Here is a 56,830-nt window from a genome sequence, read left to right as displayed (position 1 = left end):
GGATTCCACTGGCAACTACTATACTACGAACTTCCCTGAACAAATCGTAGCTTCGTACTCTGATGCTGAAAAAGAATCACTGAAGGCTTACAACGCTACAACCTGGAAAGATCTGTTCCCTGCTGAAGATGCATTCCCTACTAAAGAATGGGGCGCTCTTTACAACATGCCTGTTCCAACTGACGGTCAGTACCAGGTTATCTTCAAAAAGACTCAAGATATTATCCGCAAACGTATTCCTGAAGCGATCCTGTCCAAACCTGCAGACTTCGACAAGGTGTACGATGCCTTCCTGGCTGAGCTCGACAAAGCCGGTGCTCAAGACATGGAAAAAGAATATACTGAACTTGTTAAGAAGAGAGTATCCCTGTGGACCGGTAAAGATCTGTAAGCAGCGGCCCTCCCTCTTAAACAAAACTAATGCACCAGCAAGGACCCGACATTTGTCAGGGTCTTTTGCTGTATATTGAATCCGTATGGAGGTTATAGCATGAAGCATGAGAAATTAGTAGAGCATCCCTGGAAATTGAAATATAAGCAGCCTGCAGCGATCTGGGAAGAAGCTTTGCCGCTTGGAAACGGGCATATGGGAGCCATGGTGTTCGGCGGTACCGCAAGAGAACAGTTTCAGCTGAATGAGGATACGTTATGGTCCGGTTTCCCCCGGGACACGAATAATTACGAGGCCCTCCGCTATCTGAAGAAGGTGCGCGGTCTGGTATCCGAAGGCAGCTATCTTGAAGCGGAAAAGCTCATTAATACCCGCATGCTCGGTGTGAATGGCCAAGCTTATATGCCGCTCGGTAATCTTTATCTGGAACAGCCGGAGGCGGAGAACTGCACAGGATACAGCCGGGAGCTGGACCTGGACAGCGGCATAGCTACGGTAACCTTTCAGACAGAAGTCGGCTCCTTTACCCGTGAGGCCTGGATCAGCGCTCCTGACGGTGTGTTAGTCATCCAGGAAACAAGTGAGGCTAAAGGCGGGCTGAATCTGACGCTTACCCTGAACAGCCCTCTGCAGCATGCCGTGAAGGAAGCAGGAGAAGGGAAGCTGGTACTGGAAGGCCGCTGCCCTACGCACATTGCTGATAACTATCATCAGGACCATCCATGGGGTATTCAATATGAGGACGGGCTGGGTATAGCCTTCCAGTTGCACCTTCAGGTACTGGCTTCGGGAGGCCGGGTTGAATTCCTGGACGGGAAGCTTGTCATCTCCGGCGCTGATCGGGTGCAGCTGCTGCTTGCTGCTGCTTCGGACTATGAAGAGCTGAAGAGTAAAGCCGCCCACCTGAAGAGCAGCCGTGAGGCAAGCCCAGCGGTGCTACTGAGCCCTGCGGAGAGCTGTGTACAGCGGCTGGCAGCGGCAGCAGCGATGACATATGCAGAGCTGCAGCAGCGGCATACCGCCGATCATCAGGCGCTCTTCCGGCGGGTAGATCTTGACCTCGGAGGCTGGGAAGCGGCTGAACGTCCGACAGATGAGCGGCTGGCCGCCTATAAGGCTGGACAAGAGGATCCTCAGCTTGAGGCACTGCTGTTCCAGTATGGCCGTTATTTGCTGATGGGCAGCTCCCGCACCGGCTCGCAGGCGGCGAATCTGCAGGGGATCTGGAACGAGCATGTGACGCCGCCCTGGAACAGCAATTATACGACGAATATCAATACCCAGATGAATTACTGGCTGGCAGAGGTGGGCAATCTGAGCGAGCTTCATGAGCCGCTTATTGATCTGATCCGGGAGCTTAGTGAGACCGGAGCCAGAACGGCTGCAGTGCACTACGGCGCCCGCGGCTGGGTAGCCCATCACAATGTTGACCTGTGGCGCAGCTCTGTGCCATCAGGCGGGGATGCCAGCTGGGCCTTCTGGCCGATGGGCGGTGTGTGGCTGAGCCGTCATCTGTGGGAGCATTATGCTTATAATCCTGATACCACTTTCTTACAGGAAACGGCTTATCCGCTGATGAAGGGGGCGGCGCTGTTTGCGCTGGACTGGCTGGTGGAAGGACCGGAGGGTCTGCTCTTAACCAATCCGTCAACTTCTCCGGAGAACCGGTTTGTGACGGCAGAAGGCGAGCCTTGCAGCATCTCTATGGGTTCAGCAATGGACCTGAGCCTTATCCGTGAGCTGTTCAGCCATTGCCTGCAGGCAGCACAGATTCTGGAGGGGGACAACGAGTTTCAGCTTCAGCTGGAGGATGCCTTGTCCCGGCTAATGCCGCTGCAAATCAGTGAGGACGGACGTCTGCAGGAATGGATCGAGGATTTCACAGAATCGGAACCGGGGCACCGTCATGTCTCTCATTTATATGGTCTGTATCCCGGAGATCTGATTAATGAACGGGATACACCGGAACTGCTCGAAGCCAGCCGGTTGTCGCTTGCGAAACGGATTGCCTCGGGGGGCGGACATACCGGCTGGAGCTGTGCCTGGCTGATCAACCTCTACGCACGGCTGAAGGAAGGCGAATCGGCTTACAGTTTTGTCCGGACGCTGCTGTCCCGCTCAGCCTATCCTAACCTGTTCGATGCCCACCCTCCGTTTCAGATTGACGGCAATTTTGGCGCTGCCGCCGGGATAGCAGAGATGCTGCTGCAGAGCCATCTGGGTGAAATTACTCTGTTGCCGGCCCTGCCGAACGCTTGGGAAAATGGAAAAGTCAGCGGAATTAAGGCACGCGGAGGATATGAAGTGGACCTCGAGTGGCAGAATCATGTACTGGTATCTGCACGGATTACCGCGTCGCGCGATGGAGAATGCCGTCTGGTATATCCGCGCGGGCTGAAGATTCAGCTTCCTGACGGCTCTCTGGCCGGGTTAAAACATCCGTTGCCGGTTAAAGCCGGAGAAGTGTACTTCATAACGGTTTGACGGAAGCGAAGGAACTGGCGCAGGATAACTAAAAGAGAATTGAAGCCGCTCCATACGTAGAGATGATCTGCGCGGGAGCGGTTTTTTTGAGGAAAGGGAGCATGAGGATATTGAAATCGCCTGCAGGGACGAAAGGCTTATTTAACGGGCATTCCGGACCGATATTAACAATATAGCGTTTACGGGGAAGGAATTTCTGTCCTCTGTATGGTTACAAACAGAATAAGTAATATTATGGTTGTGCGGAAGCCATTCTCGGCATCTAATATAGAGTACAATCGATGTGGAAAAGCTATTCGAAGTTCGCAGGAGGCACGGGGGAGAAATGGGAAAGAAACGTTTGTCGCTGATGAAGACCATGCTGGGAGGGATGATGCTGTTCGCAGCTTTGCCGCCTGCGGCTTATTATGGCTGGGGGCAGGCCTATGCCGCCGCGGCATCGTCGTCACTTCAATCTGTAAGTGAAATGGCCCAAAGGCTGGCCGGGGCAATGAATAACCGCAGAGAGAACATCACCTTTACCTACGAGGGGGATATCAGTAAGCCGAAGGTGCAAAGCGCCATTGACCAGGCGATGGGCAGCGATCCCTATCTGTACTACATCATAGACAGTTACGCTTTCTCCTACCGGGGGAGCAGCCGCTCTGCGAATGTAACGGTTCAGGTGGAATATAGGGAGACGCTGCAGCAGACTGCCTATGTGAATAAGCAAGTAAAAGCAATTCTGCAAAAGATCATTACACCTGGGATGGATAATCATCAGAAGGTTAAGGTCATTCACGATTGGGTTGTCCTGAACTTAAAATATGACAACACCTATAGTAAATATACGGCTTACGAAGGGCTGCAAAGCGGCAGCGCAGTATGCCAGGGCTATTCCCTGCTTACCTATAAATTGCTGCTTGGTGCAGGCATACCTAATAAAATAGTTGAAGGTAAGGCAAGACCGGAGGGAGGCGTGTCGCAGGCCCATGCCTGGAATCTGGTGCAGCTGGACGGGCTGTGGTACCATCTGGATACGACTTGGGATGATCCTACGCCTAGTACGGAAGATGGAGTAAGCACAGTGTATTATATGAGAACAGATGCGCAAATGCGCCGCGACCATAGCTGGGTCAAGTCTTATCCGGCAGCGTCCGTGGGCTACGCCCAGACCTTGTCTGAACTGGTCAGCCGTGGCGGCCAGAACGTGTCCGTGTATCAGAAGCTTCAGGACCAGCTGGACTACAGGCTGTATGAGGAAGATCAGGTAGTAACCTCTGCCGCAGAACTGAAGGAGCTTGCCCGGGCGGCCGTTGCCTCCGGCAAACAGTCCATTCTGTTCCGTTACAGGGGCAGCGGGCAGCGGCTCAAGGATGATCTGCAGGAGCTGTATAATATCGGGCTGAACCAGCTGTCTTACAGCAGTTCGCCCTTTGATAATACCGGCGATCTTAAGGTGTATGTAACCTGGAAATAAACGCTTTATTGATAAAAAGGATGCTCCCGCGCCGGGCAGGCGAAGGAGCATCCTTTTTGCTGAGCGTGCTTATTCGGCATTTGTGCTGAGATCGCATTCTTCCAGCGGAATAATGCGGCTTGTTCTAAACCAGCGGTAGCCGGCCCAGATTAAGAAGAACAGCGGCAGGCTGACATAAGAGACCAGAACACCGTACCAGTCAATACGGTCCCCGGTGAAGGCGCCCATATTCTGGCCAAGTACAGCGACCAGACAGAGCGCGAAGGCGAACAGCGGGCCGAACGGGAACCATTTGGCCCTGTAAGGCAGCTCATCCAGCGAGTGGCCCTGTTTCACAAAGGCGCGGCGGAAACGGTAATGGCAGACGGCTATGCCCAGCCAGTTGATGAAACCGCACATGCCTGAGGCGTTAAGCAGCCAGTTGTAAACGGCGCCGTCACCAAAGAATGAGGCGAGGAAGGCCAGCATGCCGACTGCTGTAGTTACGAGCAGTGCGCCTACAGGTACGCCGCGGCGGTTCAGCTTGCCCAGTGCACGCGGGGCCATGCCGTCCTTGGCCATGGCGTACAGGACGCGGGTGGAAGCATACATGCCGGAGTTCCCGGCCGACAGGACCGAGCTCAGAATGACGGCATTCATTACGGAAGCGGCGATCGCCAGTCCGGCTTTGTTGAAGACAATGGTGAACGGGCTGACGCCGATGTCATCGATGCCGCCGCGCAGCAGGTCGGGATTCGTATAAGGAATCACCAGGCCGATAACGAGAATGGCGAAGATGTAGAAGATCATAATCCGCCAGAATACCTGGCGGATCGCGATCGGCACATTACGGCGCGGATTCTCGCTCTCGCCGGCGGCAACGCCGACCAGCTCGGTTCCCTGGAAGGAGAAGCCGGCAGCCATAAAGACACCGACGAAGGCGAAGAAGCCGCCGTGGAACGAGCTGCCGCCCAGCTGGAAGTTGCTGAAACCGATCCGCTCACCACCCATAATGCCGAAGATCATTAGCACGCCGACAATCAGGAAGACGATAACGGTAATGATCTTGATGATCGCGAACCAGTATTCCGACTCGCCGTACCCGCGGGAGGAGAGGACGTTAAGGCCGAACATCACCAGCAGGAACACCAGGCTCCAGAGGGCCGAGGAGCTCTCAGGGAACCAATACTTGATAATGACCGTTGCGGCGGCGAGCTCAGCTGCGATGGTTACCGCCCAGTTGTACCAGAAATTCCAGCCGATGGCGAAGCCGAAGGCCGGGCTGACAAACCGGGTGCCGTAAGTGCTGAAGGAACCGGAGTCAGGCAGGTAGGTGGCCAGCTCACCGAGGCTGGTCATCAGGAAGTACACCATGAGCCCTACCGCAGCATAGGCGAGAAGGGCTCCGCCCGGACCGGAGGAGGCAATGGCGCCGCCGCTGGCCAGGAACAGCCCGGTTCCGATCGAGCCGCCAAGGGCGATCATCGTTAAATGTCTGGCTTTGAATGTTTTGCGCAGAGCGGGCCCGTTCGGGCTGCCGGACTGCTGATTATGTTGCGTTGCTTGCATGAATAAGACACTCCTTCTGTTGATCTGAATGTTGCTGTTCATGAAGGGGAGTGGTGTACGCTGCCGCCCCGGGTAGGGGGCGGCACATCCTGTAGGCGCAAAAAAACCGCAGACGGATCTGCGGTTTCCTGAAAATACGGCTCCGCATCATACTCCCTGTTAAGATAGCGCAACACAGTGCGGTACCCGCTGGCCGTGAGACCAAGCGTACACTGTGACAGTTCCGTGCCTGTTCGGCAACGGCCCCAGTCTGTGCAGCATGAAGAGCGGCGGCACAGACTTCGGCGGATATTCCTTTCGGCGGCTTCATTGACGGCTCTTAACGTCTCAGCGCGCGTACTTATAATATTCGCGACCTCTACCTCATCTTAGGTATGATGAGGCTATCTTTATACAATTATGAACATTAGCAGGGTTTAGTATAATGCAATTAATGAGGCTCACGCAATAACAAATTACGGCAGGAGTGTGTCAGGTGCGCCGGCGTTCCGACATTTGCTGCCAAACGGTTCCGGCGGCTTCCTCGCCGGAGGCAATCCGCTCCAGCGCCATTCTCGCCTGCAGGCCCACTTCGAATTCCGGGTCATCGGCCGCAAGGCTTAGGGCGTTATAAGCCTCTGCAGTGCCAACCTCATAGAGGAACCGTGCTGCCCTCCAGCGGACGAGCTTGCTGGAATCCGAAAGCGCCGCGGTCATGACCGGCGTCGCCGCCGGATCGCCGATGTCGGACAGCGTGTCTCCGGCCGTGCGCCGCACGGCCGGAGCCTTGTCTGCCATCGCCTCATAGAGCAGCTCCATCGCCTCAGGCGTGCGGATGTCGCCCAGGTACACGACCGCAAGCCTGCGGATATGCAGCTTGGGGTCGTGCAGCGCCGTGCGCAGCTCTGGCAGGAGCGCTGGCGTCGGCGCCAGATCCTCCAGCGCGGCGTAGCGCACGCGCCAGTCCTCGTCCTGCAGGTCCTGCAGCAGCTCGGCCTGTTCCTTTTTCTGCCGCTGCTCGACGAACTCGCCGGCGGTTCCGTGCGCGATAGCCTGCTGCACGAGAGAGTCGAGGCGTTCCTGCGGATACGCCGCCTCCAGCTCCTGCTCCACCTCGCGTGCGATCTCGGCCGGCTCACCGTAGCGTACGCCGTAATCGGTGAGCTTGCGCTCCTTGATCAATACGGCGCTGGCCACATCCGTCACCGCCTGGGTGAAGCGGGCGGCGAGGGCGATGCGCTCCTCAGCAGCGCCGGTCTTCACGCGGATCTGCATCGGAATGCTGCGGAACATCTGCACGAAGACCTGCGACTCCCCGAAATGGGCACCTGCATTTTCATCTGGCAGATTGAAGTCGGCGCTGAGGCCGTCCGCCCCGAAGCGCTGCTGGACCTCACGGAGAATCGCCGCCCAGTCGGCGCTGCCTTTGCGCTCCAGCGCGGCAAAATCAGCTGCGTGATAGATGCTGATTACTCCGGGGATGGCCAGCATATCCCGTGCCCAGGCAGGGGCGCTGCGCTGGCTTTCCGGTGTATAGGTCCTGCGTATTCCAGGCTCCAGGCTTTCGTCCAGATGAAGCTTCATCGTATTTGGACTTGGAGTCGGTTCAATAAATGTGATCTTCATACGTTAGGCTCCCCTTTGAACGGTACAAACACCGTAGTCTTTACCCGCATTTTACATCATAGTACGGGCGGAATACAAAAGGGATCCGCCTTAAGCAGCTTAAGCCGGATGTAAAATGGGTAAAATTTGTACTGAACGCAATGAAGGAGAGATGCCGTTATGGCTAAAGTGAAATACAATAATATCGATAATGTTAGTACAGATAAAACGCTCAAGGAATTCCGCCAGTGGCGTGAAGAACGCCGGAGCAAGAAGAAAGACTATACCTATAAAGTACCGAATCACCCGCCCAGGCTGTCTTATCTGGCTGAGAACCGGCTGGATACGACGATTACCTGGATCGGGCATTCGACTTTTTTTCTACAATATGAAGGCATGAACATTATTACAGACCCTATCTGGGCAAGGCGGCTTGGCTTTGAGAAAAGAATCGGAGAGCCGGGGATACCGCTGAATGAGGTTCCGCCGGTTGATCTGATCCTTATCTCGCATTCCCATTATGATCATCTGCACATCGGCTCCATCCGTAAACTCTATAAGGCGGGAACCACGATTGTCGTACCGGCCGGATTGAAACGGAAAATGCTCCGCAAGGGCTTTCCAAACTGCCATGAGCTGCAGTGGTGGGAGGAGCTGACGCTTGGAGCGGTGAAGCTGACGTTTGTGCCGACCCAGCACTGGACCCGGCGGACGCCGTTTGACACCAACAGCTCACACTGGGGAGGGTATGTGCTTGAACCGGCAGAGCCCCAGAAGCACCCGGAAGGTGAAGGGGACGGGCAGAAGCGGAAGCTGCCGCCGAACCTCTATTTTGCCGGGGACAGCGGCTTCTTTCCGGGCTTCAAGGAGATTGGCAGCCGGTTTAAGCTGCACATTGCTCTGATGCCGATCGGGGCCTATGAGCCGGAATGGTTCATGAATTCGCAGCATGTGAATCCCGAAGAGGCCGTGCAGGCCTTTATCGATGTGGGGGCTCAGCTGATGATCCCGATGCATTTTGGCACTTTCCGGCTGGCCGATGATACGGCGCGGGAAGCTCTGGACCGGATGGAGCTGGCCCGGGAAGCCCAGGGAATCAGCCCGGAGCGGATACGTACGCTGGGTTACGGTGAAACGCTTGTAGTGCATCCGGAGGACCGCTATTCGGGGCAATAATGAAATAACAGCAGATTTTAAGCCGAAACCGCAGGTTCTGCAGCGATCTTGCGGGCTATTCGCCTTGATTTTATGCTATAATGAGCCGAAACCCTAAGTGAAAAGGATGGTAATGCTTAATGATTAGCACAAGCGGCGTAACACTCCGCTACGGAAAACGCGCACTATTTGAAGATGTAAACATAAAATTCACACCAGGAAACTGCTACGGCCTGATCGGGGCGAACGGTGCCGGTAAATCTACTTTTCTGAAGATCCTGTCCGGAGAGATTGAAGCCAACACCGGGGACGTGCATATGACTCCGGGCGAACGTATGGCTGTGTTGAAGCAGAATCATTTTGAGTACGATGAATATCCGGTTCTGGAGACAGTTATCATGGGGCATACCCGCCTGTATGAGATTATGAAGGAAAAGGATGCGCTCTATGCCAAAAGCGACTTCACGGAAGCAGACGGACTGCGCGCCGGCGAGCTTGAAGGTGAATTCGCTGAGCTGAACGGCTGGGATGCTGAGCCGGATGCTGCGGCCATGCTGATTGGTCTGGGCATTATGCGTGAAATGCATGACAAGAAGATGGCCGAACTCAGCGGCAACGAAAAGGTACGGGTGCTGCTTGCCCAGGCCCTGTTCGGACGTCCGAACAACCTGCTGCTCGATGAGCCTACCAACCATTTGGATCTTGAATCGATCGGCTGGCTGGAGAACTTCCTCATGGACTACGAAGGCACCGTTATCGTCGTATCCCATGACCGGCACTTTTTGAACAAGGTCTGTACACATATTGCTGACATCGACTTCGGCAAAATTCAGATGTACGTCGGCAACTACGACTTCTGGTATGAGTCCAGCCAGCTGGCCCAGACGCTGCAGCGTGATGCCAACAAGAAGAAGGAAGACAAGATTAAGGAGCTGCAGGCGTTCATCCAGCGGTTCTCGGCAAATGCTTCCAAGTCGAAGCAAGCGACTTCACGTAAGAAACAGCTCGAGAAAATTACGCTGGACGATATCCGTCCTTCCAACCGTAAATACCCGTTCCTCAACTTCAAGCCTGAACGCGAAGCCGGCAAGCAGCTGCTTACAATCAGCGGCCTGAGCAAATCGGTTGATGGCGAGAAGCTGCTGGACGAACTCAGCATTGTGGTGAATAAAGGCGACAAGATTGCTTTTGTAGGCCCGTATTCTCAGCCTAAATCGCTGCTGTTTGATATCATCATGGGTGAGAAGGAAGCGGATGCCGGCGAATACACGTGGGGAGTTACCACCACCCAGGCGTATTTCCCGAAAGACAACTCCAAATATTTCGACGGTGTTGACTTGAACCTGGTGGAATGGCTGCGCCAATACTCCAAGGATCAGGACGAGACGTTCCTGCGCGGCTTCCTGGGCCGGATGCTGTTTGCCGGTGAAGAAGCGCTGAAGAAGGCAAGCGTGCTCTCCGGGGGAGAAAAGGTCCGCTGTATGCTGGCCAAAATGATGCTGAATGGTGCGAATGTACTGGTGTTCGATGAGCCTACCAACCACTTGGATCTGGAATCCATCACAGCACTCAATAACGGACTGATTGATTTTGACGGAACAATCCTGTTCACTTCCCATGACCATCAGTTTATTCAGACGATCGCTAACCGTATTATTGAGATTACTCCGACTGGCATCATCGACCGCTCCATGAGCTATGATGAATACCTGGAGAATCCGGAAATCAAGGAAATGCGCCAGCGCATGTATCCTGTTGAAGCTTAAATCATATGGAAAGAACTTTTAGGAGTTCATGCAAAACGGCTGCGTCATCCCCAGGGGGATAACGCAGCCGTTTATGTTCATTACCTGTACACCGGACCAAAAGTCCTATGAACCGCCAGTGCGGCGGCGTTGATTATTAGGCTTTTTGTTGTTTTGGCTCTTTAGCGGTTTCGCGGAACCTGCCTGAAACGAAGAACCGGGTTTGTTGGAAGATTGTTGCTTTTTCTGTTCCAGCTTTTGGCGGATCGCGTCTGCCAGATTGATTTTAGGCTTTTCATTATTTTCGCTCATTGTGTTAACCCCCTTATGAAGCAAGTCCTTTACCTCATTCTAATTGTTTTTAAATGCCGCCACAAGGGCAAGAATAATTCAAAGAATGAATTACCCGAGTGGACTGTGCAAGGAAATCGAACAAGAGGGAGTGGCAGGAAGTGGCCGATATTTACGAAGACATACGCAAGGGTGAACGCGGGGCCATGGTCAGTATTGCCGCTTATCTGGTTCTGTCAGCGTTTAAGCTGATCAGCGGTTACTTATTCGGATCCAGCGCATTGCTTGCCGACGGTTTCAACAACCTGACGGATATCGTCGCATCAATCGCGGTACTGGTCGGGCTGCGTATCTCGCGGAAGCCGCCTGATTCCGATCATCCATACGGACATTTCCGGGCGGAGACGGTAGCTGCGCTGCTGGCTTCCTTTATTATGGCGATGGTCGGTATTCAGGTTATCGTGGAAGCGGTGCGGTCCTTGTTCGAAGGGGCGAAGGCGATCCCTCAGCTTTGGTCTGCCGGAGTGGCCTTAGTGTGTGCCATCGCCATGATGGGGGTATATATTTATAACAGAAGGCTGGCTAAACAGATTAATAACAGTGCACTTATGGCCGCCGCCAAAGATAATTTCTCGGATGCTATGGTCAGTATCGGGGCGGCAGTGGGGATTGTTGGTGCGCAGTTTGGGCTCCCGTGGATTGATTCTGCTGCCGCGGTGGCTGTAGGTGTGCTGATTTCCAAGACGGCCTGGGATATTTTCCGTGATTCGACTTACCGGTTGACCGATGGCTTCGATGAGGCACAGCTGCTGGATCTGCGCAGTACGATTGCCCGAACCCCGGGTGTGGAAGGCATTAAGGATATCAAAGCCCGTGTTCATGGCAATCATGTGCTGGTCGATGTTGTGGTGGAAGTAGATGCCAGCATCAGCGTCATGGAGGGCCACCAGATCAGTGACTCGATCGAAGAGCGGATGAGCAGCCGACATAATATCATGAACGTGCAGATTCATGTTGAGCCTAAATCCTAAGCCTCTTATTTTTTTCTAATTAGCTGTAATTTCCACCAAATACAAGGAGGAATCAAGACTATAGACCTGTTACTTACCATAAAGTGGCAAACTTTTTTGTGAAATTTGGAGCATGTTCCAATTCCCGCCTGCGCCTATAATGAGGGCAGAAAGCAACAATTGTAGCGCGCGCCGTTGTTGAGTTCTCATCATGCTAAGCGGGGGAACGCTATGATCAGATCACATAAGCAGCTGGCAGCATCGGTATTGATCTCGGCATCACTGGCAATATCTTGGGGAGTGTTCAGTCCGCAGCAGGCGTTCGCGGCTTCGAGTCCGTCTGTCGCGGCATCTACTACATTAACAGGTGTTATTCAATCTTCGGTCCGTCTGCGTACAAGCCCTTCCACAAGCGGAAGTGTGCTGAAATATTTAAGTGAAGGCGACCAAGTTGTTATACTTGAACAGACAAACAGCTATTGGTATAAAGTGAGAACAGCGGATGGCGATGTGGGGTATACGAGTTCTGGAGATCAGTATATTAATGTGATTTCGGCTCCGGCTCCTGCACCTGTGCAGACGGCAGTAATCCTGTCGACGGTTAGGCTTCGTGAAACTCCGTCAACCAGCGGAAAAGTGCTGGGTTATCTGTACAAAGAGGATCCGGTGGTTATACTCGAAGAAACAAACAGCTACTGGTATAGAGTGCAGACTACCAATGGTACAATAGGATACACCAGCTCATCAGATCAGTTTATCAAGCTGGATGGAGCAGCAGCAACACCGGCACCAACACCGGTCCCAACACCGGCACCAACACCGGTTCCGACGCCGGTTCCAACACCAGTACCGACACCGACACCGACACCGACACCGACACCGACACCAGCCCCGGCCCAAACGGCGGTTATTGAGAAAGTCATAGCTGCAGGCATGGGTTATCTGGGGACTCCGTATGAGTACGGCTCCAGCAGAACCAATACCAGTACCTTCGACTGCTCGGATTTCATCCGGCAGATCTTTATGGATGCAGCGAATTTGAAGCTGCCTGCCGATTCGCGGCAGCAAGGAACCTGGGTGCAGGAGAACAGTACTACGGTTACTGATATTTCCGGCCTGAAACGCGGGGATCTGATGTTCTTTATGGATTACCAGGGCAGCACGGCTGCTGCTTATGCAGGCATCGATAAATCTACTGCGAGAATTTCGCATGTGGCGATGTATCTCGGAGACGGAAAGATTCTGCATACGTATTCCGTATCTTCGGGTGGGGTACGAGTGGATAATTTAAGCGCTTCTTGGATGAACCGTTTCCTTTACGGAGGCCCGGTCATCCGCTGATTATAGAGAAGTATAGGGAAGCGGCAGCAGTATAGTTTGTGACGGGTGAACTAGAGCGGCTTTTTACAGGGCTGTCCCTTCAGTAGAGCTTTTATTGAAGGGACAGCTTTCCCTATGTAACCGGCATGACAAAAAAACCTCGGGACCTACAAGTCCGGAGGTTTTTTAGTTGTCACCTGCATTCCCCGAACTTTATTACGGAGTAATTACATACGCAGATACTGGAACTTTGATCCAGGCTTTGCCCAGCCAGGTATAGATTTCTCTCCATTCATTGCCCCAGGCGTCGGTCTTAATGGCTCCGGTAGTGTCAATAGTCTGCGCACTAAGCCAACCAGCAGGAGTTGTGCTGTCTGTGGAGAAATGGAATGGAGTAGCCTTTGTTAAAATAATCATAGGAGTCGCTGGTTTAATGTCAGCGGGTGTGATTACAGTCTCGAATGGGGTGCCGTAGGTGCTTCCGGTTACAGTCGCTGCGTCTGTAGAGGTTGTAGTTACTTCTGCCGCTGAAGCCGTAGCTGCTATGGAAGCTAAAAGACCTACTGCTACTGTAAAACTGGCTAATTTTTTCATCTGTGATTCCTCCTAGTGTGGTTTTTGGTTTAGCGGTTTTTTCCATGTTGTGCTGTGCTAATAAGCATGTAAACAAAAAGGGGAGGCGCTGAACCAACCGCCCAAAAATTATTTTTATGTGCCGGTACAGCCTGGTATTCTTTGTATTCAGGAGACTTGCTTATCATGGAGAATAAGATTCGGGAAAGGGCTATGCGTTCTGCATGGGGAATAGGATATACAAAGAACGGAGGGGAATTGCTCTATATATTGCTCTATACATAGAACAAACCCGGAACTCCATGAGGAGATTCCGGGTTTGCAGTACCAGTAATGCTGTGAGTTATCTTATGAACACTGAGGTAAAACACGTTACAATGATCTTCCTCGGCGTCCGGTAAAGAGCGATACGATAAACAGCACGAGGAAGATGAAGAACAATACTTTGGCGACCCCTACTGCTGCTCCTACGATATTAAAGAATCCGAATATACCGGCGATCAAAGCGATTACCAGCAGAATTACTGACCATTTCAACATGTCATTTCATCCTCTCTATCGGGTAGTGTAGTCATTGTTTAAACGGGTCAAACCGCTTTGAAACAAAAGCAAGGCATCTGGTCTTTAAGACGCTTGACAACTTGTTTCGGCCTACTGGAGTACGGGTAACTATGCAGTAATAAGGCAACGCCAGCCGACAATTTATGACTTGGAAGGGGTTTTTGAAATGATAATTGATCTTAGCGTGGCACTAGTTGCTGTCGCATTCGCCGTACTCGTCTTCTTTTTAATCAAAACCTTAAAATCAGCAAAGGAATCCCTCGACAAAGTCAGCCAGACTCTGCAGGAAGTGCAGAAGACTGTAGATGAGCTTACCTATGAGATTAAAACGACTGTCCGGCATGCTAATGACATAACTGCAGATGTTCAAGGCAAAATTCAGAAGATTGATCCGATTGTGGATACTGTGAAAAATCTTGGCGATGTCATGAATGAATTGACGTTGACGGTCAAGCAGGTGTCGGTAACTGTGATTGAGAAATACCGCAAATCTCGTGAGCTGAAGGCAAAAGCCGGAGCAGTCTCTATAGAAGAAAAGCCGCTGACCCCGGCCGAAGAGCGCACGGTGAACTCCTATGACGCCGCATACGCTAAAAAAACTCCGGGAAAAATAGCAATGGCGCTTAAAGGCGTGGATACGGCAGCAGCGATCTGGCAGAAATTTCGTCATTAAGGCGATGAAAGTCACAATGTAGGGGCGCACCTTAGCATCTGGAAAGGAGGGACGGCCATATGAACGTTATCATTCTATTCCTTAGTCTGCTTTCTTCTTATGTTGCTTCCCCAGGGGAGCAGGAACATGTCCCTGCCGCATTTTTTTCAGTACAGCCTGAGGTGGTCCTGGCCTTTGAACACAGTGTGGCTCCAAGTCCCCGGATGAACAGCTTTGATTCTTTAGCCGGGGCTTCGCTTTATATGAATAAGGAGGAGCTTCTGCTGGCAAAAGGGACGCCGCTTAACATTGCCCCTGATCCGTGGCAGGAATGTCTTGAATACCAATACGCCGACATGTCGGCCGGAATATGTGAGGGTGTAGTCACTTATATTCATGTCACCCCGGCACAGGCGGGACAGTATGGCCTGAAGCTGAACGAAGAGGCACTGAACCCGGCCAATAGCCATATAGGTGAGCTTCTTGGAACGCCGGACTATGTTGCCGAAGACGGTGATGTGTATATCCGAGGCAGCGCTGCACTGAAGATTTACCGGAATGCGAATTCCGGTGAATGGGATGGAATTGACTTATTTGATGCGAACGCATCGTGAGGTGTTTCACTCGCTCCTGGTGAGGTTAATAAACTATCAGTTGTCTCTGAAGAGACAAACCTCACAAATCTAAGCGTAAGGAGCGTGATCTCATGAGTTTAATCGGTGCACAGTCGTATGCCAAGCTTTTGGAAAACGGTGTTCAGGCGATAGAAGAGGTGAACCGGCTGCGCAGCAGCGGCTATACGAAGGATAACATTTATGTTATTAGTCACGATCAGGACCGTGAAAACCGTATTGTTGATGCGGCGAACATCAATGAGGTCGGCTTAGGCGAAGAAGGGTTATTTGGCGCGATTGCCAATCTCTTCCGTTCGCGCGGGGATGCCTTGCGTTTCAAAATCACTGCGTTAGGCTTTAGCAGCGCAGAAGCTACCTTTTACGAGAAGGAACTGGATTCGGGCAAGGTTCTTGTCATTGCCAAAAAAAACCCACAATAAAGCCGGTCTCCGGCATGCCGGATCTATAGCACAATAGCGTAACCTCCAGCCCCACTACATTTAGTGGGGCTGGAGGTTACTTTGTTGAATAAGGAAACACTCATTTACTTATTTGCCAATTTATTCAATGTTGGAAAGAGGCCGTTTAAATATCGTATCATAGAGTGATAGAAAACTATGGATTGTTACGGAAGTACTACTATTCGTGCGAGGTGAAGGTGTTTGAAAATATTAATCGTAGATGACAATCCGACTAACGTCATTATTATCCGTGAAATCCTGAAAAAAGAAGATTACCGGAATTTTATAACGGCTTCGTCCGCTAAAGAGATGCTGAAACTGCTGGGGATCGGTGCCGAAGGTGAGAACGGGCGCCAGCGTGCTTCAGACATTGACCTGATTTTACTAGATATGATGATGCCCGAGATGGACGGGATCGAGGCTTGCCGGGTAGTCCAGCAGTATGATCATTTAAAGGACATTCCGATTATTATGGTTACCGCCGTGGGAGACTCCAAGAAATTGGCGGAAGCTCTTGATGCAGGTGCTGTTGATTATGTTACGAAACCGATAAATAAGGTGGAACTGATGGCCCGCATCCGGCTGGCGCTCCGTTTGAAGCGGGAGAAGGATTGGCACAAGGAGCGGGACCAGCGGATACAGGATGAGCTGAAGCTGGCAGCGCTTGTTCAGAATGCGGTGCTCAGTCTGCCGATTATGGACGAGACCTTTGAGGTTCATGCGATCTATCAGCCTTCTTTTGAATTGGCGGGTGACTTGTATGCCTGGTATCCGCTTGGAGACGGCAGATACGCCGTGATTCTACTCGATATGATGGGGCACGGGATCTCCTCTTCTCTTTTTTGTATGTTCCTGGCCTCAGTGCTTAAAGATACAGTAACTACGTATGTGGAACCGGAAAAGGTGATCCAGGAGCTGAACCGCCGCTTCAACCAGCTGTATATCGAGAAGCAGCTGGTCCAGTATTATTTTACGGCGATTTATCTTGTTATTGATACCCGCATGAAGCGCATAGATTATGTGAACGCCGGCCATCCTCCTGCGCTGTTCTTTGAAGGAGAGGCTAAGCAGCCTGTTCTCTTGGAGAGTAATTGCCACCCTGTTGGTCTGTTTGACCGGATTGACATTTTGCCCCAGAGTCTCAGCTTTGAAGAGGAAGGGCATTTGGTGCTGTATACCGACGGGCTGCTGGAAATGGCTGAAGGGGAGCAGGAAGATCAGCTGAGGTTTATGACGGAGCATTTGAACGGAGGGCATGAGTGGCGGGAGGAAGCTATGCGCGATGTTTTTTTCGTAGATGACTCTAACCAAGAACGCGATGATGACAAATGCCTGGTGTGGATCTCGCTTAAGGAAGGAACGGATAAAGAATGAAGATCAAGGCCAAACTGCTGATCGGATTCAGTGCGATGCTGGCCATTATGCTGGCACTGACGCTGATCGGATACGATCGGCTTAATTATATGAGTAATCAGCTGGATAGCTTCCAGGCCAGGGAAAGCAAAGGACGCTCCACGTCGGGGCTGCGCGGTGAAGTGAATGATATGGCGCGTATTCTGACAACGCTGATGCTTAATGAAGATACCCTGTCGGTTGCTGCCAAGCAAACGGAAATTAAGAATAAGGTCACTAACGCAGACGCCTATCTGAAAGTCATGCAATCCTCGAAGAGCTCGGCACAAGAGCTGGAATTGCTGAACCGGATTGAGAATGCGTATACCGCTTATCTGAGCTATCAGAATAAGGCGCTTGAAATGCTTAAGGCCGGATATTTCCAGAATGCGAATACTTACCGCAATGCGGAAGGACAAGCGATCCAGGAAGAGGTGCTGGATAGCCTGAATGCACTGGCGAATTATAATGCCAACCGGTTGAATGAGGAAACGGCCGTCGCCCAGAAGGCTTATGAACGATCGGTTCAGATGGTAACCCTAATTATGATAACCGGACTGCTGCTTGGACTGGGGGTTATTCTATGGGTCATTCCGAGCATCACGCGCGGTCTTAATGTGGTGTCCATGATGATTACCAGCTTTGGCAACGGCAAAATGCGGGCGATCCGCCGGATCAAGGTGGCTTCCCAGGATGAAATCGGCGAAGTAGCCCGTGTATTTCAGCGGATGGCTGAGGATATTGAACAGAAGCAGCAGCTGGAGAAGGCTTATGCCCAGGCGCAAAGTGACCAGGCCTGGCTGAATGCCAATATTGCCCGGGTGACCGAACTGCTGCGCGGCGTCATTTCGCTTGATCAGGTCTCGCAAACCTTCATTAGTGAATTCACGCCTGTGCTGGGTGCCCAGTTTGGGGCAATCTATCTGAAGGATAAGGATAACCCAAATCTGCTTACGGCTACAGGCTACTACGGCGGTGAATCCGGGATCAAGGTGAAGGCAAGCTTCGAAATAGGCCAGGGGCTTGTAGGGCAAAGCGCCCTGGATAAGAAGGTGATTAAGCTGAACCAGGCACCGGATGATTATATCTCCGTGACCTCGGGCTTCGGCGATTCCCGTCCTGACCATATCTCGATACATCCTCTGCTTTTTGAGGACGAGCTACTTGGTGTAATCGAATTTGCGTCTTTCACACCGTTTACTGTGCTTCACAGTGAGCTTCTGCACCAGCTTGCCAATAATCTCGGTATTATCCTGAACAATATTAACCGCCGGATGGTGGTTGAAGAATTGCTGCGGGAATCTCAGTCGCTCACAGAGGAGCTGCAATGTCAGGCGGAGGAGCTTCAGACCCAGCAGGAGGAACTTCGCCGTTCCAATGAGAACCTGGAGGAGCAGACGGATGCGCTCAAGCGCTCCGAAGAGCTGCTGCAGCGGCAGCAGGGAGAACTGGAACACTTCAACACTGAGCTGGTCTCCAAAACCCGGGCACTTGAGGAGCAGGTTCAGGAGGTAGAGGAGAAGAAGGACGAAATTGAACACGCCCGTGTCCAGCTGGAGAAGCAAGCCATGCAGCTTGCCGTTACGAGTAAGTATAAATCGGAGTTCCTGGCGAATATGTCCCATGAGCTGCGGACTCCGCTGAACAGCCTGCTCATTCTTTCCCAGCTTCTCACAGAGAACAAAGAAGGAAATCTGTCGGAGAAGCAGGTGGAATTTGCACATACGATTTATATGTCAGGTGCTGATCTCCTGAAGATGATTGATGAAATTCTTGATCTGTCCAAGGTTGACGCCGGGAAAATGGAGCTGAATTACGAAGAGCTCCCGCTGACTGAGCTCAAAGTTTTCGTGAAGCAGAACTTCGCTCCACAAGCGCTTAAGAAAGGCCTGTCACTCCGGATATCCTTCGATGAGCCGCTGCCGGACACGTTATATACGGATAGTCATCGGCTTAAGCAGATCTTGCGCAACCTGCTGTCGAATGCTTTTAAATTTACGAGTGAGGGATTCGTGGAATTCTCGGTAAGCCGTGCGGAGCCTGGCCGTCTGCCTGCCTATCTGCCATCCGAATTCGATTATGTCGCGATTGCCGTCAAGGACAGCGGTATAGGGATTCCCTCTGACAAGACGGAGATTGTATTCGAAGCGTTCCAGCAGGTGGATGGTACGACCAGCCGCAAATATGGCGGAACGGGTCTGGGCTTGTCGATCAGCCGCGAATTAGCCCGTTTAATGGGCGGGGCCATCGGTCTGGAGTCGCGTGAGGGACAGGGAAGCAGCTTTACCCTGTATCTGCCCGTTAAGGGACACTTCAGCCTGCTTCCGGGAGCTGTAGAGGCTGCAGCTGCCAAAGAGGCTGCAACGTTGGCCGAATATGTAGGGGAACTGCTTCCGGTGAAGAACGGGGATGTTATCCCGGCTCCGCTGTCACCTGTCAGCCTGGAAGATGACCGCGAAGGATTGAGCGCTGAAGATAAAGTAATCCTGATCATTGAGGATGACGTGAACTTCGCCAATATCCTGCTTGAAATGGCCCGCGGACGCGGATTTAAGGGCCTGGTTGCCCTTCAGGGAGATATAGGCCTCCAAATGGCCAAATCCTTTTTGCCGGATGCGATTATCCTGGATATCCAGCTTCCTGTGATGGACGGCTGGTCGATTCTGCACGAGCTCAAAGGCTCGTCCCAGACACGCCATATTCCTGTGCATGTCATCTCCGTCAATGATGAGGTGAAGCAGGGGCTGATGATGGGAGCCATGGCTTATCTAAGAAAGCCTTCCTCCAGACAAGCGCTGGACCGTGCCTTCGCGCAAATTGAGAACTACACTGCCAGCACTCTGAAGCATCTGCTGATTGTGGAGGATGATGAAATTCAGCGCCGGTCCATCATGGAACTTATCGGGCATGACGATGTCGCCATCACGGCAGTATCCACCGGACAAGAGGCACTGAGTGAGCTGCGCAAGCAGAGATATGACTGCATGGTGCTTGATCTTATGCTGGATGATATGACCGGCTTTGAGCTGCTGGATCAGATCCGTGACGATGAGGAATTGAATGATCTGCCGATCATTATTTATACAGGCAAGGATCTGGACAGCAAAGAGGAAACAAGACTGCGCAAATATGCAGAATCCATTATCATCAAGGATGTCCGCTCGCCGGAAAGGCTTCTGGATGAGACCACCTTGTTCCTCCACCGCGTGGAAGCCAATCTTCCCGAAGATAAGCGTAAAATTCTGCAAAAGCTGCACAATAAGGAGGAACTGTTCGAAGGTAAGAAAATTCTGCTCGTAGATGATGACATCCGCAACGTCTTTGCCCTCTCCAGCGTGCTTGAAGGGTATCACATGGAAGTGAAGTTTGCTGAGAACGGCCGGGAGGCGCTGGATATGATGATAGAGCAGAATGATTTTGATCTGGTTCTTATGGATATGATGATGCCGGAAATGGATGGATATGAGGCAATGCGCCGGATCCGGGAGATGCCGCAGTATCAAAAATTGCCGATTATCGCCCTGACAGCCAAAGCTATGAAGGAAGACCGAGCCAAGTGTATTGAAGCCGGAGCCTCCGATTATATGAAGAAACCGATCAGTACAGACCAGCTTCTTTCGCTAATGCGGGTTTGGCTGTATTCGTAAGTATAAAATTGGGGTAATAGCATTACAGCAAGAGCAATTCACCAGTCCGGAAATACGGCCGTGATCAAGGAAGTAGGGATAACAATGACAGCGATGGAACGGGGATATGAAGAACAGGCTGAGAGCGCGGGAAGCAAACAGGAGCTGGAGCAGATTGAGATTGAGCTGCTTCTGAACGGTGTTCACCGCTTGTATGGATATGATTTCAGAAATTATGCGCTGCCGTCCTTGAAACGGCGCATCTGGCATCATGTTCATGCCGAGAATGTTCCAAGCATCTCCGCACTGCAGGAGAAAGTGCTGCACGACCGTGCCTGCTTTGAACGCTTCGTTTACAGCCTTTCTATTCCTGTTACAGAGATGTTCCGTGACCCTGGCCTTTTCCTGACTTTCCGCCAGAAGGTAATACCCCTGCTGAGAACCTATCCGTATATCCGAATCTGGCATGCGGGCTGCTCTACAGGCGAAGAGGTATACTCGATGGCGATTCTGCTGCATGAGGAAGGCCTTTATGACAAGGCGCGTATTTATGCCACTGATATGAATGCCCGCTCCCTGCAGCAAGCCAAAGAAGGCGTTTATGAGATCAGCAAGATGAAGCAGTATACTAAGAATTATATGGAGGCGGGGGGGACCCGCGCGTTCTCTGAATACTATACAGCGAAATACAATTCAGTGATTCTGCAGCCTTACTTGCGTAAAAATATAATTTTTGCAGAGCATAATTTGGCGACAGACACTTCATTTAATGAATTCAATGTTATCTTTTGCCGCAATGTTATGATTTATTTCAACGATGAGCTCCGCGACCATGTGCATGGTTTGTTCCATGAGAGCCTCAGCCGGTTCGGAGTGCTGGTACTCGGTTCCAAGGAATCTATACATTTCACCAGGTTTAGCGACAGCTACGAGCCCCTGGACAGAGTAGAAAAAATCTACCGTAAAAATCAGTAACGGGATAGGAGGGGCCTATGGGGGTTCAAGAACCAATTCATATACTGCTCGTTGACGACCGTCCTGAAAATCTGCTGGCACTGGAAGCAGTGCTTGAGAGTCAGCATTACAAGCTTGTCAAAGCAAATTCCGGTGAAGAAGCACTGCGGAGTTTATTACGATATGAGTTCGCAGTGATTGTACTTGACGTACAGATGCCAGGCATGGATGGAATTGAAACCGCCAAATTAATTAAGGCCCGGGAGAAGACGAAGGATATTCCGATTATCTTCATCTCCGCAAACAGCAAAGAAGCAGAGCATTTGTTTGCGGGCTATTCTGCCGGCGCAATTGATTATATGGTCAAACCCTTCATCCCGCAGATTTTGAAGTCCAAGATTGAGGGCTTCGTCAATATGCATATTACGAACAAAAAGCATCAGATGCAGTCTATGCTGCTGCAGCAAAAGACACAGGAACTGGAAAAAATCAACGGTGAGCTGATCAAGGCTAAGGAGGCCGCGGAGATTGCCGCCAATGCCAAGACAGAGTTTCTTGCCATGATGAGCCATGAAATCCGCACACCGATGAACGGTGTCGTCGGCATGATCGACCTGCTGATGGAGACCGATCTGGCTCCTGATCAAAAAGAGTACACGGAAATCATCCGTAAAAGTGCCGACACGCTTATTACCGTAATTAATGATATTCTTGATTTCACGAAAATGGAATCAGGGAAAATGGAAATGGAGGAACAGCTGTTTGATCTCCAGACCACCATCCAAGAGGTATTCAGCCTGTTCTCTGCGGAATCCGGCAAAAAGAATCTGGAGCTGGCTTATTTCGTCGACCAGAGTCTGCCAAGGCTGATTTACGGGGATATGGCCCGCCTGCGGCAGGTTCTTATGAATCTTATTGCCAATGCGGTTAAATTCACCCATCATGGAGGTGTATATCTGGTTGCCTCCAGGATCCCTTCCACCGACCATAAGGTGATAGTAGAATTTACGGTTAAGGATACCGGAATCGGGATTTCGCCGGAGAAATGTGACCGTCTGTTCCAGCCCTTCTCCCAGCTGGATTCCTCCATGACACGCAAATACGGGGGAACCGGACTTGGACTTGCGATTTGTAAGTCTCTGGTCGAGATGATGGGCGGTGAGATTCGCGTAGAATCGATGGAGGAGAAGGGGGCAACCTTTGTGTTTACCATTCAGGCGTCGATGCCTGAAGATGAGCTCGCCAGAGGTTTTCAAGTGGATGAGTCGTATGATGCAGTTCAAAAGGCGAAAGCGCGGAAGAAAGCTCTTGTCGTCGATGATCACCCGATTAATCAGCGCCTCATGGTCAGTATGCTGGACAAGCTGGGATATGACTCCGATGTGGCTGAGGACGGCAGCCAGGCAGTGGATCTTGCACTACAGAATGCCTATGAATTCATATTTATGGACCTGCAGATGCCGGTAATGGACGGGCTTACAGCGACCGCCAGAATACGCGCCGGCAGCGGCGCATCTGCTGAGAAGGCCGTGATTATCGCTATGACGGCAAATGTCATGGAGGGCATCCAGAGCCGCTGTAAGGCGGCAGGGATGGACGGATATATCAGCAAGCCGCTTAAGCTGAGCAGTATTAAGCAAATGGTCATCCGGTATGCTCCCCATGGCAGCCCGACAATAGAAAGGAACGCATCCCTCTTTTAGCGGACCTCCAGGAATTACCTTGTAACAGGATGTCCGTTTTTTGTTTCAAGACTAGGCCTTTAGGGTTATTGGTAAAGAAAACACTTAATCAGGAGAGATTGTCTATGAATACACATAAAAGCGAAAAGTTCCACGCAAAGACCCAAACTGAAGGCAATGTTTGTACGGTTTATCTGATTGGAGAACTCGACTTATCCGTCGCTCCGGATTTCCGTCTGGTAATGGAGCCGCTTGTGGGAGATACAGGGCTTGACCTTGTTATTAATCTAAAAGACTTGAGATATATCGACAGCACCGGCATTGGAATTTTGCTCTCGATCCTCAAAGCAAGACACGGCATGGATGTGAAGTTTTTGGTCGAAGAGGTACCGCCGCAAATTCAAAAACTGTTTGATATGACCGGCATTTCCAAATTTTTTGCCCCCCAAGAGAATTCCCACTAGGAAAGGATCGAACTAAGGATGAGTGATGACGTGCAAAAAGTAGTTCTTCAGTTACCCGCCAGCGCAGAATATGTCGATATCGTCAGACTGAATTTATATGGAATTGCCTCGAAGATGGGCTTCACCTATGAGGACATTGAGGATATGAAAGTAGCCGTTTCGGAAGCCTGTAACAACTCTGTACTGTATGCTTACGGTCAGGAAGACGGGCTTGTCGATGTGATTTTTGAAGTAGGACCAAGTGCCTTATCCATTACAGTCAAAGATGAAGGGGAGAGCTTTGACGGATTGGATACACCTGAAGCACGCATGACGCTGCATGATAAAGAGCTGAATGATGTTGAGGTAGGCGGACTGGGCTTTTATCTTATGCAGGCACTCATGGATGACGTTAGCGTCGTGAGTGAAGCAGGGAGAGGGACAGTCGTTACCCTGACTAAGAGGCTTAATTTCAGCGAGGAGAAAGTATGAGTGATAAAGTGACTCCCCCAGAGTCCATGAATGAAGCGATAAGCCTGATCTGGGAATACCAGCAGACCAAAGATAATGAAATTGCCACCGTGCTGATCCGTAAATACGAACCGATGGTAAAGATGGCTGCCGGCAAAATTGCCCGCAACCGTCCGGATCTATATGAAGATTTGTACCAGGTAGGACAGATGGCGCTGATTAGACTGCTTCAGCAATATGACATCAGTCTGGGAATTCCCTTCGAGCCTTATGCGATGAAAAGCATGATTGGGCATATGAAGAATTTTCTGCGGGATAAATCCTGGTACATACAGGTTCCAAGACGGATTAAAGAAAAGGGGGCACTTGTTCAGCAGGCCATCGATGAGCTAACCATCAGACTGGAACGTTCCCCTGCTGTAGAAGAAATTGCTCATTATCTGGATCTTACCGTTGAAGAAACTGTGGAAGTGCTGGCCGGGCGGGAATGTTATCATTATGTATCGCTCGATTCCCCTCTCTCGCAAGAGGAAACAGGTGCCACACTTGGCGAGCTGATCAGCTCGGATGCCAACGATTACGAAACTGTGGAGAAACGTATGGATCTCCAGCAGGCGCTGGGCCAGCTTAAGGAACAGGAGCAGCAGGTGCTGCTGCTGGCTTTCCAGGATGGTCAATCCCAGCGCGCTATCGCCCAGAAGCTGGGCGTCTCGCAAATGAGCGTATCGCGCATCCAGAAGCGGGCGACAGAGAAGCTGAAACAGATCATGGCGAACTCTTCCTATTGAATCTTATCGTTAGTCCTCAAGATTAGGACATGCCTATCCTCCCGGATCAGGCATGTCCTTTATTTGTATTCTCCAATTCTTCCTGGCATAGCAATTCCCCCCGCTTGCAGTCCGTAAGGTTATCGGGCTGTAAGCGGGGGGAACCAGGGCATGAAGGTCAACTGTTCGCATCAATATACTTTTTAATTTCTCCAAGGTATTCGCCAATAACAGGCACATCCAGGAACAGGCTGAGAATATAGCCGAGTAAACCCAGAATGACAAAGGTACCGAGCGATAATCCCAGACCTCTGGATATGCCAGCCATGAGATTGGTAATAATCCGTTTTTTGGGATCCGTATAATTCTCAAGGATATCTTTGAATTCCGATTTCTCCAGTGAGTCGGCGATCTTATCCAGCCGTGCGTTTAGACGCTTGACCTCATGCCGCAATTCGAAGGGATGCTCATCGACTTCGTATGCTTTGGTCTTGCTGCCCGCATCTCCCATAAGGTCTCCCCGCTTTCTTTAGCCCGCAAAGGCTTTGATAAAATGCAGCTTCATTCCTGAGCGATGAAGCTGCATTATGCATAACAACAGCCAGCTGCGGTGAGCTGGCTGTTCTCAAATTTAAATTGAGCCGCAAGTCACAGCAGTTTAGTAGGAGGACTTGTAGGAAGCCTTAACTTCCTCTTTGGCATCCTTAGCATCATCTGCAACCTCTTTGGAAGAGTTTTTGGCTTCTTCGGCCACATCGGAGGAGGCATCTTTGACATCAGAAGCGACATCACTGGACGCCTCGGATACAGTATCACCGATTTTTTTGCCGGTTTCCTGCAAGGTAGCAGCGATTTGCTGTTTGCTGTCGCTCACAGTGGTGAGGATATCGGAGGCTTTAGCCGATACCGTGCTCGCCAGATCTGTGGCCTTTTCTCCAACAGTAGTGGCAATAGACTTGGTTTTGTCGGTTACGACACCAGCAACTTCCTTGGTTTTGTCAGTAGCCAGCGTGATCTTGTCGGACAAGTCACTGCGCATCTCACGGCCGGGCTTAGGTGCGAACAACAGCGCAGCTGCGGCTCCGAGCAACCCTCCGATAAAGATACCTTTGAAAAAAGTGCTTCCGCTTTCTACCGGGAATTCTGTCTCTGCTTTATTCATCACCAATCACTCCTCAATTAGAATATTGTATTCCAAAATCGGACAGCCACTCAGCAACGGTATGAAGAACTGTCCCGGCTGCTGCCGTCTTTTGGGGGTTCAGGATGGCCTGACGTTCTTACTTCGTATATAAACGTTGAGGTATAGGCTGAAACAGCAGAGCAGCTTAGGAAAGATTACCCAAGCATAGAGGAGAAACAGGGAATAAATAGAGGCTGTTGTCATGTAAACTGCGGTATTGGGGGCTTTACAAAATATGCGGATAGCAGATTATGAGCCTCCAAAAACGGCTTCAAGACCTATAAAGCTGTGAACGTGTTTAGCTGGAATATTATTGAAAATACGATGATTGACGAGGAAGTGAAGGGGGTAAGAAATACATAATTAAAGCGCCTATCACCCTTGAAAGCGGGGAGGAAGCTCCCTTATTTAAGAATAAGGATACTCACATCTTTGGAGGTGCAAAGGTTATGATTAAAGTAGTCACATCAGCAGAGCGCCACACTTCGAATAGAGAATGGATACACAGCGAGTTTAGCTTTTCGTTTGCCGATTATGATGATCCCAGCAATGCGCATTTTGGGGCGCTGCTGGCCCACAATGATAATGAGCTGAAGCCGGAGCAAGGGATGCATGAGCATCCGCATCATGACCTGGAGATTATCACTTATGTTGTTTCCGGGGTGCTGAAGCATCAGGATGACCTCGGCAATCATGCGGATCTTCAGGCAGGCAGCGTGCAGGTCATGAGTGCAGGGACGGGGATTAATCATTCGGAAACCAACCCGTCGGCCAGCGAAGATGTTCGTTTTCTGCAGATCTGGCTGCTTCCGGACCGCCCGGGGCTTCCGCCGACTTGGGATGCGAAATTTTATCCCCGTGAAATGAAAATCAATACGATGCTGCCGGTAGCTTCCGGAACGGGTGCAGAAGGAGCACTTAAGCTGGGAGAGGACGTCACGATTTACCTGTCTGTACTCGAGACGAACAGGGAGCTTCATTATCCGCAGGTGGAGGATAGGCGTACACATATTTATCTGATCTCCGGCCATCTGGAGGTAGGCTGCAGCGAAGGCATTTTCCACCTGCAGCCCGGCGATGCCGCCCGTATCCGTAAAAGCTGTGATCTGACCCTGAAGGGTACCGGCAGCGAAGGTGAAGCGGAGTTTCTTCTGATCGATCTTCCGTAAGGATGAAGTAATAGACTTATCAACAGCAAAGAAGCTCCCCGCCTTATGGCCATCCAGCGGATGGGTTCGTAAGGCGGGGAGCTTCTGTTCATATCGGGGGTGCTTACTTGTGGCGGAGACGGCCAAGCTCGGATACAAGCGCCTCCACCTGGGAGATGCTTAGCCTGTCACTGCCCATGGCTACCTCATAAATATCAAGTATATCCTCGTAATTGTCTACCGAGAAAGCGGATGCCTGCATGGCTGCCGCGCTGGCCATTTTGAGCTTGCTCTTGATGCCCTCAATCATATATTCCACATTTTCCTGGCTGGGCTGTGTTAGATCCATGGAGTGCAAACAGTCCTTTCTGCGTATGATGATTTGGTTTAAAAGCTCTTCCGCGAAGGTCATACAATCGTTTCTTCTGATGTATTTTATCATGACTGCGCAAGGAAACACCATTTTTTTGTCTGCCATCTGAAATCATGTTAAATTAAAGGGAATTAACCGCAGATATCATTATGAGAAGGGGGCTAGAGAGGTGGCAATCAGAGAGCAGGAAAGCAGAAAACGGATCAAAATGGATGCAGGCAAGCTGAGTGCCTTCTTCCAGGAGATCGCAGCCCGGCATTCGGCTGAGAATATCACCTTTCTGTGTATCGGGACGGACCGGTCCACAGGAGATGCCCTGGGTCCCTTGACCGGCAGCAGGCTGCTGGAGTATGGTTTTCCGCATGTCATCGGCACAATGCCGGCACCCTGTGATGCGGATAATCTTATCAGGAGAATGGCGGAGATCCCGGAGGGGCAGCTTATTATAGCCATTGATGCTTGCCTGGGCCCGCCGGCTGCACTCGGCTTTTATTTTGCTGCCAGTCAGCCGCTGCGTCCGGCACAGTCAGTAGGTCTAAACCTGCCTGAAGTAGGGAACTACAGTCTCGCTGCCATTGTTGATGTGAATGGTCCCCGACCTTACCGGACGCTGCAGACGACACCGCTGCACCGGGTAATGGTCATGGCTGAGCAGATTGCCCTGGCTGCGGCTAAAGGCTTCGGGCTCGTTTCAAGTTGATGTGATCTGATTAATAATTAAGATAAGCTCAATGCGGATTGAGTTACTACATAGAAAGAAGGAAGCCGTCATGGAAAATGTTCGTTGTGAAGGAAGTAATATTTGTTACAGTGATCAAGGGCAGGGCGAAGTCATTGTACTGCTGCACGGCTTCTGTGGAAGCTCTGCGTATTTCGAGCAGGTCATTCCGTTCCTGAGCAGCAGCTACCGGGTCATTGCTCCCGATCTGCGCGGTCATGGAGCATCGGATGCTCCGCTGGGTGCATACAGCATTGATCAGATGGCAGATGATGTTCTTTCCTTGCTGAATGCGCTGGAAATTCCAAATGTATATCTGCTGGGTCATTCTCTGGGCGGCTATATTACACTATCCTTTGCGCAGCGCCATGGCTCCCGCCTGAAAGGGTTCGGGCTGATTCACTCCACGGGCTACCCGGATAGCGACGAGGCGAAGGAGAAACGCCTGAAAAGTGTCAGCACCATTCAGAACGAAGGAATTACTGCCTTTGTGGATAGTCTGGTACCCGGATTGTTTGCCCCGGGAGCAGCGCCGCAGCTGCTGGAACGGGCTAAAGAAATCGGCTACAAGACACCGCCGCAAGGTGCAGCAGGTGCCGCTCTGGCGATGCGGGAACGCCCGGACCGCCGTGACGTGATCTCTGCAACAGCACTACCGGTGCTGCTCGTAGCCGGTGCAGAAGATACCCTGGTACCGGCTGAACGAACCTTTACGTCGGACAAGGCTAACATAACCAAGGCGACCATTTCCGGGGTAGGGCACATGAGTATGTATGAAGCACCGGAACGTCTGGCAGAGGTCATCAAAGACTTTGTTCATGCACCGGTAACCAAGAAATAAGGGTTAAGTCCAGAAAATGAACCGAGCAGTAAATTCTCCTTTGACGGGGAATTACTGCTCGGTTTTTTTGGCGAGATTGGCGGTTATCAGCAAATATTCTATTGAAACTTGCGGATTGCCGGAATGCTGAGTACAAAGGCAGCACAGAGCAAGCCAAGCCCTGAGAAGATCGCAATAGTTGGAATGCCGCCGATAAGATCAGCCAGCCACCCGACTGTAATGTAGCCGACCGGCAGTAGGGCGAAGGAGCCCAGCAGATCAAGACTGGCTACACGCCCGAAGGCTTCCTGCGGAACGAGCTCCTGCAGGCTGATTTCCCAGATTAGGCCAAAGATCATCAGGCCGAAACCCTCTACCGCGAATAAGGCGATAGCCGCCGCTGCATTCGGAATAAATGGCATCAAGAACAGGGCGAGACAGCTTAAGATTACTCCACCGTAGGCCATAATGCCCCGATGGGTCCATTTCTTGCGCAGACTGTATAGCAGCCCTGCTATAATGGCTCCGGCACCGGAACAGGTGACGGCAAGTCCGTATACATAAGGTGCCCAGCCGTGGTGGACCTTGAACAGCCAGGGAATAAGGATGCTGGTGACTCCGGCATAACAAATATTGAAGAAGGAGAAGGTAATAATGGTGATCCAGAGCCAGGGATGGCTGCGCAGCACAGCAATGCCTTCTTTGAAATCCTCCTTCCAGTTAGGGGCAGCGGCCGGGGCTGCAGCTGCTTCAAGGTTACGGATGGAGTCAGCAGAGTGTTTCGGCTGCAGTCTCAGCATCAGTGCTTTGCGAAGATAGATCAGGCAGTAGAGGGAGATTACATAGGTAAATGCATCAATCCCGAAGCCGATACCTGCAGACAAATGAGTGACAAGCAGCCCGCCGAGAGAAGGGCCGATCAGCCGGACGGTCTGAGTACTCATCTGGGTCAGTGAATTGGCTGCAATGCGGATATCGGCTGTGAACACAGTAGCCTGGGTCGCAGAATATGCAGGCCGGAAGAGGCCGTCAAGCAGGCCGTAGAATCCCATGAATACGTACAGCAGCGGTATGCTTAATATACCGGTCAATGAGAATACAGCGATTGCAACCATAATAACGAAGCGGGCAATATCGGCCGTTATCATAATCTTGATCCGGTCGTAGCGGTCCACAATATGACCGGATATAGGCAGCATAATTACATTAGGCAGCATATATAAGGCCATTACGAAGCCCATCGTCTTCGTGGAGCCGGTCATGGAATAGACAAGAACAGGCAGAATCACCATAGTCACCGAGCTGCCCAGGAAGGAAATCAGATTTCCCAGCCACAAGTAGGAGAAAGCACGCGAATTCGCAAACAGAGCTGCAAAGTGCCGCAAGGGATTGCGGCTGGCAGGTTTGGTTGCGGTTACCGGATTCATTCAGGGACTCACCTCCGGTTCAGATGGAGAATTTGTATGAGGCAAGCGCCCGATGACGAACTCCACGCCATACTCATCACCCTGGGTAATCTTGGACTCCCAGGTGGTGATCACCTGCATGAGCTCCCGCTGAAAAGCGGCTAGTTCCGCGGAGGATAAGGTCAGCCGGGTGGTGAAATGCTCAATCTTGTCTTCAGTGCGGAACTGAAAGCCCCTAAAGTTCTCGGAATGGAAGAAGGTCCCCTTGGAGCGGTAAAACTTCTGAATGACCCCTCCGGCGGCTTCCGTGCGGACTAGCTCCAGCAATCCGCCTTCAAACAGCTTGATAATATGGTAGTGGATGTTGCCGGGGGTTTTGTGCAGCTTCTCGGCTACCTGTTTGGAGGTTAGCGGCTCATCCGCGAGCGCATGCATGATTTTGATCCGCAGTGCGCTTTCCAGCAGTTTGTTCTGCTCGTCTGTTATGGAGAGTGGAGGCAGGATACGATCATACGGCTGTTCGGACTCCTGGTGCTCCTGTGTTTGCTCAATCTTTGGATCTTCCTTTTTCATAAAAACGCTCCTTATCCGCTAATCTAGATTTGTTAAATCCATACGATCTATATAATAGTTCGATCTGTAATTCAGATCGGTTAGATTAAACCCATTATATCGGCAGCGTTCTTTTTCTGTCAATGATTTCAATTTTCCTTACGATGATGCTTATCGACCTATGGGACGTTCGGTGGCGCACAAGGATAGAATGGTTTAAGATGATTTTAAGGCAATCTAATAATCTGGCAACTGCGACTAGTTTGGGTAATATGCACAGGACGCAGCCTCGGGGAGGGTGTACAGGATGTTCCGAAGAGATTATATCGTCCGGATGATTGAGGATATGACGGCCATGGTGGCCAAAGTGTTTGCGCTGAAGCAGGAAAAGAAAACAACAGAAGCCTTATGGGAAGTAGATGAGCTGCTGGGCCGGCATTTCCGCCTGAACTCCCGTCTGTTAAACTCCTTATCCGTAGAGGATATTATTGATATGTACCGGTTAGGCGGCATCATTGAGTCCGACAAGCTCCAGGGTGTGGCCAGGCTGCTCAAGGAGGAAGGCGGCATTTATGCGGCAACAGGAAATACCGAAGCGGCGCTGTTCCGGTCAATGCGGTCACTGCATCTGTTTCTGTACGCTGACCTTCATGGGGCCGACCGGGATCTGATGCATATGACGCAGGAAATCGATGAGCTTCTGAATGAAGTTGAGGCTTACCGGCTTCCGGTCAAAACAGAATGGCTGCTGCTATCGTATCTGGAATCTGTTGGCCGCTATGCCAAGGCGGAAGACAGTTTGTACCGGTTGTGGGAGCAGGGCGAAGATGTTGCGGCAGAAGGGCATGAGCTCTACGGCCGTCTGCTGCTCACGGCACCGGAGGCTTTGGAGCTTGGCGGGCTGCCGCTGGCTGAAGTAAGACAGGGGCAGGCCGAGTGGGAGAAGCTCACTGCTGCCGCCAGGCAGGAGACGAATCTGCTCTAAGCACACCGGGCATGCTATAATATAAGAATATTAAGGAGAGCCTGCTCTTCATTTTTAATTGCGAAAGTGAGATGTACCCTGTGGAATCTTTAAATACATTAATAGTGCAGGTGATTAACAGCCGCACCTTAATTACGGCAACCTTAAGTCAGCTGCGCAGCAAAGGTGAGGTGACCTACACCAAGGTGCAGGTCAAACCCGTTGAGCTTAAAGGGAAGCTGCATTATCAGTTTGCCTACTATACCGGACCGAAGGTTGAGCACCGGAATATTCCTGCGGAGGAAGCTGCCGAAGAAATGATGTCGCTGCTGCGGGCAACATTCCGCCAGGCGCTGCTGTGTACCGTGGAAGCGGACTACCAGGTGCTGATCAGCAAAAAATACAAGGTTTCGATCCTGACAAAGTCAGCCAGTAAGCAGGAGGCGCCTGATTTAGCCCATAACCGCAAGAAACAGTATGTGCTGGATGAGGGGGAGCCGGTGCCGTTCCTGGTCGAGCTGGGCATTATGAACAGCGAAGGCAAGGTGCTCGCCAAGAAGTACGACAAGTTCCGCCAGATCAACCGCTTCCTGGAGATGGTTGAGGATGTGCTGGCCGATCTGCCGGCCGGACGGCCGCTGACGATTGTTGATTTTGGCTGCGGCAAATCTTATCTCACGTTTGCGCTATATCATTATCTGGCTGTCCGCGAGCGGCGGGAGCTGAATATTGTCGGCCTTGACCTCAAAGCGGATGTGATTGAGCACTGCAGCCAGCTTGCAGCTAAGCTTGGCTACAGTCAGCTGCGCTTCCTGGTAGGCGATATTGCTGATTACAATGAGCTGGATCAGGTGGATATGGTCGTAACGCTGCATGCCTGTGATACAGCAACGGATGCAGCTCTGGAAAAAGCGGTCCGCTGGGGCGCATCGGTTATCCTCTCTGTACCGTGCTGCCAGCATGAGCTGTTTAACCAGATTGAGAATGATGTGCTTAGTCCGCTGCTCTCGCATGGAATTCTGAAGGAGCGCTTCTCGGCGCTGGCCACCGATGCCATCCGGGCCAAACTGCTGGACCTTATGGGCTACCGCAGCCAGCTGCTGGAATTCATCGATATGGAACATACCCCGAAGAATATCCTTATCCGTGCCGTCAAAAGCACCGGCGGCGACAATGCCGCCAAATGGCGTGAATACAGCGCATTCCGCGATTTTCTGGGGGCCAAACCTTACCTTGAACGTGTCTGCGCCGACCTGCTGCCTGCAGAGACTGCGGTTCAAAGCTGAAGACTGCCGGAACAGCGTGACGGTCATGTATAAGCGGTTGATGATAATATCGCATAATAACGTACAGGACAGCATGCCTCCAGGCGGGGCAGCGGTCCTGTTTGTTTGTGTGCAGGTTTTTTTTCTACGCTTGTTGTTGCTTTAGGGTGAATCTGGAAATACTTATAGCAACTTGGATATCCGGGAGTAATGAGATGAGTTATAAGGGTATGGGACGGCTGCAGGTTGTTGCGGCTTGGGGGAGCGGGATACTGGTGACAACAGCCGCAGCGGCGGCTTGTCTGCTGCGCGGGATGTTTTTTGCCCGGGAGATGTATGGCTTGCTGGCCGTATGGTTTGTACTGAGTGCTGCTGTTGCCGCTAGCTCAATCTATATCAATGGAGGATACAAAAGCGGCGGGACCGCGGTGAAAATCATACTGGGTGGTCCGTTGCTGATCCTTGTCCTGTATGCCGTTCATTTACTGCGAAGCCCTTTATCCGTGCAAGGCACTGTCAATGAGCTGCTGCGGTGGGGACTCTATTCCAGCTTCGCCCTTGCTGCTTTTCTGTGCGCGGGAACCCGCTGTGGATCCCGGCTGCTGGCAGCAGTCTGGCACGGGCTGGGCATAACAGTCAGTCTCAGTGCTCTGCTGACTGTGTGCGGCGGACTGCCGCTGCGCTATGCTGTTGCCTATACGGCATCGCCAGAAATCAGTGCGACGGGGGCCAGACTGGGCGGGCTGCTCCAGTACCCGAACGCCTTTGGCGCCTTGATGGCAATTTTTCTGCTGGAGCGGATGTTTGCACTCGCCGCCGGTGATGCAACGGCGCGTTATTGCTCGCGCGGGGAGCACCGCGTGTTCCGTGCCGCGAGGCAGCCGCTGCGCATGCTGCCTCTGTTCCCGTACGCCGCCGCGCTGCTGCTCAGCGAGTCGCGCGGCGCGGTGCTGGCTGCGGCCTGCGCGGCCGCCGCAGCCCTGCTCTGGAAGCGGCGGCTGGCCGCGCCGCTTCTTGCCGCCGGCGCCGCGCCCGTAGCCGCCGCGGCGCTGCTCTACCGCCAGCTGGCCCGCGCCGGGCTGGCGGTAGAGCCCTTGCCCGGCCTGCTGCAGCTGGCCGGGTGCTGGGCCGGCGCACTGCTGGCCGGCCTGTGGCTGTGCCGCCGCAGCCGGCGTGCGGCGGGCGGGAACCGCGCCGCGCTGCTGCTGGCGGCGGCGCTCTGGACGGCGGCCGGCAGCGCCGTCCTCGGCCAGCTGTGCGAGCGGATCAGCGGACCGTCTGCGACGGTCAACGCTCGAGGTCTGATGTACCGCGATGCCTGGAAGCTCGCGGGGGAAGCGCCCTGGCTGGGGCAGGGGGGAGAGACGTGGCACAGCGCATACCTCGCTGCCCAGTCCCGCCCCTATGTAGGCAGCCAGGTGCATAGCGGTTATCTCGACTTCCTGTTGAACCTCGGAATCGCAGGTGTTGCTGTTCTGCTGCTCTTGCTGCTGGCAGCGGTCTGGATGACAGGCAGGGACGCCCCAAGGCTGCTGCCTCCGCTGCTGGTGATCGTCCTGCATGCGGCGGCCGATTTCGACTGGAGCTACGGCCTGAGCTGGCTGCTGCTGTTTTTACTGCTGGCGATGGTGCATGCCGAATCCCTTCAGCGCTTAACCGCTGCCTCTGCTGCGTCATCAGCCATCTTACATCCCGCCTCTAACCGATCCCATTTTCGCGGCATCCTGATGCTGAAGCGGGCGGGGCTGCGGCTAATCCTAATCTGTATTTGTCTGGGGTTCAGCCAGCTTTCTCTTCAAATGATGATGGGGGGAAGATTGTACAGTCAGGCAGTCCGCACCGCTGAACCTGCGGATCAGATCATGCTGCTCCGGCAATCCCTTGCATGGAATCCGCGGGATCCCAAGGCCGCTGTGGTTCTTGCGGGGCTGCTTCCGGGAGTGCAGGGAAGAGACCTGCTCCGGAGCAGTCTGATCTATGCTCCGGAGGACCCTGGTTTACATTGGGCACTGGCGGAGGCGTATATGGCAGGCGCTGATCCGGGACAGGCGCTGTACTGGGTGCGGAGAAGCCTGCAGCTTGACGGCTTTAATGCTGCCAAACGGGCAAATGCGGCAGCAGGCATGCTGGAGATGGGGCGGCGTAATCTGGTGAAGGGGGACCGGCAGAGAGCTGCAGACAGCGCATCTGCCGGGTTGGAACTACTGAGGCAATACCGTCTGCTGGCAGTACAGGAGCGTAGTAAAGGCAGGCAGCACAATGACCGCCGGTTCGAATATACCGAGTCGTCGGATAAGCTGAATATGGAGCTGGAGCAGCTGCTTGCTGCGGTTTACACATCAGATGAAGCTCCAGCCGATTACAGGCAACTCACGGTTATACCTTCATCCGCCGGGCAATGAGCCAGGAGTAAACATAGGGAATAATAGTCGCAATTAGCAGGGCTGTGATAATCAGGCTGATAGACAGGGTCTTCGGCATAAAAGCACCAAGCACAATCAGGATCCCGCCGATCGTCCACATATACCCGGAGAACCGGTGGGTCTTCCGCCACACCTCAGGACTTGCGAGCGTCCACGGTGTCCGGATGCCAGTGAAATAGTTATCTTTAATCTGCGGCATATAATTGCCGAGTGCTATAAATAACACCCCGATAGCCGCGATAGCTATTTTACCTGCCGCCAAATTCTCATTCAGACCCTTGGCAACAGAAAGCACCAGTACGGCATCGAACAGTATCCCTACAGCCAGGCGAATCATTTTATAAGCATTTTCAAATTTGCTGTAGTTCTCTCTCTTAGGGTCAATCCGGCGGATGAACTGCATAGCAATTGGAAAAATAAGGCCCATAAATGCCCCCAGAGCAATGATCGAGCCTTTGGGCCAGTAGGAGTTGACCTCCCCGGTGATGCTGAAATGGGAAGGAAGCTGTGCGGGCAGTTTGCTGTAATTGATCAGTGCATAACCCAGTGCGAGCCCTCCAAAAATCACAATCAGCGTGTCCTGCCATTTCCATTTGAAATCCTTCATGATACTAGTCCTCCTTGTCAGAACTGTTTTTCCCTGTGCCGGTTAATTCCAGGAACCATCCGAGCACCTCTTCAAGCACAGTCGTATCGAGCGAATATACGATAAACTGTCCCTTGCGCTCATCCTGTATCAGTCCTGCATGCTTCAGGGCACTGAGGTGATGCGAGATGCTGGGTTTGGTCATCTGAAAATAATCGGCGATTTCTCCGGCGGTCCGGTCCTTTTCACGCAGCAGCCGGATAATCTGTCTTCGGGTTGGATCAGCGAGCGCCTTGAAGGATTCATTCATTCTCTATCCAACCTTTCGATATTTAAATAATTATCTAAATGTATAATCGCATTGAATTTATCAGCTGTCAATACCTGAATGTATTCAATCAAAAGAGCCGTATTCCGGCAAGGACTCCGACCCCGTATCTTCCGCATTAATCATCCGCGGTCACTGCCGCTCAGCACTGTATTTTAAAGACCGGGACACAGGCGGCAGCCGCAGCTTGGCCTCAAGTAGAAGTCGTAAGCCTGCATATGCTAGAATAGGCTAGGAGAAGCTGGGTACATAGAGCAGAGGAAGGCCGGGTTCTCAGCCGGATAAACTCTGTATAAAACGGGAGGAGGAGCTGCATATGCACTTTATTTCTGATCTGATCTCGCATTTGTTTGAATGGATTCAAAGTCTTGGCTATTTTGGGATTATGATCGGGCTGATGATTGAAGTGATTCCGAGTGAAATTGTGCTCGCGTACGGCGGCTATCTGGTTTCACAAGGTGATATTAATTTTTTTGGAGCGATTCTTTTTGGTACGGTTGGCGGTGTAATTGCCCAGATTTTTGTATACTGGATCGGCCGTTATGGCGGAAGGCCTGTACTGGAGAAGTACGGCAAGTACATTTTTATCAAGAAAAAACATATCGACCATTCCGAGGAATGGTTCAAAAAGTACGGCACGGGTGTTATTTTTACCGCACGCTTTATTCCGGTTGTCCGCCACGCTATCTCAGTGCCTGCCGGAATTTCACGCATGCCGCTTGGTAAATTTACCTTGCTAACAACACTTGCAGTATTACCGTGGAGCACCCTCTTTGTTTATTTGGGCTACACCCTTGGCGATAAATGGGAGACGATTGATGAGGTCGCCGCTAAATATACCCATGAGCTGATTCTGGCCGCAATTGCTATTATCGTAGTATACTTCCTGTTCAAATGGTATAAATCCAAAAAGAAAGGTAGTGCAGTATGAAACAGAATGTAGCTCATAAATTTGGTAAGGGCCTGACTCCGCGCCAGTTCGTAGAGAGCATGACCAAAAATCAGCAGGCCTTTGAATCCTGGTACGAGAAATTTGCCTGGGACAACGGGGAAGACCGTGAATATTTCGAGAGCCTGAACCACCGCGATGACCTACGAGTGCTTATCCTGGCTGCGGACTGGTGCGGGGACGTTGTGCGCAATGTGCCGGTCGTGTTCCGGATTCTGGAGACTGCGGGCATCAAGACTGAAGTGCTGATTCTGGAAGAAAACCAGGAAGTTATGGATGATTTTCTGACCATGGGCGGAAGATCCGTACCTATTGTCATTTTTGCCGATACCGGCGGTTATGTTTTGGGTCACTGGGGGCCTCGTCCGGAACATGTACAGTCACTGATGCGCACCTTCAAACAGGAGAACCCGGACCGGGAAGCAGCCGACTATGAGAGCAAAATCGCGGAGGTACGCAAGGCAATGGGGCAGGCCTACGGGGAAGGAACGGAGTCACACGCAGTTATTGCCAAAGAGCTGCGCAGTCTGATTTCCGGCTTCTGATCTGTATGCTGAATATTCGTTCCTATAATCTGGGTCCGCTCCAGACCAATGCCTATCTGTTAACCGGAGCTGATCCGCAGCGCGGCGTGATTATCGACCCCGGCATGAATCCGGCTGCGCTTGTGCGTGCTACAGAAGGTATGGACATCGAAGCGATCCTGCTGACGCATGCCCACTTTGACCATATCGGCGGTGTGGATCAAATCCGCAAAGCGAAAAATTGCCCAGTATACTTACATGCCTTGGAGAGTGAATGGCTCGGCAGCCCCAAGCTGAACGGTTCGCTGATGTGGCCGGATGCTTCCCCTCCGATAAGTACAGCACCTGCGGAATATGACCTTGCAGAGGGTCAAACCCTGAAGCTGCTCGGGCTCAGCTTCCGTGTCTTTCACACCCCGGGCCATTCGCCGGGAAGCGTTAGCTTCCTTTGCGGGAATGACCTCTTTTCCGGGGATGTCCTGTTTAAGCTCGGTGTAGGGCGCACAGATCTGCCCGGAGGCCGCGAGCGGGATCTGATCGATTCCATCCGCGGTAAGCTCTACCGCCTGGACGAAGAAGTGAAGGTGTACCCGGGACACGGTCCGCGGACGACCATCGGTTTCGAGCGGCAGAACAACCATTATGTGCCTATGCAGTGATGCAATTCTATACTAAACGACAAAAAGCGGGAAAATAGAGATAGACAGAAAGATACAAAGTTGCTACAATACTGTTAATTAAATGTAACATTTACCTCGCGAAGCACGCAGACTGCGGAAATTAATCCCGGTTTGCGTTCTTTTTTTGTTTATATAGGTTTTGTTTCGTATGGGAGGCAGAGCATTGAAGAACGATATATACTATCGTCTGGATAAAGGGCAGCAGAAAACAACGGTAGAGAGCGCTGAAGATATCGTATTTTATCCCCCGGCTGTTAATGATGCTTCAGGCGGAGAGAAGACACGGAGCAGATTGTATTTCTGGAGTTTTCCCGGCGGACACGGGAGTATTCAGCCTTGGCGGCGCAGATTGTGGGAGCTGCAAAAAGATCTGGATCGTGAATGAACGATTTGCTGTACCTGTTCGTATTACAGATGTGAATGAATGAAGAAGGGAATGTAGGGGCCAATGAGCGACGGGACGCTGGAGTTGATCAAGCGGGCGCAGCAGGGTGATGCTTCGGCGCTGGCTGAGCTGCTGCGGGAACATTATACCTTCTTGTTCAAATATTTAATCAAAGCTACTATGGATCCCTCTCTGGCGGAAGAGCTTGCCCAGGATACCATGGTGCGCTGCATGGAGAAGATCGGTACTTATAACGGGTCCTCTTCGTTCTCCTCCTGGCTGATCACGATTGCTACCCGGTTATATATTGACCGTAAACGGCGCTGGAAGCGGGAGACGCAGTGGTTCCGCCAGGAGCAGGGTGCGGCGGCCATCCGCTGGCGGTTTGAGAGCCGCAATATGGAGTGGAGTGAAGTGCTTGATGCGCTTTCCAGGCTGCCCTTACCCCAGCGGGTTGCTGTATTGCTGAAACATTATTACGGCTATAGCTATGAGGAGATCGGTATTATTGTTGAGACTGCTGCCGGTACTGTTAAATCGCGTGTGTCTGCAGGTCTTCATCAACTGCGAAAGGAGCTGAAAGAGGATGAGAAATGATATAGATCAGGAACTGCTGAATAAGCTGTCAGCCGGGCTTGATCGCCTGGATGCGCAGTATGACGATATCTCCCCGCCATCCTTGCCGGCAGTGGAGCAGTTTCTTGCCGCGGAAGCCCTTCGCCGGCGCCGTCAGAGCCGTAAGGAGCTGCTGCTGTTTTGGTTTGTGGCTTTGTTCCTGCTCATGATCATCTTGACTGTTCTGGGCAATGCACCTGTCATCTATTGGATACTCCAGGCAGCCTTTCCCCTCGCTGCACTCGGCGGCTATGCAGTAACACGGTTCAGACTGCGACGGGAGGATGGGGGACAGTGAAGGAGCTGCAGGACGTGCCTTATTGGCTGTGGGCGTGTATCGCGGCTGTGCTGCTGCTGCAGGGAACCTGGCTTTTCCGCGATGCGCGTAAGCGGGATAAAGGAAGGATGGCGTGGTTTTGGGGTCTGTGGGGACTGACCGGGGCGCCTACTCCGATCATTGTCTATCTGCTGGTTGTCATTTTGCCGGACCGATGGAGAACGGGTCAGAAGCGCTGACCTGGATAAACTTTGCTTGCTTAGCAGAATACAATAAAGAGTTTTGGGGGTATGGAAACATGGACGAGGTGAACTGGGGGTTGATTTGGCCGCTGGTGGCTTTACAGGCTCTGCTGGCAATTATCGGACTGTTTTCTCTGGCTAAGGCGGAACAGGTCCGGGGGCCAAAGTGGCTATGGGTACTCATATTGCTCTTCGGCAATCTTCTGGGCAGCATAGCATATTTTACAATTGGAAGGAAGGAAAGCTGATGGCGCTGCTTGAGGTGACAGGGTTAAGCAAGAGCTACGGCAAGCAACGCTCCGTAGACAACATCAGCTTTGAAATCGAAGCGGGGCAATGTGTTGCCCTGCTGGGTCCGAATGGTGCTGGAAAGACAACAACGTTGCGGATGCTTGCCGGACTTCTGCCGCCTTCCGCGGGTCAGATTTCTTTTAACGGCAGTCCGCCGGGAACGGATTACCGTAAGGAGCTTGGATATTTGCCGCAATCACCGGCTATGTACCGCTGGATGAGCGGGCTGGAATACGTGGTCTTCGCGGCCAAGCTGAGCGGCATTCCATCCCGGGAGGCGGCTAAGGTGTCTGCTGCAGCCCTGGAGAGGGTAGGCCTTGCCCCCGCTGGCCGCCGGCGCATTGGCGGCTACTCCGGAGGGATGAAGCAGCGTCTGGGCCTGGCACAGGCGCTGGTTCATCGGCCCAAGCTGCTGCTGCTTGATGAGCCAGTCTCGGCGCTTGATCCGATTGGCCGCAGGGAAGTGATGGAGCTGCTCCGGGAAATCCGCGGGGAGACCACCGTCATTTTCTCTACTCATGTGCTGCACGATGCCGAAGAAATATGCGATAACGTTATTTTAATGAATCAGGGTACGATCGCAGTGCAGGGAGAACTGTCACAGCTCCGCCTGCAATATAGCCTGCCAGTGATCCGGTTGTCAGTGGAGACTGGAAGTGCAGCAGCCGGGTGGCTGGAGAGTCTTACCCTGAAGCCGTTTATTCAAGCTTCGCAAATATCAGGCGGGAAAGCCGTCTTTAATGTCGCTGACGTAGCATTGGCGCGCCGGGCCATACTGCAGGAGGCGGCCGGACTTAACATTCCGCTGCTGCATTTTGAAGCCGGATCCTCTACACTGGAGGATCTGTTTATGAAAGTGGTGGGATCATGAGGAAGTTCTGGACGCTTTACTCGAAGGAGATGCTGGAATCGCTCCGAAGCTACCGGCTGGTATGGATCCCGGTAGTGTTCATTATTCTGGGAATTATGCAGCCGCTTACTACGTATTACCTTCCGGATATTCTTAAGGCTTCAGGAGATATGCCGCCAGGAATGCTGGAAGGCTATGAAATGCCGGGTGCTGCTGCAGTAATGGCACAGGCGCTTGGACAGTACGGAACCATCGGCATGCTGGTGCTTGCACTGGCTGCCATGAACAGTCTGGCCGGGGAACGGAGCAGCGGTTCGGCTGAGTTGCTTATGGTCAAGCCGATCGCTCCGGCGGTGATTATCATTGCCAAATGGGCGGCACATTTAACCGTGCTCTTCATCGCTCTAGGACTTGGGGCAGCGGCATCGGGCTACTATACCATACAGCTAATGGGCTCACTTTCAATAAGTGATTGTCTGGCAGCTACGGGCCTTTACAGTTTATGGCTGCTTAGTGCTGTTTCATTAACTCTGCTCTTCAGCGCTTTTATGCGCGGGCCGGCCGCTGCCTTTCTTGCGCTCCTGTCCGCAGCGGGAATGTCACTGCTCTACAGCCTGCTCCCATCGGGATTTGACTGGCTGCCGGCGGCTTTGCCTGATTTATCAGCCGGACAGCTAACGGAAGGCAGTGTTGCCTGGCTTGGACCGGCACTGTCATCCGTACTGCTGATTCTTGCGTGTATTGCCGGGGCTGCCATGCTAATGGGCAGGAATAAATTGCCTGACTGAAAGAATAATGCTGAATTTATGGCTGTTAACAGGTACTCCGGCTTGTTTTCAGAAAATATTTGTGAATTTTCATTAAACATCCCTCCTGCTGCTGGACAGCTCTAGCTTTTTTTAGTAGACTGTTGAAACAAGTAGAACCTTGATAGATTTTGAAGCAGGAGGTAGGACGATGCTGCGGTTAGGAGAGAAGATTGTCATTGTTGCGGATGCTTTTGAACAGAGTCTTCCTATCGGAGACTACGGCTACCTGATTGCTTATGACCGCAATCCCGATAATGCATTTGATTACGTCATCCGTGTCCCTCAGGCCAACAGAAATTTTTATGTTACTGCCGAGGATATTGAGGCGGAAGAACAATTGCTGGTGGCGGAAGCTGAAAGAGCTACGCACGAGGCGTTGATCGATTATGCTTTGTCGACGCACAATGAGAAGCTGTTTCATCATCTAATGAACGGCGAGGATGCGGAAACGGAAGAAGCGGAAACAGCGCCTAAAGAAGGTTTGTCCCAGGCGGAATTCATCAAACAGGTGAATCTTCGTGCTTGGATTTAAGGGAGGCCGGCGAAAGCCGGCTTTTTTGTTTAAGCAGGAATTCATAGGATGCGTAATATACAAGTAATGAGACGGACGGGGCTGTCCCATATGTGGATTTTCTATGACCCGGGAGACGGTTCTCTTCTTTCTTAATATCACAAAAAGTAAGCAGAGCAGCGATTCTCCCGTTATTGGAGGATCACTGCTCTGCGTTTTTATAAATATTGTAGTCCATTTCCCGCTTAAACAGCGGAGAGAACGGAACGATTGTGGAAAAGCGATAGCGTTCGCCTTTGTGTCGGGATTTTCACCGCTAAGGAGAATGAAAAAAATCTGGACACAACAGCGATTGGAACAACGTTTCATTCGCGGAGCGTCCTCACCAAGCACAATACTCTATCCAACTCCAAAAGAAGGAGTGTCCCATCAGCCATTTCTGATGGCTTATGGGACACCCCACTGCTAGGGTAGCCTTATGAAATGACAAGCGCATTGAATTGTCCAGGCTTCTACAATATAATTAAAAACGTTATCCGGGCGCTTTAGCCCTTTAAACAGGAGGGATATTCCTTATGAGCATTACTGTCAAAGATGTGCAGCATGTGGCCAAGCTGGCCAGACTGCAACTAAGCCCGGAGGAAGAGGCTACTTTTACTGAACAAATGAATGCTATATTACAATATGCTGAGAAATTGAATGAGCTGGATACGGAGAATGTGAAGCCGACTACGCATGTGCTGCAGGTCAGCAATGTCATGCGCGATGATGTCGTGAAGGAGAGCCTGTCCCAGGAGGAAGCTCTGCTTAACGCGCCGGAAGACGAAGACGGACATTTCAAGGTTCCGGCTGTACTGGAATAATTATACCGAGAGGAGGAAGAATGTTGAGCCTGTTTCAATATCGATTGCCTGAACTACATAACATGCTGCACAGCAAAGAACTTTCCGTCAGTGAGCTGACCGAACAATCCCTGGCTGCCATAGCAGAACGTGACGGTAAAGTGCACGCATTTCTAACGTTAAATGAGGAGGGGGCACGCCAGTCAGCGCGGGCGCTGGATGATAAGCTGGCTTCCGGAGCAGCGCGTGGCCTGCTGTTTGGACTTCCTGCCGGAATCAAGGACAATATTGTCACCAAGGGGCTGCGCACTACCTGTGCCAGTAAGTTCCTTGATAACTTCCAGCCGATTTATGACGCGACAGTTGTTTCGAAGCTGCGCCAGGCGGATGCGGTAACGATCGGCAAGCTGAATATGGACGAGTTTGCCATGGGCGGCTCCAACGAGAACTCCGCCTATGCGGCTGTGCGCAATCCGTGGAATCTGGAACATGTTCCAGGCGGTTCCAGCGGCGGCTCGGCAGCTGCGGTAGCTGCTGGAGAGGTATTGTTCGCGCTTGGTTCGGATACCGGCGGTTCGATCCGCCAGCCCGCTTCATACTGCGGAGTGGTTGGCCTTAAGCCGACTTACGGTCTGGTATCGCGCTATGGCCTGGTTGCCTTTGCCTCCTCGCTCGACCAGATTGGTCCGGTTACCCGCAACGTTGAGGATTCCGCTTATGTACTGCAGGCGATCGCGGGATATGATGCCCAGGATTCCACCTCGGCCAAAGTAGATATTCCCGACTACCTGAGCGCACTGACCGGTGACATTTCGGGACTGCGCATCGGGGTGCCGAAAGAGTATATCGGCGAAGGCGTGGATGCTTCTGTCCGCGAGACAGTACTCTCTGCATTGAAGGTGCTTGAAGGCCTTGGCGCCGTCTGGGAAGAAGTCTCTCTGCCGCATACCGAATACGCGGTAGCAACATATTACCTGCTTGCTTCTTCGGAGGCTTCCTCCAACCTGGCCCGGTTTGACGGTGTCCGTTATGGGGTGCGCGTCGATGAAGGCGGCGGTCTGCTTGATTTGTATCACAATTCCCGCAGCCGCGGCTTCGGGCCTGAAGTGAAGCGCCGGATCATGCTGGGGACTTATGCGCTGAGCTCCGGATATTATGATGCTTATTATTTGAAGGCGCAGAAGGTTCGCACCTTGATTAAGCAGGACTTCGATGAGGTCTTCAAAAAGTACGATGTGGTTATCGGGCCGACGGCTCCGACGACCGCCTTTAAGCTGGGTTCGCAGACGGAAGATCCGCTGACGATGTATTTAAACGATATTCTGACCATACCGGTCAATCTCGCCGGCATTCCAGCAGTCAGCATTCCTTGCGGCTTTGCCGAAGGACTGCCTGTCGGCCTGCAGATTATCGGCAAGGAATTTGACGAGAGCACCGTGCTGCGCGTTGCGCATGCCTTTGAACAAAATACAGACTACCACAAAGAGCGGCCACAGCTGTAATTCCCGCCGGATAAGCGTTTTTGGCTCACAAAACTTTTAAGGGATGAGATCATTTATGTCTAAATACGAAACGGTCATCGGGCTGGAAGTTCATGTGGAGCTTCACACAAAGTCCAAAATCTTTTGCGGCTGCTCCACAGAATTCGGTGCTCCGCCCAATACTCATACCTGTCCGGTCTGTCTCGGGCACCCCGGCGTACTGCCGGTACTAAACCGCCAGGCGGTGGAATACGCAATGAAAGCGGCGATGGCACTGAACTGCACGATCGGGGATGTCAGTAAGTTCGACCGCAAGAACTATTTTTACCCTGATTCGCCAAAAGCCTACCAAATCTCGCAATATGATCAGCCTATCGGTTTGAACGGCTGGATCGATATTGAAGTGAACGGTGAGACGAAACGGATTGGCATTACCCGACTTCATCTGGAGGAAGATGCAGGTAAGCTGACCCACGTGGACGGCGGCTTTGCGTCGCTGGTCGATTTCAACCGGGTGGGTACACCGCTGATTGAAATCGTCTCCGAGCCCGATCTGCGCTCGCCTGAAGAAGCCCGTGCTTATTTGGAGAAGATCCGCGCAATCATGCAGTACTGCGATGTTTCTGATGTGAAGATGGAGGAAGGCTCGATGCGCTGCGACGCCAACATCAGCCTGCGTCCTGCGGGTCAGGAGGAATTCGGCATCCGCGCTGAGCTTAAGAATATGAACTCCTTCCGCGGTGTGCTGCGTGGCCTCGAATATGAACAGTTCCGCCAGGGGGAAATCCTTGATGACGGCGGTGTTGTCGTACAGGAGACCCGCCGCTGGGATGAAGCCCAGGGCAAAACCCTATCCATGCGCGGCAAGGAAGAAGCCCATGATTACCGCTATTTCCCTGACCCGGATCTGATTGTGCTGCATATTGATGATGCCTGGAAAGAATCGATCCGTCAGACGATTCCGGAACTGCCGGATGCGCGGCAGGCCCGCTACAGTGAGGAATACGGGCTTACCGCCTATGATGCAGGCGTACTGACCTCCTCTAAACTGCTGGCTGATTTCTTTGAGGGCAGCCTTGCCTATACCAAAGACGCCAAAGCAGTTGCCAACTGGATGATGGGCGATTTGCTTGGCTACTTGAACAGCAATAACCTTGAATTGCCCCAGGTGAAAATCACACCGCAGGGATTGGGTGAGATGATTAACCTGATTGCCGGAGGAACAATAAGCAGCAAGATCGCCAAAACCGTGTTCAAAGAAATGCTGGAAAGCGGAAAGCTGCCAGCCGTGATCGTTGAGGAAAAGGGCCTGGTGCAGATCAGCGACGAAGGTGCAATCAAAAAAATCGTAGAAGATGTCGTTGCTGCGAATCCGCAATCCGTTGAGGACTACAAAGCGGGTAAACAGAAGGCGATCGGATTCCTGGTAGGACAGGTAATGAAAGAGAGTAAAGGTAAAGCTAATCCGGGTCTGGTGAATACGCTGCTGGCTGAAGTGCTTAACAGCTAGATCCGGTTTTTGGGTAATTTATTATAGGATCTATAAGTTCAGGGCTTGTCGGCAACGGCAGGCCCTGAAGCGGCATATAAGGGGACTGTACGGATGGATATAATAATTAAGCTGGACCTGCAGGATGCCTTCACCTTAAGCGAGCTCTGGAGCCTGCAGCACAAGGCCTACCGGCTGGAAGCTGAGCTGATAGGCTTTAACGAGATTCCGCCGCTGCTGGAGACGAGAGACATGCTGGCAGGGTCTAAAGAGGAGTTCTACGGCTGCTTTGACGACAGTGGTGATCTGATGGGTGCTGTTGCTGTGTTGGAAGAGTCACCGGGCAAATTGACGGTAACCCGGATGATGGTACATCCGGATCATTTCCGCAAAGGGGTGGCCGGAGGGCTGCTGGAGTTTATTTTTGAGCACTATTCCCGGATGGCGCAGTTCATTGTATCTACGGGCAAACTTAATATTCCGGCCGTTACGCTCTATACCAAGCATGGGTTTATTCCTGCAGGTGTCGAGGAAGTGGCTCCGGGCGTAGAGCTGATCGAATTTTATCGGAGTGGTAAGCTTTGAACAGGAAACAACATAAACTTTATGGAAGGAGGACTCCCGAGATGAGTTCCGAGCAGAAGGATGAATCCGTCATGGTGCCCAATCCCCCAATAATACCTCCGCGCCAAAAAAAGCGCCCCCGCAAGCGCAAGTTTATTGCCGGGCTGCTGGCGGCCCTGATTCCCGGAACCGGACATCTCTATTTCGGGCTTCTCCGTAAAGGGATTTCTTTCATCTTCATCATACTGCTGGACATCGCGGCGATGCTGTATTTCTCATCCATTGGCATGCAGATTAATGTGCCGCTGCTTATTTTACTGGCCCTGCTGATTCCAGTCGTTTATTTCTATAATGTGTATGATGTGCTGCAATCGGTAGACCGGATTCTTCGCTTCCCTGAGGAGACCGATCCTGAACTGCCAATAACAACAACTAAAACTTCTAGGCATCGTGCCCTTATCAGCGAGCCGGGTATTTCCTTTGGACTCATGCTGCTGTTTGGCGGAGCGCTGATGTTCCTTTTCCGGCAAAAACCGGTCTGGCTGCAGCAATTCATCGAAATGTATGCGAGTGCAGTAATTGCCGGACTTTTGATATGCGGGGGGTTGTGGCTGGGAGCACGTGAAATTGCCAAAGGGCTGATTATCCGCAAAAGCAATGAACGGCGCCCCCGGCGTGTCGGCAGATATACCGCAGCAGTGCTGCTCATAGGGGTGGGGGTTCTCCTGCTGCTCGATTGGCGGAATGATACGGATCATATGCTGCTGCTGTTAAAATGGTGGCCGTTGATCCCTGTGTTATGGGGTGTGGAGTATCTGCTTATTTCCTTTTTAGCGCGCCGCAGAGGTTCTATGCCCAAAGGTCCAAGGGCCAGAATGGATCTGCGGGGGCTCTTGTCAGCAGTTATATTGGGGGCCAGCGTATTTATCGTAGCGGAACAAGAGCATTACCTGCATTTATGGAACCGGGTCAGTATGAATCTTACTGTAGCAGCAGTAGATTATGGCGAAGCCAAAGGCAGCCGGTTTGAAAAAGCTCAGCTGATTGTACCCGTCGAGCTGAACACCTCCAAAATCGCTGTTGATGGCATCAATGGCGATATCCTCATTCATCGCGCCCCTGTAGAAGATATCGAGATTACAACTACTGTATGGGTGGACCAGCTGGAAGGAGCGCAGGCTGAAGCGATATCGGAGCAATCCTTCGTAGAAGTAACCGAGGGGCCAACCATAAAAATCACCCCTCAATATAAAACCTATGGTGAATCCGGCAAACGCCAGCCGCGGATGGATCTTGAGATCTCGCTTCCGGAGGACCGCCGCTTTAATCTGGATGTCCGGACGATGAATGGCGGCATCACTCTGCAGAATGTGGAAGCAATTGAGGATATTCTGCTGGAGACAGGGAACGGAGAGCTCATTCTGCACCGTATATTCGGGAATGTGAAGGGGAAAACGCTGAACGGTGCGGTTCGTGCCCGGACAGTGCAGGGTAGTGTGGATTTGACCACCAGCGGCGGAAAGATGAATGCCTGGGATGTTACGGGTGCCCTGAAGCTGTCTACGGCTGTAGGCAATATTTCGGTAACAGGCAGCGGAGATGAAGTGAATCTTGCCAGCAAGAACGGCAATCTGGAGATTGACGGTGCAAGAGCGAAGCTGCACGCCGAGTCGCTGAACGGCAAAGTTACTATCCGCTCTGAATTTTTTGGCGGGGACTGGGAAGTGTACAGCGCAGTGGGAGACATTGATCTGTATCTGCCACAGGCAGGGAATTATAAAGTAGACGGATCAAGCGGCTACGGGGATATTAACTCGGACTTCCCTGAACTTACCATCGACAAAAAGACAATTTCCGGCGAAGTAGGAACCGGCGAGTTTAAGCTGCATGTTGAAGGGAACAGCAACCTAAATGTGAGGAAATATTGAAATAAGTAATTTTTATTATATAATAATGAATATAATGTACTTGGCACGTTGACAACATTCAAATCCGGGTTCTACAATTGCAGTATAGTCATTTTATTATGGTATTTAATTTAGAGGTGGTGGAATTGATGGGTAGTGGCGTGCAACATGCATTGGAACAATTGAAGACTACCGGTGTCCGTATTACACCCCAGCGTCATGCGATTCTTACGTATCTGATGGAAGCGTTGAATCATCCTACGGCAGACGATATTTACCGTGCGCTTGAGCCGCAGTTTCCGAGCATGAGTGTGGCGACAGTGTATAATAACCTGAAAATGTTCATGGAAGCCGGTATGGTGCGCGAGTTAACCTACGGTGATAATTCCAGCCGTTTTGATGCCAATGTGTCCGATCATTATCATGTCATCTGCCAAGAATGCGGTAAAATCGAAGATTTCAGTTATTCCTCACTCCATGAGGTGGAGCATTCTGCCGAACAGGCGACTGGCTTCAAAATTCATGGATTACGCTTAGAATTGTACGGGGTTTGTAAATGCTGCAGCGAGAAACGGCATTGAGAGACCAAGAGCAGCATAACTTAATAAGCAAATTTATGACGTGCGGAATCCGGTAACGGAAGCCACACGTTTTTTTATTGAGGATAGAGGCCATTTAATGTCTGGTCTTCCAGCAGATTAGCGCAACCAAAAGGATGAACATAACGTATACTTAAGATTGACTACCTGCATTTAAATTTATTGATAGTTTTGGAGGATATATATTTTGGATAGCAGACAGAGACAGGGACGCATGAACAAGCGCGGAAGTCGTTTTCGCCGTTTATTAGGGGTTGTTATCATTGCCGCAGCCGCCTATTGGATTGTTTTTTATGTACTGCCAAACCGAGCGCATATCGATCCGGATTGGAAAAGCCTTGAGAAGCCTGTGTTCGTTAAGGGTGAACTAACCGGATATTCAGCCGCAGGGACCGGTGACGGTCTGCTTTTACCGCTTCCCCTTTTACAAAAGTATGTTGATTCGGCGATCCGGTATGAGGAAGCCAGTAAGTCGGTTATTCTTTCTACGGATAAAGACCTGCTGTATATGCAAGAGGATTCAACCTCCGCGAGTCTGAACAATGAGCCGATCCAGCTCCGGCTTGCTCCTGAAGAAAAGGATGGATTGACTTATCTTCCGGCCGGTACCCTTGAGGAATTGTATGGCTTTGAAATTGAGGAAGATACAAGTACAGGTGCTGTTCTGCTGATGACTGCCGGAGAAAGTGTACCACTTGGCACAGTTAAAGGCGAGGAGGGCGGCCGGACGAAGGCGCTGCGTAGTGAAGCGACAATTCACGCTCCAATTATTGCGGATATGGCCCCTGGAACCATCGTCAGAATCTGGAATGCGGATAATAAGGACTGGCTGTATGTGCAGATGAGCAGCGGTTATACCGGGTATGTGAAGGCTGGTGACATTACAGCAGACGGGCAGAAGACAGTGGAACAAAAGGTATCTGAGCCTTCCCGTGCAGAACGCAGCTGGAAAGGGAAACCAGTGAATATGTTCTGGGAGGCCGTATATGAGCGCAAGCCTAACCCTGCAAATTTTGGTGAACTGCCTGGAATTAACGTTGTCAGCCCGACCTGGTTCCGGATTGTAGACGTGAAGGGTAATGTTCGCAGCCAGGCGGATAGTGCCTATGTGCAATGGGCTCACAAGCAAGGTATGGAGGTGTGGGGACTGCTGAGCAACAGCTTCGAGGCGGATCTTACCACGCAGGCTTTATCAAGCTATGAGAAACGGATGACCACGATCGTTCAGATGCTGGAATATGCAGATCTGTATGATCTGGACGGGATTAATATCGATTTCGAGAATGTCTATACGAAGGACGGAGAGAATGTCACGCAGTTTATGCGGGAGCTGAAGCCGATGGCCCAGGCCAAAAACCTGATCGTCTCCATAGACGTCACACCCAAGTCTAACAGTGAAATGTGGTCATTGTTCCTGGACCGGAAGGCGCTTGGTTCAGTAGCGGATTTTCTCATTGTAATGGCTTACGACGAGCATTGGGCATCCAGCCCAACAGCAGGTTCTGTAGCATCTTTGCCCTGGGTGGAGAGATCTATAAGCCGTATTATTGATGAAGATAAGGTGCCGGCTGAGAAGCTGATTCTCGGTGTTCCGCTGTATACCCGCATCTGGACAGAAACCACGGAAAAGGGAGAGACTAAAGTCAGCTCTAAGGCTGTCGGCATGTCTGCCGTTCAGGGGATTCTGTCCGAGAAAAAACTGACGCCTAAGTTTGACAATGACTCTGGCCAGAACTATGTCGAGTACAAGGAAGACGGCGCTCTTCACAAAATTTGGATTGAGGATAAGGTCTCCCTGAAATCGAGAGTTGAGCTCGCTAAGTCGTTTGGACTTGGGGGAGTAGCTTCCTGGACCCGCAGCTTTGGAACAGTTGAGGCGTGGGAGGCTTTGCAGGAGATTAGTAAATAGGGTTTGTACCAAAAACAAGGGGCTCCTGAAACGGAGCCCCTTGTTTTTTTGTATTCAGTGCTGGCTCTCTAACTGCTCTGCTGTAATGGTTGCCTGTTCTGGATCGCGGGTGAGGATAGTGTGGCAGAACATGCAGCGGTCGGTTTTGCCCAGCATCTTGGTCAGCTTGTGGCATTCCGGGCATTCCAGCTGAACCGCACTCGTAGACAGCATACCTGCCCAAAAGTATATTGCCAGACTGGCCATCATCGAGATCAGACCGATAACGAGTCCTATCGCAGCAAATACTTTACCTGCGGATCCCCAGAATACAATTCCGGCTGTTCCAAGAATCATGAGGCCCATTCCAAGCATAGTGAGCAGTAATCCCCAAGTGCGAAAAGCATTGATTTTAGCCGATTTCATCTTCATGAGTATTTGCTCCTAACTAAAATATAGTTCGGACGTCCAGAAGGAACTGCCATAAATATGTAGAATATTAATATTTAAGAGAATTATAACTGACTGGACGCAAAATCGCCAAATTTGATGGAGGGAAGTATGGAACTATCCAATTTGACCCTATTGAGTGGAGAAACGTTCGATGAGAATGTTCTGGGGGCCGTAGCTTTGCGGCAGAAGGGCAATGCTCCTTTTCAGAGCGCGCTGCTCCACGATTTTGATATGGTAGTATTAATGCTGCATGAGGAACAGGAGAAAGAACGGGTTATAACCCATACCATAGCCGGCGAGAGACGAACGCAGTCTGTACACGTCGGTATATCTGCTTTGGAGCGCGCTGTGATGGCGGGTGATAATAATGAACTCCTTACCAGCCTTATAGCTGGAGAAGTCATTTGGGATCCCAAAGGGATTTTAGGAGAGATGCGCCGGGAGATCACACAATTCCAGGGACCGCTCAAGGAACGGGTTCTGTTTATGGAATTTGCCCGCTTCCTGCATATGTATGTGAAGTCCAAGCGTTACAGTGAAGCAGGCTTTACCATGGATGCATACAACTGTGTACTTATAGCATTGTATCATTGGGCCCGGATTGAAGTCAGTGAAGCGGGATGTTTTCCCGATCCGGCAGTTTGGGAGCAGGTTAAAAGCCTGAATACCTCCGTTCACAAGCTTTATGAAGAGCTGACGGTCAGCACCGAAACGCTTGAGCAAAGAGTGGAGCTCATTCTGCTTGCCTGTGAATTTGCGATTATGTCGAAGATGTCTGACTGTTGCACTATGCTGCTGGATATTCTCGGAAGCCGCAACGAGTCCTGGAGTATCAAAGAACTGTTGCAGCATTCAGGGCTTAGCCCGCTTGGGGCGGAATTGCCGCTCGTGCTTCGTAAGATGGTATCCCGTTCCCTGATTAGGGAAATTACCTCTTGGGCGGATGATGCTTCTGAAGGGCATACGGTACGATACACACTATAAATATATAACAGCTAACCCGGGAATTAATTGAGCTTAATAGGCCACGATAAGGAGAGGATGTTCGCTCTCTTTTTTTATTTGCCCTTAATCAGATTGAACAGATAACCATTGGGAATATTTAGAGTTGACTCCTGTGTTAATACTGTGTTAAATTATAACTCGTCCCTCCGACACATCGTAACGCTACAAAGCAAACGATGATCAACAAAAAAAAGAAGTCAAAAAAAGATGTTGACAAAAACGAGGGCTGCATGATATATTATAAAGGTCGCTGCTGATAAGCAATGACAACGAAAAAAGAGAATTTGATCTTTGAAAACTGAACAACGAGTGAGTATCGGAAATCACTTCGGTGAGATCCAAAATTAGAGAATGCAAATTCTCGTCAGATGTTTCAAAATGAGCAATCGCTCTTTCTAAATACCAATTTGGAGAGTTTGATCCTGGCTCAGGACGAACGCTGGCGGCGTGCCTAATACATGCAAGTCGAGCGGAGCTTATCCTTCGGGATAAGCTTAGCGGCGGACGGGTGAGTAACACGTAGGCAACCTACCCCTCAGACTGGGATAACTACCGGAAACGGTAGCTAATACCGGATAATTCCTTTTCTCTCCTGAGGAAAGGATGAAAGGCGGAGCAATCTGCTACTGAGGGATGGGCCTGCGGCGCATTAGCTAGTTGGTGAGGTAACGGCTCACCAAGGCGACGATGCGTAGCCGACCTGAGAGGGTGAACGGCCACACTGGGACTGAGACACGGCCCAGACTCCTACGGGAGGCAGCAGTAGGGAATCTTCCGCAATGGGCGAAAGCCTGACGGAGCAACGCCGCGTGAGTGATGAAGGTTTTCGGATCGTAAAGCTCTGTTGCCAGGGAAGAACGTCCGGTAGAGTAACTGCTACCGGAGTGACGGTACCTGAGAAGAAAGCCCCGGCTAACTACGTGCCAGCAGCCGCGGTAATACGTAGGGGGCAAGCGTTGTCCGGAATTATTGGGCGTAAAGCGCGCGCAGGCGGCTATTTAAGTCTGGTGTTTAAACCTTGGGCTCAACCTGGGGTCGCACTGGAAACTGGATGGCTTGAGTACAGAAGAGGAAAGTGGAATTCCACGTGTAGCGGTGAAATGCGTAGATATGTGGAGGAACACCAGTGGCGAAGGCGACTTTCTGGGCTGTAACTGACGCTGAGGCGCGAAAGCGTGGGGAGCAAACAGGATTAGATACCCTGGTAGTCCACGCCGTAAACGATGAGTGCTAGGTGTTAGGGGTTTCGATACCCTTGGTGCCGAAGTTAACACAGTAAGCACTCCGCCTGGGGAGTACGGTCGCAAGACTGAAACTCAAAGGAATTGACGGGGACCCGCACAAGCAGTGGAGTATGTGGTTTAATTCGAAGCAACGCGAAGAACCTTACCAGGTCTTGACATCCCTCTGAATCCTCTAGAGATAGAGGCGGCCTTCGGGACAGAGGAGACAGGTGGTGCATGGTTGTCGTCAGCTCGTGTCGTGAGATGTTGGGTTAAGTCCCGCAACGAGCGCAACCCTTGACTTTAGTTGCCAGCAGGTAGTGCTGGGCACTCTAGAGTGACTGCCGGTGACAAACCGGAGGAAGGTGGGGATGACGTCAAATCATCATGCCCCTTATGACCTGGGCTACACACGTACTACAATGGCCGGTACAACGGGAAGCGAAGCCGCGAGGTGGAGCCAATCCCAGCAAAGCCGGTCTCAGTTCGGATTGCAGGCTGCAACTCGCCTGCATGAAGTCGGAATTGCTAGTAATCGCGGATCAGCATGCCGCGGTGAATACGTTCCCGGGTCTTGTACACACCGCCCGTCACACCACGAGAGTTTACAACACCCGAAGTCGGTGGGGTAACCCGCAAGGGGGCCAGCCGCCGAAGGTGGGGTAGATGATTGGGGTGAAGTCGTAACAAGGTAGCCGTATCGGAAGGTGCGGCTGGATCACCTCCTTTCTATGGAGAATCGTTCTCTGCAATGAGAACATTCAAATCGGAAGTATAACTTCCAAAACTCAGGTTTAGGCCTGTTACTCACTCGTTGGTCAGTTTTGAGAGTTTAAGCTCTCAGCAGTACCTTGATCCTTGAAAACTGGATACCGAAACGAATTTGCGTTTTAGAACATTCTTTAAGCTGAACTTGTGTAAACAAGTTTCAATTATAGCAATGCTAGCGATTTTCCTAACGGAGAACGCATGGTTAAGCTAATAAGAGCACACGGAGGATGCCTAGGCGCCAGGAGCCGACGAAGGACGTGGCGAACAACGAAACTGCCTCGGGGAGCTGTAAGCAAGCTTTGATCCGGGGGTGTCCGAATGGGGAAACCCAGCTGTGGTAATTCGCAGTTACTCACACCTGAATACATAGGGTGTGTAGAGGCAGACCAGGGGAACTGAAACATCTAAGTACCCTGAGGAAGAGAAAACAATAGTGATTCCGTCAGTAGCGGCGAGCGAACGCGGAACAGCCTAAACCAAGGGGCTTGCCCCTTGGGGTTGTGGGACGTCTCACATGGAGTTACAAAGGAATATGGTAGGTGAAGAGGTCTGGAAAGGCCCGCGATAGAGGTAAAAGCCCTGTAACCTAAACTGTATTCCCTCCGAGACGGATCCCGAGTAGTGCGGGGCACGTGAAACCCCGTATGAATCCAGCAGGACCATCTGCTAAGGCTAAATACTACCTGGCGACCGATAGTGAAACAGTACCGTGAGGGAAAGGTGAAAAGCACCCCGGAAGGGGAGTGAAATAGAACCTGAAACCGTGTGCTTACAAAAAGTCAGAGCCCGTTTTAGGGGTGATGGCGTGCCTTTTGTAGAATGAACCGGCGAGTTACGTTTAACATGCAAGGTTAAGGTGAGAAGCCGGAGCCGCAGCGAAAGCGAGTCTGAATAGGGCGAATAAGTATGTGGACGTAGACCCGAAACCGTGTGATCTACCCCTGTCCAGGGTGAAGGTGCGGTAACACGCACTGGAGGCCCGAACCCACGTATGTTGAAAAATACGGGGATGAGGTGGGGGTAGCGGAGAAATTCCAATCGAACTCGGAGATAGCTGGTTCTCCCCGAAATAGCTTTAGGGCTAGCCTCGGTGAATGGAGTGGTGGAGGTAGAGCACTGATTGGGTGCGGGGCCCGCAAGGGTTACCAAGCTCAGTCAAACTCCGAATGCCATTTACTTCTTGCCGGGAGTCAGACAGTGAGTGCTAAGATCCATTGTCAAAAGGGAAACAGCCCAGACCATCAGCTAAGGTCCCCAAGTGTGTGTTAAGTGGGAAAGGATGTGGAGTTGCACAGACAACCAGGATGTTGGCTTAGAAGCAGCCACCATTGAAAGAGTGCGTAATAGCTCACTGGTCGAGTGACTCTGCGCCGAAAATGTAACGGGGCTAAACACACCACCGAAGCTATGGCTAGATGCTTTGCATCTGGGGTAGGGGAGCGTTGTATGTGGGTTGAAGGTGTACCGTAAGGAGCGCTGGACAGCATACAAGTGAGAATGCCGGTATGAGTAACGAAAAGATCAGT

The 56,830-nt window shown here is 51.6% G+C and carries 55 protein-coding genes, 2 rRNA genes and 1 riboswitch (2 of these 58 only partly in view); of the genes, 44 read left to right on the top strand and 13 right to left on the bottom strand.

The genetic code is table 11. The features are described from left to right. The 3 genes from JRJ22_RS25475 to JRJ22_RS25465 form a co-directional block, all read left to right on the top strand. Window positions 1-391, top strand: the 3' end of a protein-coding gene (locus tag JRJ22_RS25475) for an ABC transporter substrate-binding protein (RefSeq protein ID WP_206102069.1). Its footprint begins 1,361 nt before the window's first position; 391 of the gene's 1,752 nt are visible here — the last part of the coding sequence; its start codon lies beyond the left edge, outside the window; the stop codon is at window positions 389-391. A 99-nt stretch (window positions 392-490) separates the two neighbouring features. Next, window positions 491-2,875, top strand: a complete 2,385-nt coding sequence (locus tag JRJ22_RS25470) for a glycoside hydrolase family 95 protein (protein ID WP_206102068.1) — start codon at window positions 491-493, stop codon at window positions 2,873-2,875. A gap of 325 nt (window positions 2,876-3,200) precedes the next feature. Beyond that, on the top strand, window positions 3,201-4,334 hold the full coding sequence (locus JRJ22_RS25465) for a transglutaminase domain-containing protein (protein ID WP_206102067.1): 1,134 nt from the start codon (window positions 3,201-3,203) through the stop codon (window positions 4,332-4,334). A 69-nt stretch (window positions 4,335-4,403) separates the two neighbouring features. Here JRJ22_RS25465 and JRJ22_RS25460 read toward each other — a convergent pair whose 3' ends face one another. Together JRJ22_RS25460 and JRJ22_RS25455 are read right to left on the bottom strand one after the other, a co-directional pair. Further along, complete coding sequence (locus JRJ22_RS25460) at window positions 4,404-5,882, bottom strand: amino acid permease (protein ID WP_206102066.1); 1,479 nt, start codon at window positions 5,880-5,882, stop codon at window positions 4,404-4,406. A 157-nt stretch (window positions 5,883-6,039) separates the two neighbouring features. Then, window positions 6,040-6,251: riboswitch (Lysine riboswitch) on the bottom strand. Between the two features lie 102 nt (window positions 6,252-6,353). Continuing rightward, the gene (locus tag JRJ22_RS25455) at window positions 6,354-7,487 is read right to left on the bottom strand and encodes a virulence factor (RefSeq protein WP_206102065.1); all 1,134 of its coding nucleotides are present in this window, start codon (window positions 7,485-7,487) and stop codon (window positions 6,354-6,356) included. A 159-nt stretch (window positions 7,488-7,646) separates the two neighbouring features. Between JRJ22_RS25455 and JRJ22_RS25450 the strand changes: the two genes are divergently transcribed. Both JRJ22_RS25450 and JRJ22_RS25445 read left to right on the top strand, forming a co-directional pair. Beyond that, the gene (locus tag JRJ22_RS25450; RefSeq protein ID WP_206102064.1) at window positions 7,647-8,642 is read left to right on the top strand and encodes an MBL fold metallo-hydrolase; all 996 of its coding nucleotides are present in this window, start codon (window positions 7,647-7,649) and stop codon (window positions 8,640-8,642) included. Between the two features lie 119 nt (window positions 8,643-8,761). Further along, a complete protein-coding gene (locus JRJ22_RS25445; protein ID WP_206102063.1) occupies window positions 8,762-10,387 on the top strand; it encodes an ABC-F family ATP-binding cassette domain-containing protein in 1,626 nt (541 codons plus the stop codon). A gap of 105 nt (window positions 10,388-10,492) precedes the next feature. On the opposite strand, the gene JRJ22_RS25440 is transcribed toward JRJ22_RS25445, so the two are convergent. Then, window positions 10,493-10,678, bottom strand: coding sequence for a hypothetical protein (locus JRJ22_RS25440; protein WP_054943450.1), 186 nt, complete (start codon window positions 10,676-10,678; stop codon window positions 10,493-10,495). Window positions 10,679-10,863: 185 nt separating this feature from the next. Between JRJ22_RS25440 and JRJ22_RS25435 the strand changes: the two genes are divergently transcribed. Together JRJ22_RS25435 and JRJ22_RS25430 are read left to right on the top strand one after the other, a co-directional pair. Continuing rightward, window positions 10,864-11,688 (top strand): cation diffusion facilitator family transporter, encoded by an 825-nt coding sequence (locus JRJ22_RS25435; protein WP_206105306.1) that lies wholly within the window; start codon window positions 10,864-10,866, stop codon window positions 11,686-11,688. A gap of 210 nt (window positions 11,689-11,898) precedes the next feature. Next, window positions 11,899-13,008, top strand: coding sequence for a C40 family peptidase (locus tag JRJ22_RS25430; RefSeq protein ID WP_206102062.1), 1,110 nt, complete (start codon window positions 11,899-11,901; stop codon window positions 13,006-13,008). A 195-nt stretch (window positions 13,009-13,203) separates the two neighbouring features. On the opposite strand, the gene JRJ22_RS25425 is transcribed toward JRJ22_RS25430, so the two are convergent. Both JRJ22_RS25425 and JRJ22_RS25420 read right to left on the bottom strand, forming a co-directional pair. Continuing rightward, window positions 13,204-13,581, bottom strand: a complete 378-nt coding sequence (locus tag JRJ22_RS25425) for a hypothetical protein (protein WP_054943447.1) — start codon at window positions 13,579-13,581, stop codon at window positions 13,204-13,206. 351 nt (window positions 13,582-13,932) lie between these two features. Beyond that, the gene (locus tag JRJ22_RS25420) at window positions 13,933-14,100 is read right to left on the bottom strand and encodes a DUF1328 domain-containing protein (protein ID WP_206102061.1); all 168 of its coding nucleotides are present in this window, start codon (window positions 14,098-14,100) and stop codon (window positions 13,933-13,935) included. Window positions 14,101-14,287: 187 nt separating this feature from the next. Here JRJ22_RS25420 and JRJ22_RS25415 point away from each other — a divergent pair, with 187 nt between their 5' ends. From JRJ22_RS25415 to JRJ22_RS25370, 10 genes are all read left to right on the top strand, one after another. Further along, window positions 14,288-14,794 carry a DUF948 domain-containing protein gene (locus tag JRJ22_RS25415; protein ID WP_206102060.1) on the top strand — a complete coding sequence of 169 codons (507 nt, stop codon included), beginning with the start codon at window positions 14,288-14,290 and terminating at the stop codon, window positions 14,792-14,794. A 59-nt stretch (window positions 14,795-14,853) separates the two neighbouring features. After that, window positions 14,854-15,387: a hypothetical protein gene (locus JRJ22_RS25410; RefSeq protein ID WP_206102059.1), complete on the top strand. Its 534-nt coding sequence runs from the start codon at window positions 14,854-14,856 to the stop codon at window positions 15,385-15,387. A gap of 92 nt (window positions 15,388-15,479) precedes the next feature. After that, window positions 15,480-15,827: a YflT domain-containing protein gene (locus tag JRJ22_RS25405; RefSeq protein ID WP_206102058.1), complete on the top strand. Its 348-nt coding sequence runs from the start codon at window positions 15,480-15,482 to the stop codon at window positions 15,825-15,827. Between the two features lie 222 nt (window positions 15,828-16,049). Beyond that, a complete protein-coding gene (locus JRJ22_RS25400; RefSeq protein WP_206102057.1) occupies window positions 16,050-17,222 on the top strand; it encodes a SpoIIE family protein phosphatase in 1,173 nt (390 codons plus the stop codon). Beyond that, window positions 17,219-20,887: a response regulator gene (locus JRJ22_RS25395; RefSeq protein WP_206102056.1), complete on the top strand. Its 3,669-nt coding sequence runs from the start codon at window positions 17,219-17,221 to the stop codon at window positions 20,885-20,887. The genes JRJ22_RS25400 and JRJ22_RS25395 overlap by 4 nt, the downstream gene beginning before the upstream one ends. Window positions 20,888-20,971: 84 nt before the next feature. Then, on the top strand, window positions 20,972-21,841 hold the full coding sequence (locus tag JRJ22_RS25390) for a CheR family methyltransferase (protein ID WP_206105305.1): 870 nt from the start codon (window positions 20,972-20,974) through the stop codon (window positions 21,839-21,841). 17 nt (window positions 21,842-21,858) lie between these two features. Beyond that, window positions 21,859-23,523 (top strand): response regulator, encoded by a 1,665-nt coding sequence (locus JRJ22_RS25385; RefSeq protein ID WP_206102055.1) that lies wholly within the window; start codon window positions 21,859-21,861, stop codon window positions 23,521-23,523. Window positions 23,524-23,627: 104 nt separating this feature from the next. Next, a complete protein-coding gene (locus JRJ22_RS25380; protein ID WP_206102054.1) occupies window positions 23,628-23,966 on the top strand; it encodes an STAS domain-containing protein in 339 nt (112 codons plus the stop codon). A gap of 18 nt (window positions 23,967-23,984) precedes the next feature. Then, window positions 23,985-24,437, top strand: coding sequence for an anti-sigma B factor RsbW (gene rsbW, locus JRJ22_RS25375; RefSeq protein ID WP_206102053.1), 453 nt, complete (start codon window positions 23,985-23,987; stop codon window positions 24,435-24,437). Beyond that, on the top strand, window positions 24,434-25,204 hold the full coding sequence (locus JRJ22_RS25370; RefSeq protein WP_054943437.1) for a sigma-70 family RNA polymerase sigma factor: 771 nt from the start codon (window positions 24,434-24,436) through the stop codon (window positions 25,202-25,204). Before rsbW ends, JRJ22_RS25370 begins: the two co-directional genes overlap by 4 nt. Before the next feature lie 157 nt (window positions 25,205-25,361). Here the strand turns inward: JRJ22_RS25370 and JRJ22_RS25365 are convergent, their stop codons facing one another. Beyond that, on the bottom strand, window positions 25,362-25,694 hold the full coding sequence (locus tag JRJ22_RS25365; RefSeq protein WP_206102052.1) for a DUF5665 domain-containing protein: 333 nt from the start codon (window positions 25,692-25,694) through the stop codon (window positions 25,362-25,364). A 147-nt stretch (window positions 25,695-25,841) separates the two neighbouring features. Continuing rightward, window positions 25,842-26,345: a YtxH domain-containing protein gene (locus tag JRJ22_RS25360; protein WP_206102051.1), complete on the bottom strand. Its 504-nt coding sequence runs from the start codon at window positions 26,343-26,345 to the stop codon at window positions 25,842-25,844. 470 nt (window positions 26,346-26,815) lie between these two features. Here JRJ22_RS25360 and JRJ22_RS25355 point away from each other — a divergent pair, with 470 nt between their 5' ends. Beyond that, the gene (locus JRJ22_RS25355) at window positions 26,816-27,535 is read left to right on the top strand and encodes a pirin family protein (protein WP_206102050.1); all 720 of its coding nucleotides are present in this window, start codon (window positions 26,816-26,818) and stop codon (window positions 27,533-27,535) included. Between the two features lie 103 nt (window positions 27,536-27,638). Here JRJ22_RS25355 and JRJ22_RS25350 read toward each other — a convergent pair whose 3' ends face one another. After that, window positions 27,639-27,863 carry a DUF1128 domain-containing protein gene (locus tag JRJ22_RS25350; protein WP_206102049.1) on the bottom strand — a complete coding sequence of 75 codons (225 nt, stop codon included), beginning with the start codon at window positions 27,861-27,863 and terminating at the stop codon, window positions 27,639-27,641. A gap of 193 nt (window positions 27,864-28,056) precedes the next feature. Here JRJ22_RS25350 and yyaC point away from each other — a divergent pair, with 193 nt between their 5' ends. Both yyaC and JRJ22_RS25340 read left to right on the top strand, forming a co-directional pair. Next, on the top strand, window positions 28,057-28,587 hold the full coding sequence (yyaC, locus tag JRJ22_RS25345) for a spore protease YyaC (RefSeq protein WP_232380953.1): 531 nt from the start codon (window positions 28,057-28,059) through the stop codon (window positions 28,585-28,587). Between the two features lie 70 nt (window positions 28,588-28,657). Continuing rightward, window positions 28,658-29,446: an alpha/beta fold hydrolase gene (locus JRJ22_RS25340; RefSeq protein ID WP_206102048.1), complete on the top strand. Its 789-nt coding sequence runs from the start codon at window positions 28,658-28,660 to the stop codon at window positions 29,444-29,446. 98 nt (window positions 29,447-29,544) lie between these two features. Here the strand turns inward: JRJ22_RS25340 and JRJ22_RS25335 are convergent, their stop codons facing one another. Together JRJ22_RS25335 and JRJ22_RS25330 are read right to left on the bottom strand one after the other, a co-directional pair. After that, a complete protein-coding gene (locus tag JRJ22_RS25335) occupies window positions 29,545-30,852 on the bottom strand; it encodes an MFS transporter (protein WP_206102047.1) in 1,308 nt (435 codons plus the stop codon). Beyond that, entirely contained in the window at window positions 30,853-31,404 is a 552-nt protein-coding gene (locus tag JRJ22_RS25330) for a winged helix-turn-helix domain-containing protein (protein ID WP_206102046.1), read from the bottom strand. A gap of 286 nt (window positions 31,405-31,690) precedes the next feature. On the opposite strand from JRJ22_RS25330, the gene JRJ22_RS25325 reads away from it, so the two are divergent. From JRJ22_RS25325 to JRJ22_RS25315, 3 genes are all read left to right on the top strand, one after another. Beyond that, window positions 31,691-32,368 carry a DUF6483 family protein gene (locus tag JRJ22_RS25325; RefSeq protein WP_206102045.1) on the top strand — a complete coding sequence of 226 codons (678 nt, stop codon included), beginning with the start codon at window positions 31,691-31,693 and terminating at the stop codon, window positions 32,366-32,368. 71 nt (window positions 32,369-32,439) lie between these two features. Next, the gene (locus JRJ22_RS25320; protein ID WP_206102044.1) at window positions 32,440-33,633 is read left to right on the top strand and encodes a class I SAM-dependent methyltransferase; all 1,194 of its coding nucleotides are present in this window, start codon (window positions 32,440-32,442) and stop codon (window positions 33,631-33,633) included. 194 nt (window positions 33,634-33,827) lie between these two features. Next, window positions 33,828-36,014 carry an O-antigen ligase family protein gene (locus JRJ22_RS25315; protein WP_206102043.1) on the top strand — a complete coding sequence of 729 codons (2,187 nt, stop codon included), beginning with the start codon at window positions 33,828-33,830 and terminating at the stop codon, window positions 36,012-36,014. On the opposite strand, the gene JRJ22_RS25310 is transcribed toward JRJ22_RS25315, so the two are convergent. Both JRJ22_RS25310 and JRJ22_RS25305 read right to left on the bottom strand, forming a co-directional pair. Next, window positions 35,989-36,642: an SdpI family protein gene (locus JRJ22_RS25310; RefSeq protein ID WP_206102042.1), complete on the bottom strand. Its 654-nt coding sequence runs from the start codon at window positions 36,640-36,642 to the stop codon at window positions 35,989-35,991. The genes JRJ22_RS25315 and JRJ22_RS25310 overlap by 26 nt on opposite strands. Window positions 36,643-36,646: 4 nt before the next feature. Then, the gene (locus tag JRJ22_RS25305) at window positions 36,647-36,931 is read right to left on the bottom strand and encodes an autorepressor SdpR family transcription factor (RefSeq protein WP_206102041.1); all 285 of its coding nucleotides are present in this window, start codon (window positions 36,929-36,931) and stop codon (window positions 36,647-36,649) included. 334 nt (window positions 36,932-37,265) lie between these two features. Between JRJ22_RS25305 and JRJ22_RS25300 the strand changes: the two genes are divergently transcribed. From JRJ22_RS25300 to JRJ22_RS25215, 18 genes are all read left to right on the top strand, one after another. Further along, window positions 37,266-37,880: an undecaprenyl phosphate transporter UptA gene (locus JRJ22_RS25300; RefSeq protein WP_206102040.1), complete on the top strand. Its 615-nt coding sequence runs from the start codon at window positions 37,266-37,268 to the stop codon at window positions 37,878-37,880. Next, window positions 37,877-38,443: a thioredoxin family protein gene (locus JRJ22_RS25295; protein ID WP_206102039.1), complete on the top strand. Its 567-nt coding sequence runs from the start codon at window positions 37,877-37,879 to the stop codon at window positions 38,441-38,443. The genes JRJ22_RS25300 and JRJ22_RS25295 overlap by 4 nt, the downstream gene beginning before the upstream one ends. Before the next feature lie 5 nt (window positions 38,444-38,448). Beyond that, complete coding sequence (locus JRJ22_RS25290) at window positions 38,449-39,081, top strand: MBL fold metallo-hydrolase (RefSeq protein WP_206102038.1); 633 nt, start codon at window positions 38,449-38,451, stop codon at window positions 39,079-39,081. A 184-nt stretch (window positions 39,082-39,265) separates the two neighbouring features. Next, a complete protein-coding gene (locus JRJ22_RS25285; RefSeq protein ID WP_206102037.1) occupies window positions 39,266-39,487 on the top strand; it encodes a hypothetical protein in 222 nt (73 codons plus the stop codon). A 63-nt stretch (window positions 39,488-39,550) separates the two neighbouring features. Next, window positions 39,551-40,084 carry an RNA polymerase sigma factor SigY gene (gene sigY / locus JRJ22_RS25280; protein WP_206102036.1) on the top strand — a complete coding sequence of 178 codons (534 nt, stop codon included), beginning with the start codon at window positions 39,551-39,553 and terminating at the stop codon, window positions 40,082-40,084. Next, complete coding sequence (locus JRJ22_RS25275) at window positions 40,074-40,400, top strand: YxlC family protein (protein WP_206102035.1); 327 nt, start codon at window positions 40,074-40,076, stop codon at window positions 40,398-40,400. The genes sigY and JRJ22_RS25275 overlap by 11 nt, the downstream gene beginning before the upstream one ends. Then, window positions 40,397-40,618 carry a hypothetical protein gene (locus tag JRJ22_RS25270; RefSeq protein WP_054943421.1) on the top strand — a complete coding sequence of 74 codons (222 nt, stop codon included), beginning with the start codon at window positions 40,397-40,399 and terminating at the stop codon, window positions 40,616-40,618. Before JRJ22_RS25275 ends, JRJ22_RS25270 begins: the two co-directional genes overlap by 4 nt. A 59-nt stretch (window positions 40,619-40,677) precedes the next feature. Next, entirely contained in the window at window positions 40,678-40,869 is a 192-nt protein-coding gene (locus tag JRJ22_RS25265) for a PLD nuclease N-terminal domain-containing protein (RefSeq protein WP_206102034.1), read from the top strand. Next, window positions 40,869-41,783 (top strand): ABC transporter ATP-binding protein, encoded by a 915-nt coding sequence (locus JRJ22_RS25260; RefSeq protein WP_206102033.1) that lies wholly within the window; start codon window positions 40,869-40,871, stop codon window positions 41,781-41,783. Before JRJ22_RS25265 ends, JRJ22_RS25260 begins: the two co-directional genes overlap by 1 nt. Next, on the top strand, window positions 41,780-42,550 hold the full coding sequence (locus tag JRJ22_RS25255; RefSeq protein ID WP_206102032.1) for an ABC transporter permease: 771 nt from the start codon (window positions 41,780-41,782) through the stop codon (window positions 42,548-42,550). The genes JRJ22_RS25260 and JRJ22_RS25255 overlap by 4 nt, the downstream gene beginning before the upstream one ends. A gap of 169 nt (window positions 42,551-42,719) precedes the next feature. Then, on the top strand, window positions 42,720-43,103 hold the full coding sequence (locus JRJ22_RS25250) for an ATPase (protein ID WP_206102031.1): 384 nt from the start codon (window positions 42,720-42,722) through the stop codon (window positions 43,101-43,103). A gap of 554 nt (window positions 43,104-43,657) precedes the next feature. Then, window positions 43,658-43,945 carry an Asp-tRNA(Asn)/Glu-tRNA(Gln) amidotransferase subunit GatC gene (gene gatC / locus JRJ22_RS25245; protein WP_054943416.1) on the top strand — a complete coding sequence of 96 codons (288 nt, stop codon included), beginning with the start codon at window positions 43,658-43,660 and terminating at the stop codon, window positions 43,943-43,945. Between the two features lie 23 nt (window positions 43,946-43,968). Next, window positions 43,969-45,426 carry an Asp-tRNA(Asn)/Glu-tRNA(Gln) amidotransferase subunit GatA gene (gatA, locus tag JRJ22_RS25240; protein WP_206105303.1) on the top strand — a complete coding sequence of 486 codons (1,458 nt, stop codon included), beginning with the start codon at window positions 43,969-43,971 and terminating at the stop codon, window positions 45,424-45,426. Between the two features lie 43 nt (window positions 45,427-45,469). Beyond that, window positions 45,470-46,915, top strand: coding sequence for an Asp-tRNA(Asn)/Glu-tRNA(Gln) amidotransferase subunit GatB (gatB, locus tag JRJ22_RS25235; RefSeq protein WP_206102030.1), 1,446 nt, complete (start codon window positions 45,470-45,472; stop codon window positions 46,913-46,915). Between the two features lie 99 nt (window positions 46,916-47,014). Further along, window positions 47,015-47,479: a GNAT family N-acetyltransferase gene (locus tag JRJ22_RS25230; RefSeq protein WP_408637910.1), complete on the top strand. Its 465-nt coding sequence runs from the start codon at window positions 47,015-47,017 to the stop codon at window positions 47,477-47,479. 41 nt (window positions 47,480-47,520) lie between these two features. Next, on the top strand, window positions 47,521-49,386 hold the full coding sequence (locus tag JRJ22_RS25225) for a DUF4097 family beta strand repeat-containing protein (protein WP_232380952.1): 1,866 nt from the start codon (window positions 47,521-47,523) through the stop codon (window positions 49,384-49,386). A gap of 128 nt (window positions 49,387-49,514) precedes the next feature. Further along, the gene (perR, locus tag JRJ22_RS25220; protein ID WP_054943413.1) at window positions 49,515-49,946 is read left to right on the top strand and encodes a peroxide-responsive transcriptional repressor PerR; all 432 of its coding nucleotides are present in this window, start codon (window positions 49,515-49,517) and stop codon (window positions 49,944-49,946) included. Window positions 49,947-50,178: 232 nt separating this feature from the next. Beyond that, window positions 50,179-51,873 (top strand): glycosyl hydrolase family 18 protein, encoded by a 1,695-nt coding sequence (locus tag JRJ22_RS25215; protein WP_206105301.1) that lies wholly within the window; start codon window positions 50,179-50,181, stop codon window positions 51,871-51,873. A gap of 54 nt (window positions 51,874-51,927) precedes the next feature. Here JRJ22_RS25215 and JRJ22_RS25210 read toward each other — a convergent pair whose 3' ends face one another. After that, on the bottom strand, window positions 51,928-52,284 hold the full coding sequence (locus JRJ22_RS25210) for a DUF2614 family zinc ribbon-containing protein (RefSeq protein WP_206102028.1): 357 nt from the start codon (window positions 52,282-52,284) through the stop codon (window positions 51,928-51,930). A gap of 153 nt (window positions 52,285-52,437) precedes the next feature. On the opposite strand from JRJ22_RS25210, the gene JRJ22_RS25205 reads away from it, so the two are divergent. From JRJ22_RS25205 to JRJ22_RS25195, 3 genes are all read left to right on the top strand, one after another. Continuing rightward, the gene (locus tag JRJ22_RS25205) at window positions 52,438-53,289 is read left to right on the top strand and encodes a nucleotidyltransferase-like protein (RefSeq protein WP_206102027.1); all 852 of its coding nucleotides are present in this window, start codon (window positions 52,438-52,440) and stop codon (window positions 53,287-53,289) included. 425 nt (window positions 53,290-53,714) lie between these two features. Further along, window positions 53,715-55,262 (top strand): 16S ribosomal RNA (locus tag JRJ22_RS25200). A 242-nt stretch (window positions 55,263-55,504) separates the two neighbouring features. Next, window positions 55,505-56,830, top strand: a 23S ribosomal RNA gene (locus JRJ22_RS25195); it runs 1,600 nt beyond the window's last position. The 16S and 23S rRNA genes sit together here, the layout of an rRNA operon.

Origin of the sequence: Paenibacillus tianjinensis, assembly GCF_017086365.1 — a bacterium.
GTDB classification, from domain to species: domain Bacteria; phylum Bacillota; class Bacilli; order Paenibacillales; family Paenibacillaceae; genus Paenibacillus_AQ; species Paenibacillus_AQ tianjinensis.
The sequence above is the reverse complement of the archived record's forward strand: the minus strand, read 5'-3'. Positions and strand labels throughout refer to the sequence as shown.

Excerpts from the sequence above, each read along its gene's own strand:
- JRJ22_RS25440 (WP_054943450.1), bottom strand. The coding sequence starts at position 10,678 with ATGAGCGAAAATAATGAAAAGCCTAAAATCAATCTGGCAGACGCGATC.
- JRJ22_RS25460 (WP_206102066.1), bottom strand. The coding sequence starts at position 5,882 with ATGCAAGCAACGCAACATAATCAGCAGTCCGGCAGCCCGAACGGGCCC.
- JRJ22_RS25430 (WP_206102062.1), top strand. The coding sequence starts at position 11,899 with ATGATCAGATCACATAAGCAGCTGGCAGCATCGGTATTGATCTCGGCA.
- JRJ22_RS25435 (WP_206105306.1), top strand. The coding sequence starts at position 10,864 with ATGGTCAGTATTGCCGCTTATCTGGTTCTGTCAGCGTTTAAGCTGATC.
- perR (WP_054943413.1), top strand. The coding sequence starts at position 49,515 with ATGGGTAGTGGCGTGCAACATGCATTGGAACAATTGAAGACTACCGGT.
- JRJ22_RS25330 (WP_206102046.1), bottom strand. The coding sequence starts at position 31,404 with ATGAAAAAGGAAGATCCAAAGATTGAGCAAACACAGGAGCACCAGGAG.
- JRJ22_RS25335 (WP_206102047.1), bottom strand. The coding sequence starts at position 30,852 with ATGAATCCGGTAACCGCAACCAAACCTGCCAGCCGCAATCCCTTGCGG.
- JRJ22_RS25365 (WP_206102052.1), bottom strand. The coding sequence starts at position 25,694 with ATGGGAGATGCGGGCAGCAAGACCAAAGCATACGAAGTCGATGAGCAT.
- JRJ22_RS25325 (WP_206102045.1), top strand. The coding sequence starts at position 31,691 with ATGTTCCGAAGAGATTATATCGTCCGGATGATTGAGGATATGACGGCC.
- JRJ22_RS25385 (WP_206102055.1), top strand. The coding sequence starts at position 21,859 with ATGGGGGTTCAAGAACCAATTCATATACTGCTCGTTGACGACCGTCCT.
- JRJ22_RS25305 (WP_206102041.1), bottom strand. The coding sequence starts at position 36,931 with ATGAATGAATCCTTCAAGGCGCTCGCTGATCCAACCCGAAGACAGATT.
- JRJ22_RS25225 (WP_232380952.1), top strand. The coding sequence starts at position 47,521 with ATGAGTTCCGAGCAGAAGGATGAATCCGTCATGGTGCCCAATCCCCCA.
- JRJ22_RS25350 (WP_206102049.1), bottom strand. The coding sequence starts at position 27,863 with ATGGATCTAACACAGCCCAGCCAGGAAAATGTGGAATATATGATTGAG.
- JRJ22_RS25255 (WP_206102032.1), top strand. The coding sequence starts at position 41,780 with ATGAGGAAGTTCTGGACGCTTTACTCGAAGGAGATGCTGGAATCGCTC.
- JRJ22_RS25315 (WP_206102043.1), top strand. The coding sequence starts at position 33,828 with ATGAGTTATAAGGGTATGGGACGGCTGCAGGTTGTTGCGGCTTGGGGG.
- JRJ22_RS25395 (WP_206102056.1), top strand. The coding sequence starts at position 17,219 with ATGAAGATCAAGGCCAAACTGCTGATCGGATTCAGTGCGATGCTGGCC.
- rsbW (WP_206102053.1), top strand. The coding sequence starts at position 23,985 with ATGAGTGATGACGTGCAAAAAGTAGTTCTTCAGTTACCCGCCAGCGCA.
- JRJ22_RS25320 (WP_206102044.1), top strand. The coding sequence starts at position 32,440 with ATGTACCCTGTGGAATCTTTAAATACATTAATAGTGCAGGTGATTAAC.
- JRJ22_RS25265 (WP_206102034.1), top strand. The coding sequence starts at position 40,678 with ATGGACGAGGTGAACTGGGGGTTGATTTGGCCGCTGGTGGCTTTACAG.
- JRJ22_RS25355 (WP_206102050.1), top strand. The coding sequence starts at position 26,816 with ATGATTAAAGTAGTCACATCAGCAGAGCGCCACACTTCGAATAGAGAA.
- JRJ22_RS25420 (WP_206102061.1), bottom strand. The coding sequence starts at position 14,100 with ATGTTGAAATGGTCAGTAATTCTGCTGGTAATCGCTTTGATCGCCGGT.
- JRJ22_RS25410 (WP_206102059.1), top strand. The coding sequence starts at position 14,854 with ATGAACGTTATCATTCTATTCCTTAGTCTGCTTTCTTCTTATGTTGCT.
- JRJ22_RS25470 (WP_206102068.1), top strand. The coding sequence starts at position 491 with ATGAAGCATGAGAAATTAGTAGAGCATCCCTGGAAATTGAAATATAAG.
- JRJ22_RS25295 (WP_206102039.1), top strand. The coding sequence starts at position 37,877 with ATGAAACAGAATGTAGCTCATAAATTTGGTAAGGGCCTGACTCCGCGC.
- JRJ22_RS25360 (WP_206102051.1), bottom strand. The coding sequence starts at position 26,345 with ATGAATAAAGCAGAGACAGAATTCCCGGTAGAAAGCGGAAGCACTTTT.
- JRJ22_RS25275 (WP_206102035.1), top strand. The coding sequence starts at position 40,074 with ATGAGAAATGATATAGATCAGGAACTGCTGAATAAGCTGTCAGCCGGG.
- JRJ22_RS25450 (WP_206102064.1), top strand. The coding sequence starts at position 7,647 with ATGGCTAAAGTGAAATACAATAATATCGATAATGTTAGTACAGATAAA.
- JRJ22_RS25300 (WP_206102040.1), top strand. The coding sequence starts at position 37,266 with ATGCACTTTATTTCTGATCTGATCTCGCATTTGTTTGAATGGATTCAA.
- JRJ22_RS25215 (WP_206105301.1), top strand. The coding sequence starts at position 50,179 with ATGAACAAGCGCGGAAGTCGTTTTCGCCGTTTATTAGGGGTTGTTATC.
- JRJ22_RS25380 (WP_206102054.1), top strand. The coding sequence starts at position 23,628 with ATGAATACACATAAAAGCGAAAAGTTCCACGCAAAGACCCAAACTGAA.
- JRJ22_RS25405 (WP_206102058.1), top strand. The coding sequence starts at position 15,480 with ATGAGTTTAATCGGTGCACAGTCGTATGCCAAGCTTTTGGAAAACGGT.
- JRJ22_RS25370 (WP_054943437.1), top strand. The coding sequence starts at position 24,434 with ATGAGTGATAAAGTGACTCCCCCAGAGTCCATGAATGAAGCGATAAGC.
- JRJ22_RS25455 (WP_206102065.1), bottom strand. The coding sequence starts at position 7,487 with ATGAAGATCACATTTATTGAACCGACTCCAAGTCCAAATACGATGAAG.
- JRJ22_RS25390 (WP_206105305.1), top strand. The coding sequence starts at position 20,972 with ATGACAGCGATGGAACGGGGATATGAAGAACAGGCTGAGAGCGCGGGA.
- JRJ22_RS25260 (WP_206102033.1), top strand. The coding sequence starts at position 40,869 with ATGGCGCTGCTTGAGGTGACAGGGTTAAGCAAGAGCTACGGCAAGCAA.
- JRJ22_RS25340 (WP_206102048.1), top strand. The coding sequence starts at position 28,658 with ATGGAAAATGTTCGTTGTGAAGGAAGTAATATTTGTTACAGTGATCAA.
- JRJ22_RS25310 (WP_206102042.1), bottom strand. The coding sequence starts at position 36,642 with ATGAAGGATTTCAAATGGAAATGGCAGGACACGCTGATTGTGATTTTT.
- gatC (WP_054943416.1), top strand. The coding sequence starts at position 43,658 with ATGAGCATTACTGTCAAAGATGTGCAGCATGTGGCCAAGCTGGCCAGA.
- JRJ22_RS25210 (WP_206102028.1), bottom strand. The coding sequence starts at position 52,284 with ATGAAGATGAAATCGGCTAAAATCAATGCTTTTCGCACTTGGGGATTA.
- JRJ22_RS25425 (WP_054943447.1), bottom strand. The coding sequence starts at position 13,581 with ATGAAAAAATTAGCCAGTTTTACAGTAGCAGTAGGTCTTTTAGCTTCC.
- JRJ22_RS25445 (WP_206102063.1), top strand. The coding sequence starts at position 8,762 with ATGATTAGCACAAGCGGCGTAACACTCCGCTACGGAAAACGCGCACTA.
- gatB (WP_206102030.1), top strand. The coding sequence starts at position 45,470 with ATGAGATCATTTATGTCTAAATACGAAACGGTCATCGGGCTGGAAGTT.
- JRJ22_RS25465 (WP_206102067.1), top strand. The coding sequence starts at position 3,201 with ATGGGAAAGAAACGTTTGTCGCTGATGAAGACCATGCTGGGAGGGATG.
- JRJ22_RS25250 (WP_206102031.1), top strand. The coding sequence starts at position 42,720 with ATGCTGCGGTTAGGAGAGAAGATTGTCATTGTTGCGGATGCTTTTGAA.
- sigY (WP_206102036.1), top strand. The coding sequence starts at position 39,551 with ATGAGCGACGGGACGCTGGAGTTGATCAAGCGGGCGCAGCAGGGTGAT.
- JRJ22_RS25415 (WP_206102060.1), top strand. The coding sequence starts at position 14,288 with ATGATAATTGATCTTAGCGTGGCACTAGTTGCTGTCGCATTCGCCGTA.
- JRJ22_RS25290 (WP_206102038.1), top strand. The coding sequence starts at position 38,449 with ATGCTGAATATTCGTTCCTATAATCTGGGTCCGCTCCAGACCAATGCC.